We start from the raw sequence: 44,434 nt of genomic DNA, 5'->3' as shown, positions 1-44,434 counted from the left end.
TCCACGCCGATCGCCGAATATATCTATGCGACGGGCTGCGCCCAGGGCAAGCGCGTCCAGGCCCTGGGCGGCGCGAAAAACCACATGGTCGTCATGCCCGACGCGGACATTGCCCAGACGGTCGATGCCCTGATGGGCGCCGCGTTTGGTTCGGCCGGGGAGCGCTGCATGGCCATTTCCGTCGTCGTGGCGGTCGGCAATGTGGCGGACCAATTGGTGGAAGCGCTGGTGCCGCGCATCGCGGCGTTAAAGATCACGCAGGGCATGGATCTGTCGGCCGAGATGGGGCCGGTCGTCACGCAGGTGCACAAGGACAAGATCGCCGGCTACATCGCCACGGGGGTCAAGGAAGGCGCCAAGCTTATCTGCGACGGGCGCGGTTTTGTCCTGCCAGGCCATGAGCACGGCTTTTTCCTGGGCGGCAGCCTGTTCGACCACGTCACGCCGGACATGACGATTTACAAGGAGGAAATCTTCGGCCCCGTGCTGTGCATCGTGCGCGTGCCCGATTTTACGGCGGCGCTGGAGCTGGTCAATGCGCATGAATACGGCAACGGCACGGCCATCTATACGCGCGACGGCAACACGGCGCGCGAATACACGCACCGGGTGCAGGTCGGCATGGTCGGGGTGAACGTGCCGATTCCCGTGCCGATGGCCTTCCACAGCTTCGGCGGCTGGAAGCGCAGCCTGTTCGGCGACCACCATGCGCACGGCCCGGAATCCGTGCGTTTCTATACGAAGCAGAAGGCGGTGACGCAGCGCTGGCCGGCCTCGACGGCGGCCGGGGCGGAGTTTGCCATGCCGACCCTGAAGTAAAGCGCGCTGGCGGCGCGCAGTATCAGCGCGTCAGCGCGCCGCCACGTGTCCGTAGCAGGTTTTCAGTTTCGCATAATCGTAAAAGACGCTGCCCGGCGCGATGCGGGCGCCGTCGCAAGCGGCCTGGAAGTCCGTTTCCTTTTCGTTGTACAGCAGGCGCACGATGAGCTGCCCTGCGTCGTTGCGGTACACATCCCACTGCATATTGGCCGCCAGCGGCGAGACGTTCTGGCCGCGCCATGGATTGTTTTCATAACTGTAACTGAGCGATGCCGGCAAGGGGGCCAGCGCCTGCTGCAAGCCCATGGCCGAAGCGAGCGGAATGATCATCTCGGCGTGCGTGAAGCGCAGCTTCGCCGCGTGGCGCACATCGCCCCTGGCCAGCGCATCGACCTCATTGAAAAAATCGTCGCGCAAGGCCAGCGCAAAGCGCCACGTCACACCGCTGCTTTCCTTGGTGGCGGGGCCCTTCTGGTAAAAATCTTCATGGTCGGCGACATAGGCGTAGTAGCGCGCGTCGTCGGCAGGCATGTAGCGGCTGAAATCGGCCGGCACTTCATGCCGCATGCCGGCGGCGATCGCATACAGCTCATACAATTTTGTCGCGGCCGCATTCAGGCTGCGGATCACGGTCTTGCCGCTGCCCGTCATGGTGCGCGTGAACTTGCCGTCGGCGCTGGTGAAGGTGTAGCTGCCCGTGTCCGCATAGCTGGCGCGGCCGCCTTCAAACTGAGCGAGGAAGGCGGGAGAAAACAGCCGTTCGAGCACGTGGCGCGCATGCGCGGTCGCCGCAGGCAACTTAGCCGGGGCGCCCATCAGCGCATCCAGCTGCTTGCTTCGTTCATAGTACTGGTAGGCCTGGCTGGCGGCATAGGTGGCGTAATACGGGTTGGCCGGATCGGTGACGCGGTCCGTCTGCGGCGCCAGCTTGTGCGCGTATAGCAGGAAGCGGTTGACGCCATCGGGCTGCAATATCGGCTGCACCGCGGGCTTGCGTCCCTGCGGATATGGCGCCGGCGCGGGCGGCAGGTACAGCAAGGGTGTCAGTGCGGGCGCTTGTTCGAGCAGCGACTGCGTGAAGAAGCGCGAACTGTCGCGCGCGCGGTCCACGCCGGAATGGATGGTGACGAGCTGTCGCGGCGCCGTCGCCGCGTCTTGCCCCACTTGCGCAAACAGGGTGGGCAGGCGCGCCAGCATGCGCACGGCCAACTGCCGATGCTCGTCGATGCCCGTCTGCGACAGATTGCCGTAGCCGGGCCGCTCGATGCCGGCCACGCCATAACCGAGCAAGGCATTGGCCTTCATCAGGGCCAGGATGTCGGGGCCGAGTTCGCGGCCCAGGGGCGTGAGCGCATCCTGCGCGGCGGCCTGCTGCCACATCGCATACAGGGCCGCGTCGTTCTTCATGCTGGTGAGTCCGCGCGAACCGTGGCGCGCCGCCAGCTGCGTGAAAATGGGCTGGAAGCCGGCCGGCGGCGCGGCATAGGTGGCCGGGTCCTGCTGCGGCGCATACGGCGTCTTGGTCTGGTAATGGCCTTCGACGGCCAGCGTGTGACCGGCGCACATGGCGAGGGCCAGGGCCAGCGGGATGCTGGCCAGGGGAAGCGATGGAGGCATGGGAGTCCGTGACGTGATGAGTTCCTGGGCGCAAGCCTAGCATCAAACGCCAAACTGGCGGGCACGGCTGGGAGCCGGCCCGCCTGCACTCCGTGATTACTGCGCCACGTGGCCGTAGCAGGTCTTCAGCTTTGCATACACATAGAAATGGCTGCCGGCCGCATGGCGCGCGCCATCGCAGGCGGCCTGGAAGTCGGTTTCCTTTTCGTTGTACAGCATTTTTACCAGCACATTGCCGCTGGCGTCGCGGTACACGTCCCACTGCATGTTGGCCGCCATCGGCGCCACGTACAGGCCGCGCCAGCTGCTGTTGTCATAACTGTAGGTCTGCGCCGCCGGCAGCGCGCCGACGACGGTCTTCAGGCCCATGGCCGTGGCCAGCGGGATGATGGCTTCCGCATGCGTGAAGCGCAGCTTGGCGCCGTGCGACAGGTCGCCGCGCGCGATGGCGTCCACTTCCGTGAAGAAGTCGTCGCGCAGCGCGCGCACGTAGTTCCAGGTGACGCCGGCGCTTTCCGTGGTGCCGGGACCCTTGTTGTAGAAATCCTGGTAATCCTGCACGAAGGCCTGGTACTTGGCCGCGTCCGACGGCATGTACTGCACGAAGTCGGCTTTGACCTCGTTCGTCATGCCGGCCATGATGGCGTACAGGTTGTACAGCACGGAAGCGGCATCGGCCAGGCCCTTGATGGTGGTCTCGCCGTCGCCCGTGACAGTGTTGGTGAACTTGCCGTCGTCGCTGGTGAAGCTGTAGGTACCCGTATTGGCGAAGCTGTAGGTGCCGTTGTCGATCTTGTCGACAAACGCCTTGCTAAACAGCCGTTCCAGCACTGCACGGCCCAGGGTGCGCGCCGTGGCGTCCGTGTCGATGGCCGTGTACTTGGCCAGGAAGTCGGGGCTTTTCAGGTAGTTCTGGTAGGCCTGGCTGTCCTGGTAGGTCTGGTAGTAGCCGTCGATGGCATCGGTGACCAGGTCCGTCTTGGGCACCAGCTTGTGCGCATACAGCAGGAAGCGGTTGGTGCCAGCTGGCTGCGCCACGGGCTTGCCGGCCGGGTAGCCGGCCGGCGCGGGCGGCAGGGTGATCAGCGGCGCGACGTTGGGTGCCGTGGCGGCCAGCGACTGCGCAAAATATGCGGCGCTGTCCTTGGCGCGGTCCACGCCGGAACTGACGGTGACGATCTGGCGCGGCGCGCTGGCGGCGTTCGCGCCCAGTTGCGTGAACAGGGCGGGCAGGCGCGCCAGCATGCGCACGGCCAGCTGCTTGTGCTCATTGATGCCCGTCTGCGACAGGTTGCCGTAGCCGGGCGCCGTGATGCCGTCCACGCCGTAGCCGAGCAGCGCGTTGGCCTTCATCAGTTTCAGGATGTCGGCGCCCAGTTTTTGCCCCAGCGGCGTGAGCGCATCGTCGGCGGCGGCCCTTTGCCAGACGTTGTAGAAGGCGGCGTCGTACTTCATGCTCGACAGGCCGCGTGAACCGTGGCGCGCCACCAGTTCGGTGAACACGGGCGCGTAGCCGGCCGGCGCGGCTTCATACGTAGCCGCGTCCTGCTGCGGCGTGTACGGCGTCTTGGTCTGGTAGTAGGTGGCGGGCGGCGGGGCCACAGGAGGCGTCACCGGCGGCGTGACAGGGACGGTCGGCGTATCGTCGCCGCCGCCACAGGCGGCCAGGGAGAGCATCAGGAGGGACAGGGGAAGATGGCGTGCATGCAGCATGGCGTTTCCTTTGGATGTGAGTTGCCCGGGCGCGCCGCGCAGGACGGCGCACCCAGGGCAGACAGGCAGGATGGTGGAATTTAGAGCTTGAGGGCCTTGGCCAGGCTGTTGGCGCGCGCATCGCGCTCGCTCAATGGCGCCAGGCCATGGCGTTCCTCGATGAACTTCAGGATCGACACGGTTTCATACTCGGTATGGTCGATATGCCCGCCTTCGCTGAACGGCGAGATGACGAGGGCGGGGATGCGCGTGGCCGGGCCGAAGCGGTCGCCTTTGGGCGGCGCCACGTGGTCCCAGAAGCCGCCGTTTTCATCGGTGGTGACGATGATGACGGTATCCTTCCATTGCGGGCCTTCCATGATGGCGTTGATGATGGCCACGCCCTCGTCGTCGCCGGCCGCCACGCTCGATTTGTCCATCCCCGGATGCATGTTCTTCTTGCCCATGGGCTTGTAGAACGAGACGGGCGGAAGCTTGCCCGCCTGGACGTCGGCGATCATGTCGGAGCGGTCCTTCAGGTGCGTGGCGCGCTGCTGCGGGCTGTCGATGAAGCGCTTGAAGTAGGTGAACGGCTGGTGGTGATACGAGAAATCGTCGGCCTTCTTGCCCGACTTGGTCGAGGCGACGGCGATGTCGTAACCGTCCGCATAATAGACCCACGAGATACCCTTGTCCGTCAGGCGGTCGCCGATGGTGGGCATGGTTTGCGGCGGCAGGAAGGTCTGCTTCTTGGTCGGGTCGAACAGCAGCGGGCCCTGCATGGTGTTGACGGCGTAGCCGTCCTGCGTCACTTCCGCTTCCTCGCCCTTCTTGTGGCCGGTGCCGCGCTCATCCTGGGCGACGATGGACTTGGGCGCGTTCGGGAACACGGGCGTGCAGGCGCAGGTCAGCCACATGTGGTTGAGGAAGGAACCGCCGTAAGCGGACTGGAAGAAGCGGTCGGCCAGGGTGTAGCGCTGCGCCAGGGCCCACAGTTTGAGCTTGCTGCCGTCGAAATAGCCCATGGGCAGGGCGCCCGTGTTGCCCTCGACGACGAAGCGGTCGTTCTTGCCGTCGTTGATCTGGCGCTTGTGCGTCCAGAATGCGTGCACGGGACTGGCCGTCTTGTCGCCCAGCGACACGCTCGGCTCCATGTGGAAGGGCGCGTTGGCGATGTCGCCCTTGAAGCGCTGGTCCAGGCCGCCCTTGTCGAGCGCCACGGCGGGCAGCATCGCATACGGCTTGCCGTCGGGACCGGTCTGCGTGGTGGTGTCCGGCGAGCGGCCATTGGCGATGCCGTCGGCGCCGGGGAAGGTGCCGAACAGGTGGTCGAAGCTGCGGTTTTCCATGTACACGACGACGATCTGGCCGATCTTCGCCAGCTTCGGATCGGCGGCGGCACTGGCAGCCGTATTGTGCTGCATGCCGGCGGGGGTGGTGCAGGCCGCCAGGCCGATGGCCCCGGCGCCGAACAGGGCGATTCTTAGAACGTGGTTCAACATAACGGTCTCCTTAATACGCCTCCGTGGACGGGGCGCTTTTTTTAGTGGTATGGCCAGAACAGGCTTTTTGAAGAAATTGCACACGTGTGCAGCACGCGTGTGCAAACAGTAACCCGGATTTTTTTCGATGTCAACAAGTACAGGCGGAGGATGAAAAAGTGTGGAAAACGGGGAACGGCGGGCGCTGCGGGGCGGTGAGGGCGGGCAGACGGCGTTGCGCCATCTGCCGTGTCGAAGCGCTTAGCGCGTCGTGCCGCGCCGCACCAGGGTGACGGGGACTTCCTTCAGGCGGCCCGGCATGGCAAATTTTTCCATGCGCTCGACCAGGCTCTTGACGGCGCGGCGCGCCAGTTCGCCCGCATCCTGGCGGATGGTGGTCAGCTGGTAGGCGTCGAGCGCCGCCATGGGAATGTCGTCGAAGCCGATCACCTGCAATTGCGCGGGCACGTCGATGCCGTACTTGCTGCGCGCCGCGTCGATGAAGCCGCAGGCGATCAGGTCGGTGGCGCAAAAGACGCCGTCGGGCAGCTTGCCCGAGGCGAGCAGGGCGTCGGCCGCTTCCTGGCCCGCCTGGTAGCCGATGGCGTCGGCCAGGTATTCGCCGGCCGTGCAGCGCTTCTTCGCCACGGCCGGCGCCAGGTGGTCGAGGAAGGCCTTGCCGCGCGCGATGCCGCTGAAACTGCTGGCGCGCGTGTTGACGAAGGCCAGCCGTTTGGCGCCGCTGTCGAGCAGGGTGCTGGCCGCCAGTTCGCCGCCATGGCGGTTGTCGCTGTTGACCACGTCCACGCCCTTCAGGTCGCGCGCGCGGTTGATCATGGCCACCGGTACTTGCCGCTGCAGGTATTCCGTCGCCACGGCGGACGGCGGCGAGCCGGACGTCATGATGACGCCGGAAATCTTGTAGCTGAGGAGGATGCGCAGCAATTCGCTGAGGCGTTCGGGATCTTCCGCATTCATCAGCAGCGGCACCAGCGCATGTTCGCTCAGGCTGCGCGTGACTTCGCCCAGCAGGGCCACGCGGAACGGGTCCGTGAAGCCCGTGATGACGACGCCCACCAGATTGCTTTGCCCCTGGTTCATGCTGCGCGCCAGGATGTTGACCTGGTAGCCCAGCGACTGCGCCGCTTCCATCACGCGGGCCCGCGTTTCGGGCGCCACGCTGGCGCCGGGCGTGAATGTGCGCGAGACGGCGGAGCGCGAGACGCCGGCCCGTTTGGCGACGTCGACCGAAGTGACCCAGGACTTGTCTTTTTGTTCCATTGACGGTGTAGATGATTGAGAGGCCGATGCACGATGCGGTGCGGCGCAACGCCGCGCCATCATCTTAGCCGAAAATCCCGGCCGCGGCGCGAACTGAATGCCGGTGGCACTGTCAGTCACGCGGCGCGGGCCGGCGTGCCGGCCCTCAGCTTTTCAATCGTCCTACCACTTCGGCGTGTACTTCAGGGTGAACTGCACGTTGCGCGGGTCGCCATAATAGTTGTTCGACCCAGTGGTGTTGTAGGCCGGGATGATGTAGCGCTTGTCGAACAGATTGTTGACGTTGACCGACAGGGCCACTTGCGGCGTGGCTTGCCAGCCCAGGCGTGCATTCCAGATCGAGAAACCGGCAACCTTGAACGTGCGTTCGGTATCGACCGTATGGCTTTGCAGGCTGGTGCCGGCGCCCACGCTGAACTTGTCCCACGCGCCGGGCAGGGTATAGCTGGACCAAAGGCGCAGCATGTGCTTCGGCGTCCACGTCGAAAAGACCTGGCCCTTGTTGTCCGGATCGTCGAGGTAGGTCGTCGTCGTGTAGGCATAGCCGGCCGACAGCTGCAGGCCGCGCGCCACTTCGCCCGACACTTCCGCTTCCAGGCCCTGGCTGCGCACCTTGCCCGAGGCGCGCGAGCAGTACCAGCCGTCGCAGGCGAAACCGGCAGCGTAGTCGGTGACGGCGCGGTCCTTGTGGTCATAGCGGAATACGGCCAGCGAAGTGTTGACCTTGCCATCCACCAGTTCACCCTTGATGCCGCCTTCGTAGCTGCTGCCCGTGATCGGCTTGAGGGTGCGGCCGGCCACGTCGTGGTTCGTCTGCGGCTGGAACACGTCCGCATAGCTGGCGTAGGCCGACCATTGCGGCGTCAATGCATAGATCAGGCCTACCGATGGCGTGAACCTGGCCGTGGCGCGGGTGGCGTCGCGGTAGCCGTCCGGCGTGGCATACAGGAAGTCGTACCAGCTGAAGCGCCCGCCCAGCAGGGCTTTCAGCTTGCCCGTCAGCTGGCCGTTCCAGGTGGCGTACAGTCCTTTTTGGCGCATGTCGTAGGTGCTGTAGCTGCTCACGCCGCGCGCGGCGATGCTGTCGAAGTCCTGCCACGGGCGATGGTGCTTGATGTTGAAGATATCCGCGCCTGTTTCCCACGCGCGCGCATAGCGGTCGTTCGACGTCATGCTGACATAGCTGGCGCCGGCGACGACTTCCTGCGCGATGCCCAGGCCGTCGAATTTGCCGCGCACGAAAGCGTCGATGCCGCGCTTGCGGTTGTCGAAATCGGTGGAAAAGTCGCCATAGCGCGCGCCGCTGCCATCGGGTTTGATGGCGAAGGCCGTGCGCTGGTGCGTGGAGCTGGTGCTTTCATTCATGCCCAGCGCCGAGGCCTTCAGGCTCCATTGCGTATTGAAATGGTGTTCCAGGTCCAGGTAGACGGTGCTTTGTTCCACCAGGCTGCGGTTCCAGTCGGCGCCCGTGAAGGTGGAGCGCGGCAGCGGCAGTGCGCTGCCGTCAACGTAGCGGGGCAGGCCGATGAACGTGGGGCGGCCGTGGGCCTTGACGTGGCTGGCGGCCAGGCCCACGGTGGTGGCGGGCGCCAGGTCGTAGTCGAGCGCTGCATACAGGGTGCGGTTCTTGCTCCACACCTGGTCGATGAAGGAGTGGCTGTCGTCCTCGTCGACGATGGCGCGTCCGCGCAGGCTGCCTTCCGCGTTCAGGGGGCTGCTGATGTCGACCTGGGCGCCATAGTGGTCCCAGGAACCGGCGCGCCCCGTCAGCGTGATCGCGCGTGTGGCCAGCGGGCGCTTGCGCACCAGGTTAACGGAGCCGCCGGGACTGCCCGTGCCAACGAGCATGCTGGAAGCGCCGCGCAGCACTTCCAGGCGGTCGTAGATGACCATGTTTTCCTGGCCCCAGTTACCCAGCGCATAGGTGTTGCGGTCGATCGGCACGCCGTCGTATTGCCATTGGTCGATCTGGAAGCCGCGCGCCGTGATGACCACGCCCGGGCCCACGCCATGCACGCCCACCACGCCGGTGACGTTGTTGACAGCTTCGCGCAAGTCCGTGATGCCCTGGTCGTCCAGGCGCTGGCGCGTCAGCACGCTGACCGATTGCGGGATGTCCTTCATCGCTTGTTCACCCTTGCCGATGGTGAGCTTGCGCGCCGTGTAGGAACCGCTGCCTTCCGTGGTGGCGCCTTGTTCGGCCTGGCCGACGATGGTAATCGAGGGCATGGTTCGCTCGCCCGCCGAAGCGGAGCTTGCCGCCGCCGTGGGGGCGGACGCCGGTGCGGCCACCAGCACATAGCCGGTGGACGTCTTGCCGATGGCATAGCCGCTGCCGCGCAGCAGCATGGCGAAGCCGTCGTCGATGGCGTAGCTGCCTTGCAGGCCGGCCGTCTGCAGCCCCTGCACCTTGGCCGCGTCGATGACGATGGACACGCCAGCCTGTTGGGCATAGCGGTTCAGGGCGCCGGCCAGCGGACCGGCGGGGATGGCGTAGCTGGCGACCGCCGGCACGGCCTGGGCGGCTGCCTGGGCATGCAGGGCGGCGCCAGCGAGCAGCATGGCCGCCAGGGCCAGCGGGCGCAGACGCGTGCGCAGGGTGTTCGGGGAGGAAACGGCAACGAATTGAGCGTACATGGTGACAGCCTTTTTTGAATGATCTCAGCTGCCTTGACGCGCGAGATGCGCCAACACGAACTTGCGTGGCAAATTATTTTTTTGCGGTGCCAGTGCTTGGCGCGTCGACCATCACCAGGTAGCGCGTCAGCATGCGGATGCGCAGTTGCGGGAAATTGTCGATCAACAGCTGCAGCGCCTTGTCCGTGTCGTCCAGCGGCAGCACGGCCGCCACGCGGATGCCGGCGATCTGCGCGCGGTTGTAATGCAGCTGTCCGGGACGGTGGCGCGCCAGCTCGTCGAGCACCTCGGCCAATGGCTGGTCGTCGACCACCAGCTGGTGCGCGTGCCACGCTTGCTGCACGCTGACCGCATCGATGGTTGTTAGCGGTCCGACGCCATCGCCCGTGATGCGCGTGCGCTGGCCCGCCCGCACCACGACGGCAGGATGTTGCGGCACCTGCGCCGATACTGTCGACTCCAGCATGTTCAGGATGGTGGCGCCGTCTTCCCGGCGCACGCTAAAGCGCGTGCCCAGCGCGCGGATCGCCGCCTGCCTGCTGTCGACGATGAAGGGACGCTGCGCATCCTTGGCGACGTCGACGAGGATGTCGCCACGCACCAGTTCCACGTGCCGCTCGCCCGCAGTAAAGCGTACGTTGACGGCGCTGTCGCCGGCCAGGGTGATACGGCTGCCGTCGGCCAGGATGTGCGACTGCCATTGCCCTGTGGGGCTGCGCAGGTCGGCCAGCAGGTAGGCGGGGCGCTCGCTGGCGACCATGGCCGTGCCCAGCACCAGCACGGCAACGGCACTGGCGGCGGCCAGCTGGCGCAGGCGCTGGCGGGGACGATCGGGGGCGATGGCGGCCAGGGCGGCCCGGGCGGGGCGATGGTCGCCGCCGGCCGGCTCGCGCACGGCGTGCAACTGGCGCAGCAGGTTTTCCATGCCGGCCGCTGCGTTCGCGTGCAGCGGGTCGGCCGCCTTCCATGCGGCGAAGCCGGAGCGTGCCTGTTCGCGCTCGGCCGGGTCGTCGGCGCTCAGGCGCACGATCCACTGCGCGGCCTGTTCGGCTGCCGCGTCGGTGCGCGCGCCCTTCATGCCGCCATGGCCGGGCAGGCGTGGCGGCAGGCCAGCAAGGCTTGCACCAGGTATTTTTGCACCATGCGCGTGGAGACGTTCAGCTGCGCGGCGACGGCGGCCTGCGGCTGCTCTTCCAGGTAGTGCAGCAAGAAGGCGTCGCGCGCCCTGGCGGACAAGCCGGCCAGCGCCGTGGCGATCTGCCCGAGCGCCTGCACTGCCATCAGGATCTCGTCCGGCGACGGCGCGCCGGGCAGGCTGTCGGCCAGCAGGGCCAGTTCCGCCAGGTAGCTGCGCTCGAGTACCTGCCGGCGCGCGCGGTCGAGCAGCAAGCGCTTTGCCGTGGTGGACAGATAGGCGCGCGGCTCGCGCATGCCGAACAGGGCGTCGCGCGAAGCGATGATGCGCACGAACGTGTCTTGTGCCACATCGGCCGCGCCATGCGGACAGCTGAGCTTTTTGCGCAGCCAGCCCACCAGCCAGCCATGATGCTCGCTGTAAAGCGACTGCACTTGCTGTTGCAGGCTGGACTGAATGGCGGACATGGGGAATGAATAATATAAATGAGAATTATTCTCATTGTAAGCGCCAGCGGCGTCTCGCCACAATCCCCGATTGCATGCGGAAGGGGCGGGTGTTGCGCGCAGGCCGCATGCGCGGCGGCCGGAAATGAAAAAACCCGCCGCTGCACGGGGCAGGGCGGGTTCATCAATGCTGCAAATTCTTGGTGGTGATAGGTGGACTTGAACCACCGACCCCAGCATTATGAATGCTGTGCTCTAACCAACTGAGCTATATCACCAAACAGACCGGTCAGACCGGATGCTGGTTTTGACCAGGTGAAACCTGATCGATGTTCTTTGGTGGTGATAGGTGGACTTGAACCACCGACCCCAGCATTATGAATGCTGTGCTCTAACCAACTGAGCTATATCACCCAACAGCCGAGCATTATCCAGTCTTCCGATTTCCTTGTCAATGCTGGAGCAAAAAAATGTGCGGGTTTTTCGTGGTGGATTGTTGTATGGCTATTTCAGCAACGCTTGAATCTGCGCCAGCATGGCCGCGGCCGGGTCACGTCCCAGGCAATCGATGACGACGCGTTCCGGCATCGAGCGTAACCTAAGTCGAGCCTAGCGCTTGGCCAGTTGTTGTGTGGCGACGCTTATGTCAGCAAAGGGACGATTTGTGCCAGCATGGCACTGGCCGGATCAGCTCCCAGGCAATCGATGACGACGCGTTCCGGCATCGAGCGTAACCATGTCAGCTGCCGCTTGGCCAGCTGGCGCGTGGCGATGATGCCCGTCTCGCGCAGCGCGGCGCGGTCGATGCGGCCGTCGAGGTATTCCCAGGCCTGGCGGTAGCCCACGCAGCGCATCGAGGGCAGGCCCGGGTGCAGGTCGCCGCGCCGGCGCAGCTGCTCCACTTCGTCGAGCAGGGCGTCGTTTTTCAGCATCAGGTCGAAGCGCGTGGCGATGCGCGCGTGCAGCACGGCGCGGTCGGACGGCTCCAGCGCGAACGATTGCAATTGAAATGGCAGCACGGTCTTTTCGCGGCGGTCCAGCAGGGCGGACATGGGCTGGCCGGACAGGGCGATGATTTCCAGCGCGCGGCCGATGCGCTGCGCGTCCTGCGGCGCCAGGCGTGCGGCCGTGACGGGGTCCTGCTCGGCCAGGCGCGCATGCATGGCGGGCCAGCCGATGGCGGCCGCGTCTTCTTCCAGCCGGGCGCGCAGCACCGGATCGGCGCCGGGCAAGTCGTCGAGGCCGTCGGCCAGGCCCTTGAAGTACAGCATGGTGCCGCCGACGAGCAGCGGCAGCTTGCCGCGCGCGGAGATGTCCGCCACCAGACGCAGGGTATCGTTGCGGAACTGGGCCACGGAATACGCATCGAGCGGGTCGATGATGTCGATCAGATGATGCGGTACCTGGGCCAGTTCATCTTGCGACGGCTTGGCCGTGCCGATATCCATGCCCCGGTAGACGAGGGCGGAATCGACGGAAATGATCTCGGACGGGATCGCTTGCGCGATGGCCAGCGCACTGGCCGTCTTGCCGCTGGCCGTGGGGCCCATGATGGCGACGGCCAGGGGGAGGTGTGGGGTGTTTTGCATGTTGACTCGTGTAAGGTGATGCGTAGGTCGGCTTAGCGCAAGCGTAAGCCGACGTGATGCCGCCGCTGCAGTGTCGGATTACGCTTGCGCTAATCCGACCTACCGTTTATTGGCCGCGCAGGAACAGCTTGTCTAGCGCGTTGATCTCGACCTGCACCCAGGTGGGTCGGCCATGGTTGCACTGGTCGGCGCGTTCCGTGCTCTCCATCTGGCGCAGCAGGGCGTTCATCTCTTGCACCGACAAGATCCGGTTGGCGCGCACGGCTGTGTGGCAGGCCAGGGTGCCCAGCAATTCGTTCTGGCGCTCGATCAGCACGCGCGAGCCGCCGTATTCGCGCACGTCGCGCAGCACGTCGCGCGCCAGGGTTTGCGCGTCGGCGTTCTTGAGCAGGGTCGGCACGGAGCGCACGGCCAGGGTGGTGGGCGACAGGGCGGCGATGTCGAAGCCCAGCGCTTTCAAGGTGTCCTGGTTTTCATTCGCCGTCGACACTTCGATGGCGTCCGCATAGAACGTCACGGGGATCAGCAAGGATTGCACCTGCATGTCCTGGCCGGAGACCTGGGCCTGCAGCGCGTTTTTCAGCTGTTCGTACAGGATGCGCTCGTGCGCCGCGTGCATGTCGACCAGCACCAGGCCCTTGGTGTTTTGCGCCAGGATGTAGATGCCGTGCAGCTGGGCCAGGGCAAAGCCCAGCGGATATTCTTCGCGCGCCATCGCCTCGGGCGAGGCGATGTAGGGCTCCACCTGCGTGACCGGCGAGTTGGCGGCACCTGCGCCGCCGCCGAACAGGGCGCCGTAGGCCGCCGTGTCCTGGGCCACGCCTGGCGCGTCGGCAAAGAAGGGGCGGGCCGCGCCGGGCGAGGCGGGCGCGAAGGTATTCGTAAATTGCGCGCCGAACGAGGTCTGCGTCTGTTCGCGGCGCCAGATGCCGGGGCCGCCATTAGCTGAGCCGGCGTCGCCGCCGCCCAGGGTGGAGGCTGCCGGCAGCGGTGCCGGCACGCTGCCGAACGCCGTGGCCGATGTCTGCGCCAGCGCGCGCTGCACCGCGTGGAAGACGAACTGGTGCACGGAGCGGCTGTCGCGGAAGCGTACTTCGATCTTCGACGGATGCACGTTGACGTCGACCAGGGCCGGGTCGAGGTCGAGCGCCAGCACGTACGACGGGAAGCGGTCGCCATGCAGCACGTCCTGGTAGGCCATGCGCACGGCGTGCACCAGCAGCTTGTCGCGCACGAAGCGCCCGTTGACGTAAAAGAACTGGCCGTCGGCGCGCGCCTTCGACGCCGTCGGCAAGCCGGCAAAGCCGTGAATGCGCAGGCTGCCGGCCGACTCGTCCAGCGCCAGGCGCGCTTCGGCGAAGTCGTTGCCCAGGATGTGGGCGCTGCGCTTGGCCAGTTCGCTGATATTCCACTGGTCGATGGTGCGGCCGTTGTGCGACAGCGAGAACGACACGTCGGGCCGCGCCAGCGCGATGCGGCGCACGACTTCGGCGCAATGGCCGTACTCCGTCTGCTCGGATTTGAGGAATTTGCGCCGCGCGGGCGTGTTGAAATACAGATCCTGCACGTCGACCGTGGTGCCGTGCGCGCCCGACGACGGCGAGACGCTGCCGTTGTGCGAGCCGACGATTTCCCACGCATGGGCCGCATCCATCGTGCGCGAGGTCACGGTGACGGCGGCCACCGAGGCGATCGAGGCCAGTGCCTCGCCCCGGAAGCCCAGGGTGCCGACGTTTTCCAGGTCGTGCAGCGATGCGATCTTCGAGGTGGCGTGGCGCGCCAGGGCCAGCGGCAGCTGGTCTTTGTCGATGCCGCGCCCGTTGTCGGTGATCGCGATGCGTTTCACGCCCCCTTCTTCCAGCCGCACCGTGATCTGCGTGGCGCCCGAGTCGAGCGCGTTTTCCAGCAGCTCCTTGACCACGGCCGACGGCCGCTCGACCACCTCGCCGGCGGCGATTTGCGAAATCAACTGGTCAGGCAGGGCCTGGATCGGGCGGTGGGGCGTGATGGGAGCGTTCATGCCCTGATTATAACGGGTTCGCAAGGGGAGGCACTGCTGTGCTGATGCCTTAAACCCAAAACGAAGACTGGGATCGTACCCTCAGGGTACGACCCCGGAATTTGCCCTTCGGGGCGTTTTATTTTCCCACCTCCCGCACCGGTATCGGCGCATTGCACAGGTCGACGTGGCCGGCCGTGACCTTGCTCCACGGGCCGCCGCGGTGGCGCTGGGCTTCCAGCACGGCCTGGTAGGCGGCGCTGTCGGTGCGCATCACTTCCAGGTGGCTGCGCTGCTCCGGTGGCACGCTGGCGGCCAGGCGGATGGACTTGATCGGCACGTTTTTCTCGGGGCTGTCGTAAAAGCCCATGGGCGCCGTGCCGCGCGGCAGGGTGGACAGCAATGGCATGCCGGAGACGACCCGGCCGACGACCGTGATGTCGCGGTCCAGGTGGCGCGGCGACTGGCCGATGACGGCGTACAGCTCGGTGCCGCCGCCGCTGTCGCTGGCGCTGTCGCGGCCCACGCCCACGGTGGCATAGCAATGCGTGAGCCAGGCCGTGCCGGTTTTCGGATCGCGCGCGGACGGGAAGCCGTTCGAATGGCCGACCTGCGGCGCATAGCCGTCAACGTCCGGCAGGCGCGTGAAGCTCCTGATGTTTTTCAATGGCACGGTGAATTCGCCGGGCAGGGTGCGCTGGGCGTGCTGGATGGGCTTGGGATTTTTCTCGTTCGGATCGCCCCACTGCGCCACCCAGTTGTCCTGCGCGCGCGTGATGGCCAGGCCGTCGTAATACTGTTCGGCCACCAGGGCCTTGATGTTGGCCACGTGCTTCGGTGCGAAGTCGGGCGCCAGTTCGATCACCACGCGGCCGGCGGGAATGTCCAAGTACAGGGTGTTGTCCGGGTCCAGCGCACGCCAGTCGGACGGTTTCGAGGCCTTGATCACGTCGGCCAAGGTTGCCTTGGCGGGCAGTTCGGCGGGCGCCTTGATCTGGACAGGGGCCGCGTGGGCCGTCAGATGTGCAAGGCCCAGTACGGTGGCCATGGTCAGGCCGCTCAATGGGTGTCGATACATGTTTTCTCCTGGTGGGCGCGGGTTGCGCCGTGGAGAAAGTGTATACCGGAATGGCAATATTTCGCTGTAAAAACATTGCAGATGGCAATCCTGACAGTTGCCTGCCGATATGGCGTTTCCTTAACCTTTACTTAAAATGCCACATCGCCAAGGGCGCTGCCGAATTAATCACGAAATATCGGCCCGGGGACTGCCGTTGCGCTGGCCGGGTGGTGTATGATTCCGCCGCTACCTTTAGGGAAAAATATATGGATTTTGTGCAATTCCTCGACATGATCGTGCATGTCGACAAGACGCTGGGCCTCTTGATCGAGCAGTACGGTACTCTCGTGTATGCGGTGCTGTTTGCCATTATTTTTTGCGAGACAGGCCTCGTGGTACTGTTTTTCTTCCCTGGGGATACCTTATTGTTTATCGCCGGCGCGTTTTGCGCGACGGGACAGATGCACCTGGGCTTGCTGATCGCCTTGTTGGTGACGGCCGCCGTCACGGGCAACACGCTCAATTACTGGATAGGCGAGGCCATCGGGCAAAGGGTGTTTACCCACGATTACCGCTGGATCAACAAGGATGCCATGCGCCGCACGCATGAATTCTTTGAAAAGCACGGCGGCAAGACCATCATCCTGGCCCGTTTCGTGCCGGTGGTGCGCACCTTCGCCCCGTTCGTGGCCGGCATTTCCGACATGACGCATGCGCGCTTCCAGATGTACAACGTGACGGGCGCCCTGTTGTGGGTGGTCGGTCTGGTGACGGCGGGCTACTTCTTCGGCAATATTCCGTGGATCCGCGACCACCTGACCTTGATCGTGCTGATCGGTGTCGGCGCCGCGGTCGTGCCGGTGGTACTGGGCGGCTTGTGGAAACTCTACAAGCGCATGGTCGGCAAGTCGGCGTAAGGCCGCATGGATCCGGGGCAAGCGCGCTGCGGCACAGCCCGCAGCCGGCCCCGGATCCCGTTTTTCTCTCCGTTGTTTCTGTATTACGCCTGCGCTGATTCAAGTTTTGTTGCTTTCCAGCCGTAAACCAGAAGGTATTCTCACTTTCTGGATTTCCATGCGACATTTGAGCGCCCTGTTAGCTTGCAGCCTTGCCGCGATGGCGGCCATGGCAAGCGCCAAAGATGCCCCCGCTTCGGCGAGCGCGGCCGCCTCCGCGCCGATGTCGGCGTCGGCGCGCGCGGCCGCCATGAAAACCCTGACCGAATCGGTGAAGGGCAAGGAGGCCAAGGCGCCTGTCGTCGTCGCGCCCACGGCGCGCGAGAAGGAAGAAGCGGCCGAAGTCGACCTGTCCGAACGCATCGCGGCGCGCCTGGCGGAAATGCGCGCCACCCAGGCGGCCCGCGCCGCCGCCCGCGCCAAGCGCGCCGCCGTGGTGAAGGCCGCGCCGCCGCCACCGCCGCCCGTGGCGCGCGGCACGCACTGGTCGTACGAGGGGGAGAGTGGTCCGGCCAACTGGAGCAAGATCAATGTCGACTGGGCCAAGTGCGGCAATGGCAACCGCCAGTCGCCGATCGATATCCGCGATGGCATGAAGGTGGAACTCGAGCAGATCAGCTTTGACTACCATCCGTCGTCGTTCAATGTGGTCGACAACGGCCACACGGTGCAGGTGGGCGTGAGCGGCGGCAATTACATCACGGTGCAGAACCGCATGTTCGAGCTGCAGCAATTCCATTTCCACCGTCCGTCCGAAGAGCGCATCAATGGCAAGGCATTCGAAATGGTGGTGCACCTGGTGCACCGCGATGCGGAAGGCCGGCTGGCGGTGCTGGCGCTGCTGCTGGAGCGGGGCGCGCCGCAAGCGACCATCCAGACCGTGTGGAACAACCTGCCGCTGGAAAAATTCGACACCATGCAGCCGACCATTTTGCTCGACCCGGCCGAGATGCTGCCGGCGCGGCGCGACTACTACACGTATATGGGATCGCTGACTTCGCCGCCGTGCAGCGAGGGCGTGCTGTGGCTGGTGATGAAGCAGCCGGTGCAGGCGTCGCCGGCGCAGATGGCGCTGTTCAGCCGTTTGTATCCGCTCAATGCGCGCCCGGTGCAATCCGGTAATGGACGCATCATCAAGGAATCAAACTAAGAGCGCCTGAAAAAAGCCCATGGCGTTGTTGCCATGCCTCGTCGTACATGCGTACTGCCTTCGGCAAGGCGCCTAGCCCTGGACTTTTTCAGTCACTCTTACATAAATTCGAGGCGCTGGCGGCCGCTCCATTCGGCGCCGGCGGCCAGCAGGTCGGGCTGGATCAGGGCAGGCTCGATGCAGATGAAGCGCTGGTACTCGTCGTCGCCCAGGTCGGGCAGGGCGGCCGCGTCCTGCGCGCCGGGGTTCCACACGACGGCATCCGTGAAGCCCTGCTGCTCCAGGCGCAAGGTGTGGCCGCCGGACTGCAGGGTCAGGGCGCCCGGCAACTGGTAATAGATGCGGTCCAGCTTGTCCGAAAATTGCAGCTCATCTTCCGCCTGCAAGGCATCTTGCGGCGTCTCATCCGAATAGCGCACGCGCTGCAGGCCGCCAACGCGGGCCTCGCTCAATCGATCGATCGCAAAATAGCTGTGCAGGGCGGCCGAGAACGGAAACGCCTGTTCGCCCGTGTTGTGCACGGACAGGTGCAGTTCCAGCGATTGGCCTTGCACCGCCACGCGCAGGCGCAGGGTGAAGGCCCAGGGCCAGCTGGCGGCGATCGCCTCCGGCAGGTCCGTGTGCCGCAGGATGAATTGCGCCCATGCGGTGCCATCGGCGTCGCCCGTCGATTCCAGCTGCCAGGTCGCCACGCGCGCAAAGCCGTGGCGCATGCCCGTGCCGCGCGCGCCGAACTGGGGGAAGATCACGGGCACGCCGCCCCGGATGGCGCGGCTGCCGTCGAGGGCGGAATCGCGGCTGCAGAACAGGCACTCCTGGCCATCGCTGGTTTGCCACGAGACCAGGTGGCCGCCGTACAGGGTGACGGTCGCCTGCGCGCCATCGGCGGCGCGGATGGTCACGGCCGGCAGCTGGCCAAAGGTGCTGTTGCTCATGCTAGGCTTTCATGTCAGGTCAAACGGCTTTTCGCCAGCGGCGGATTCTTCGCAAAATAATTCTTGATGCCCGTGACGATGGCGTCGGCCATCTGGTCCTGGTAGCCGTTGTCGGTCAGCTTGGCTTCTTCCTCCGGATTCGAGATGAAGGCCGTCTCGATCAGGATGGACGGGATGTCCGGCGCTTTGAGCACGGCGAAGCCGGCCTGCTCGACGGAACCCTTGTGCAGGCGGTTGATGCCGCCGATTTCGCGCAGCACGGCCTTGCCCAGCTTCATGCTGTCATTGATCTGCGCCGTCGTCGACAGGTCGAGCAGCACGCTGGCCAGCTGCTTGTCGTGGTTCTTCACGTTCACGCCGCCGATCAGGTCGGCCTGGTTTTCCTTGTTGGCCAGCCAGCGCGCGGCCGTCGAGGTGGCGCCTTTCTCGGACAGCACGAAGACGGACGAGCCGCGCGCCGTCGGCTGGATGAAGGCATCGGCGTGGATCGAGACGAACAGATCGGCCTGCACCTTGCGCGCCTTTTCCACGCGCATGCCCAGCGGGACGAAGAAGTCGGCGTCGCGCGTGAGCATGACGCGCATGTTCGGCTGCAATTCCAGCTTGGTCTTGAGGCGCTTGGCGATGGCCAGCACCACGTCTTTTTCGCGGCTGCCCCGGCTGCCCATGGCGCCCGGGTCTTCGCCGCCGTGGCCCGGATCGAGCGCGATGGTAATCATGCGCACCACTTTCTGGCCCGGCAGGGGGCGCGCTTCGGGGCGCTGTTCCGGACGCAGTTCGGGCATGGGCGGCACGATCGGCGTTACCGGCGTGACGGCGGCCACGGGCGGCTTGCCGCTCTCGGGCAGCGGCAGCGCGGGCGGCGGCGTATGCGTGTCGGACATCAGGGGCTTGGCGGGGTCGCTCGACCAGTCGCCCTTTTCGATCATTTGCGCGATCAGGTCCGGCTCGCGCACGGGATACAGGTCGAAGATCAGGCGGTGGTTGTAGGAGCCGGCCGGCGGTAGGGTAAACAGCTGCGGCGTGACTTCCTCCTTCAGGTCGAATACGAGGCGCACGACATTGGGCCGGTTCTGGCCCACGCGCACCTGCTTGATGTACGGGTCGTTCGACTGGATCTTCGCCACCAGGCCCTTCAAGGTGGGATTGAGTTCCAGCCCTTCGATGTCGACCACCAGCCGTTCCGGGTCCTTGACGATGAAGTGGGTCGCCTTGAGGATGCTGTCGTTTTCCAGGGTGACGCGGGTGTAGTCCTCGGCCGGCCAGACGCGCACGGCGAGAATTTGCGCCGCCATCGCCGACATGGGCGCGAACACGGACAACAGCAGGGTGCCGCCGGCCTTGAGCACCGTGCGCCGGGTGATGGGCGAGGAGATCAAAGGTTCGGGGCGAATTTGAGACGGTGAAGGCATGACAGACCCAATTCAGAAGACGCTTGCAATTCTACATCACGTCCTGTACCCGCAACGTTCAAATAAATATTCAGGTCGGCAGGCGGCAGCACCGGTTCGGCTTTCTCCGGCCATTCGACGATGCAGATATTGCGCCCGTCGAAGTCTTCGCGAAAGCCCGCGTCGAGGAATTCCTCGGCACTGCCCATGCGGTACAGGTCGAAGTGGATGACGTTGACGCTCTGGCCGTCGAGCTGCACCGTGTACGGTTCTGACAAGGTGTAGGTGGGACTTTTGACGTGGCCCGCGTGGCCGGCCGCGTGCAGCAGGGCGCGCGTGAGGGCCGTCTTGCCGGCGCCCAGGTCGCCGTGCAGGTAGATCGCCAGGCCGGGCGCCAGCGCGCGCGCCAGCGCGGCGCCCAGCGCGGCGGTGCCGGCTTCGTCGTGGAGGTGGGCTGTGAAGTGTTCGGTCATGATCTTCCGTATCGCATAAAATGGAGGCTGCTGTCATTGTAACCGCCCGCGCGCCTGCCGTTTTCCGTAAAGTCCCCTATGTCCGCCACCACCACCGATCTCGCCGTCCTGGCGCGCACCATCAAGGAATGGGGGCGCGAGCTGGGTTTTGCCGAGGTGCGCATCGCCGACGTGGACCTGTCGCACATGGAAGCACCGTTGCAGGCCTGGCTCGATGCAGGGTATCACGGCGAAATGGATTACATGGCCAGCCACGGCATGAAGCGCGCGCGCCCGGCCGAACTGGTGCCGGGCACGGTGCGCGCCATCAGCGCGCGCATGAACTACCTGCCGCCGGCGCTGGGCCCCGACTGGCGCGCACACGAGGCGGTGCGCGACGCCGACCCCGCGGCGGCCGTGATCTCCGTGTATGCGCGGGGCCGCGACTATCACAAGGTGATGCGCTCGCGCCTGCAGCAGCTGGCCGACCGCATCAAGGGCGAGATCGGCGACTTCGGCTACCGCGTCTTCAGCGATTCGGCGCCCGTGATGGAAGTCGAGCTGGCGCAAAAGGGCGGCCTGGGCTGGCGCGGCAAGCACACCTTGCTGATCAACCGACAGGGCGGTTCCTTCTTTTTCCTCGGCGAGATCCTCATCGACGTGCCGCTGCCCGTCGACCCGCCGGAGACCCCGCGCTGCGGCCAGTGCTCGGCGTGCATCACGGTGTGCCCGACGCAAGCCATCCTGGGGCCGTACCAGCTTGACGCGCGCCGCTGTATCTCCTACCTGACGATTGAGCTGAAGGGCGCGATTCCCGTCGAGATGCGTCCCCTGATCGGCAACAAGGTGTACGGCTGCGACGATTGCCAGACCGTCTGCCCGTGGAACAAGTTCGCCCAGCGCGCCGTCGTGCCCGACTTCGACGAGCGCCACAGCCTGGGCAGCGCCGGCATGGTGGAACTGTTCGCCTGGACGGAAGAGGAATTCAACCGCCGCATGGAAGGCAGCGCGATCCGCCGCATCGGCCACGAACGCTGGCTGCGCAACCTGGCCGTCGGCATGGGCAACGCGGCCGCCAAGGCACGGGGCCAGGCCGACATCGTCGCGGCCCTGCTGTCGCGCCGCGCGCATCCGTCTGCCATCGTGCGCGAACACGTCGAATGGGCACTGGCCTTGCACGGCATCGCCTAGCGTTTTTTAAACCTGCTTCAGGCGCAGCGCCGACCACTCGCTGTCGATGGCGATCATCGCCACGCTGTCGAGACCTGTTGCCTGCGCATACAGGCGAATATCGTCGCGGTGGATATCGCTGCCCGCCTTGATGCCACCCTTGCGGTACGCCACCCAGACCGCGCCGCCCGGCGCCAGCCGCGCCTGCGCCGCCGGCAGGAACTGCTCCAGTTCCGCGCGGCTGCGCGCGAACAGCAGTAGCCAGTCGGCGTTCTCTCCTTCGCTCACCCGCCGTTCGGCCGGCAACTGCGCCAGCAGGGCGGCATGCTCGCCGCCGTCATTGAGCACGGCCAGGGCTCTGGCATTTTTCACAACCATTTTTTCAGCAACGGTTTTGTCGGGCATGGCATTCACGCGTGGAGGGAGAAAAGACGAGCATAACAAATTTCTCCTTGACTTATCGATATATCGTTATAAAATAGCGATACCTACTAACGATATATCTTTAAAGAGAAAACATGAGAAACTCACACCACGCAGAACACGGCCATTGCGGCCAGCATCACCATCACCATCAAGGCGGGCATCGCCACGAACACCGTCACGAATACTTCATGCACGGCCGCGGCCCGCGCGGCTTCGACGAGCGCGGCGACGGCATGGGCCATGGCGGCCCCGGTGGCCGGGGCGGGCGCGGCGAACGGGCCGAGCGCGTCTTCGGCCGCGGCGATCTGCCGCTGATCGTGCTGGCGCTGATCGAAATCAGCCCCCGTCACGGCTACGAAATCATCAAGGCCATCGAAGAGCGTTGCGGCGGCGCGTATGCCCCCAGCCCCGGGGCCGTGTATCCGACCTTGACCTTGCTGGAAGAGCAGGATCATGTGACGTCCTCCGAAAGCGCCAGCGGCAAGAAGCTCTACACGATCACGGAGCTGGGGCGCGCCTATCTCGACGAGAATCGCGCCCAGGTGGACGGCATCCTGGCCCGCCTCGACATGTTTGCCCGCGTCCAGGCGCGCAACGCCTTGCCCGAGCGCGTGCGCCAGGCCATGCACACCCTCAAGCATGCGCTGTTGCTGAACAAGACTAACTGGAGCGAAGCGGAAGCCGAACGCGTGTCCGCCGTGCTGGAACAGGCGGCGAACGCCATCGTCGACGGCCACTGAGCCCACTTTACAAGGATACGCAATGACTACTGCCTCAACTGCAATCCCACGCCCGCACGCCATCGAACGCGTGCGGCATGACTTGAAACTGCGCGTGCTCACCGTCGTGCGTACCGAACAGCTGACGCCGCACATGCGCCGCATCACACTGGCGGGCGACGACCTGGACGGCTTTGTCTCGCCCGCGCACGACGACCACGTGAAACTGTTCTTCCCCGCCCCGGGTCAGACCACGCCCGTGTTCCCCGTGCTGGGCAATGGCGCCAATCCCATCGAGTATGCGGAAGGGCCGCGCCCCATCGCCCGCAATTACACGCCGCGCCGCTACGACGCCGAACGGCGCGAGCTGGAAATCGACTTCGTGCTGCATGGCGACGGGCCTGCATCGTTGTGGGCGGCGCAAGCGGCGCCCGGCCAGACCCTGGGCGTGGGCGGGCCGCGCGGCTCCATGCTGGTGCCGCTCGACTTCGACTGGTATGTGCTGGTGGGCGACCAGACGGCCTTGCCGGCCATCGCCCGCCGCCTGGAGCAGCTGCCGGCTACGGCGCGGGCCATCGCCGTGATCGAGATCGTCGAAGACGGCGAGCAGATCGCGCTCGAGTGCGCGGCGCAGCTGGACGTGCGCTGGGTGGCACGCAATGGCCGCCAGGGTCCGCTGCTGCTCGACGCCTTGCGCCAGATCGCGCTGCCGTCAGAGGGAGACGGCTACGTGTGGGTGGCGTGCGAGCACGCGCAGGTGCAGGGCTTGCGCGGGCATTTTATCGACGCCGGGGTGCCGAAGCAGCATCTGCATGTGGCCAGTTACTGGAAGCATGGGGCGGCGGAGCACCATGAGCATCACGATGCTTGATGGTGGTAGTGGTGGTGGTGTCGGGTTACGCGCTTTGCGCTAACCCGACCTACGCCGACCTGCGTTGCAATATACGGCGTAATCCAACGTTACCGCCATTACTTCAACAACCCCGCCAGCTCCACCGCCGTCTTGACCTGCATCTTGTCGAAGATATGCGCGCGGTGGACTTCCACGGTGCGCATGCTGATGCCCAGCTTGTCGGCCACCACCTTGTTCATCTTGCCCGCCAAAATCAGGTCCAGCACTTCGCGTTCGCGCGTCGACAGGGTGGCCAGGCGCGCGTGCACGGCGGCCAGTTCGCCCGCCTGGCGCGAGTTGGCCAGGCCCTGCTGCACGCGGTCCATCAGGTCGTTGTCGTTGAACGGCTTTTCAAAGAAATCGAAGGCCCCCCGTTTCAGGCTGTCGACGGCCATCGGCACGTCGCCGTGGCCGGTGAGGAAAATCACGGGCAGGCGCGCCGTCAGGTCGCGCTTGACCAGCTGGTCGAACAGGGCGATGCCGTTCATGTCGGGCATGCGCACGTCGAGCAGCACGCAGTCGCCGGCGGCGTCGAAGCCGCCGTCGAGGCTATCGAGAAATTGCTGGGCGCTGGCGTAGCTGCGCGCCTCGATGCTGCGCGAGGCGGCCAGCCAGGAGAGGGAGTCGCGCACGACTTCTTCGTCGTCGATGATGTGTAGCATGGTGTCTCCGGCTTGTCGGTTATTCGTTATGCGTTATTGCCTGGTGCGGCGCGCGGCGCGGCCGGCACGCTGAAGGTAAAGATGGTACCGCCAGCGGGGTTGGCGCCGAAGGTCAGCGCGCCGCCGTGAAATTCGATGGCGGTGCGGCAGATGTTCAAGCCCATGCCCATGCCTTCGGACTTGGTCGAGAAAAACGGCGAAAACAGCCGCTCGGCCACGTCCACCGGGATGCCGTGGCCATGGTCGATCACGTCCACCGTCACCATGCCTTGCTGCGCGTCGTGGCTGGCCCGCAGACGCATGATACGCCGTCCGGGCGCCGCATCCTGCATGGCCTCGATGGCGTTGCGCGTCAGGTTCAGCAGCACTTGCTCGATCATCACGGGGTCGGCGCGCAGCAGCGGCAGGTCCGGCGGCAGCTCTTCCTGGATGGTGACATAGTATTTGCGCGCCTGCAGGTCGATCAGCGCGCGGATGCCGTCGATCAGGGTGCGCAGGGCGATATCCTGGCGCTGCGGTTCGCTCTTGCGCACGAAATCGTGCACGCTGCGGATGATCTGGCCGGCCCGCTGCGCCTGCGCGCTGGCCTGTTCCAGCGCCGGCTTCAGGGTGCCCGGATCGACGGGGGCGTCATGCTCGATGGCGCGCCGGATCAAATTCAAGGCCCCTGTCGTGTAGCTGGAAATGGCCGCCAGCGGCTGGTTCAGTTCATGCGCCAGCATCGACGCCAGCTCGCCCATGGTGGCCAGGCGCGAGCTCGTTTGCAGCTTTTCCTGCTGCTGGCGATTGAGTTCCTCGACGCGCTTGCGGTCCGAGATGTCGAGCACGGAACCCATCCAGCCCGTCTGCTGGCCATTCTTGTCCACCAGCGGCGCTTCGAAGATCAGCACGGGCACGCGCGTGCCGTCCGGGCGCTGGAAATAGGTTTCGAACTGCGGCGTGGGATTGCCGGCCAGGGCCTTGACGAAGCGCTGCTGGTATTCCTCCAGCGCCTCCGGCACCCAGTAGGGCATGGGCGGCAAACGGCCCAGGATTTCCTCGGGCGGATAGCCGACGATCTGGCAAAACGCCGGATTCACGTAGGTGACGCGGCCTTCCAGGTCGCGCGCGCGCATGCCCGTCACCAAAGAATTTTCCATCGCCGTGCGGAACAGCATCTGCTGGCGCAGCGCGCCTTCGGCCACCAGGCGGCGCGAGATGTGGCGCCACAGGGCCAGCAAGCTCCATAATAAACCCAGCGACAGGGCGATGACGGAGCCGACCAGCAGATTGGGCAGCAGCTTGGGCTGGCTTTTCACGCTGTCGGTAAACAGGGTGATGGTGGCGCCGGGCACGTCGAGCGCGCGCTTGTGCGTGTACACGCCGTGGCCGGGACCGGCGGCGGCGCGCCGCGCCAGCACCTTGTCGTCGCGGTCAATCAGCGAAATCTGGTTATCCTGCGCAAACCACCACGGCACCATTTCATCGAGCAGGCTGCTGATCTGATAGGTGGCCACCAGGCTGCCGACATAGCGCTGACCATCGAACAGGGGCTGGTGGTAATCCATCAGCATGGCGCCCGGCGGCGCATCGGGAAAGCCCGTCTGCTGCGAAGGCTGGGCGTATTGGCCCCGGTGCAGGCGGCGCGCATTGTCGGCCGCCGTCAGCGAGGCCGGCGCAAACGCCAGGGCGTGCGGCAGATTGTTGTCGCTGGTGGCCAGCACGTTGCCGTTGGTATCGAGCCACAGCACGCGCTGCAATTCGCGGCCATTGCGCAGCATCTGCTGCAGCCTTTCGTGCACTTTTTCCGCCGACAGGGAGCCGCTGGCGATGTCCACGCCCAGGTTGAACAGGCTTTCCTCGTTGCGCGCCAGCTGGAAGCGGATGGTCTGCTCCACCCACAGCGTATCGGCGATCAGCTGCTCCTGGCGCTCGTTGCTTTCCATCTGGCGTGCCTGCCAGGGTAGCCAGAACAGGATGGAGAGGAACAGCAGCAGCAGGATGACGGGCAGCAGCCAGCGCATCGGACTCGATAGCTTGAAGCGGCGCGCAAGGGTGGGGGGAGTCGGCATGGCTGGCAGGGTAGCGGCTTATCGGGAACCGGCTATTGTGGTTAACCACAATAGCCGAGGCAGTTTCTTTGGCACAATATTCAAGTAGACAAATAATAAAGTTTTTCTAAACACCATTCAGGAGACAAAAATGCAGATGAAAACCATGTTCGTCGCGCTGTGCGCGGCCATCGGCGCCACCGCCGGCGTCCACGCTTACGCGCAAGCCCCCATCGTCATCAAGTTCAGCCACGTCGTGGCCACGGACACGCCGAAAGGCCAGGCCGCCGAGCGCTTCAAGCAGCTGGCCGAAAAAGCCACGAATGGCAAGGTCAAGGTCGAACTGTACCCGAACAGCCAGCTGTACAAGGACAAGGAAGAACTCGAAGCGCTGCAGCTGGGCGCCGTGCAGATGCTGGCGCCATCGCTGGCCAAGTTCGGCCCGCTGGGCGTGAAGGAATTCGAAGCGTTCGACCTGCCCTACATCTTCCCCACCAAGACGGCGTTGTACAACGTCACCGAAGGCGAAATCGGCAAGAGCCTGCTGAAAAAGCTCGAGCCCAAGGGTATCACGGGCCTGGCCTACTGGGACAATGGCTTCAAGGTGATGTCGGCCAACAAGCCGCTGCATACCCCGGCCGACTTCAAGGGCCTGAAAATGCGCATCCAGTCGTCGAAGGTGCTTGACGCGCAAATGCGCGCGCTGGGCGCCAACCCGCAGGTGCTGGCCTTCTCGGAAGTGTATCAGGCGCTGCAGACGGGCGTGGTCGACGGCACGGAAAATCCGCCATCGAATATGTACACGCAAAAGATGCATGAAGTGCAAAAGCACGTGACCGTGTCGAACCACGGCTACCTGGGCTATGCCGTCATCGTCAACAAGAAATTCTGGGATGGCTTGCCGCCTGATATCCGCACGCAGCTGGAAAAAGCCATGCGCGAGGCGACCACGTTTGAAAAAGCCATCGCCCAGCGCGACAACGACCAGGCCCTCGACGCCATCAAGAAAGCGGGCAAGACGCAGATCTATACGCTGACGGTGCAGGAACAGGCCGAATGGCGCAAGGCGCTGGCACCCGTGCAGAAGGCCATGGAAGGGCGCATCGGCAAGGATCTGATCTCGGCCATCAACAAGGAAAGCGCGAAGTAAGCAGCGCTGGCCGCGCCGCCTGGCGCGGCAGGCAGGGCATCCCTGCCGGTCCGTTTGAACGACTCCCGCGCGTCCTGCGCGGGAGTGCGTGCACCCGCATTCTTTGAAAGTCCACCATGAAATTTCTGGATCACCTGGAAGAGTGGCTGATCGCGACCCTGATGGGCGCGGCCACCTTCATCATCTTCGTCGCGGTCGTGCACCGCTACCTGGCAGGCTTGCCGATTCCGGGCCTGCAAGACTTCCTGATTCAAATCAACACCAGCTGGGCCCAGGAACTGTGCATCTACATGTTCGTCTGGATGGCCAAGTTCGGCGCCGCGTATGGCGTGCGCACGGGCATCCACGTGGGCGTCGACGTCCTGATCAACCGCATGAACCCGCGCTGGCGCGACCGTTTCATCGTCTTCGGCCTGGGCGCCGGCGCCCTGTTTACGGGCATCGTCGGGACCCTGGGCGCCAGCTTCGTGTGGTCGATCGGCCACACGGACCAGACTTCGGCCGACATGGAAATACCGATGTGGCTGGTCTACCTGGCCGTGCCGCTCGGTTCCTACCTGATGTGCTTCCGCTTCCTGCAGGTGATGGTGCATTTCATCAAAACGGGCGCCCTGCCAAAACACGACCACTCGCACGTCGAGGGCCTGGAAGATGAACTGACGGCGGAAGAAAAAGGAGCCAAGGCATGAACGCGCTGATTATTTTTGTGCTGCTGCTGGCGCTGATGCTGACCGGCATGCCGATCTCCATTTCGCTGGGCCTGACGGTATTGACGTTCCTGTTCACCATGACCAGCGTGCCCATCGAATCGGTGGCCCTGAAGATCTTCACGGGCATCGAGAAATTCGAAATCATGGCCATCCCGTTCTTCATTTTGGCGGGTAACTTCCTCACGCATGGCGGGGTGGCGCGGCGCATGATCAACTTCGCCAGCTCCATGGTCGGCCACTGGCATGGCGGCCTGGCGCTGGCCGGCGTGATGGCGTGCGCGCTGTTTGCCGCCGTTTCCGGCTCCAGCCCCGCCACCGTGGTGGCGATCGGCTCCATCATCCTGCCGGCCATGGTCAAGCAGGGCTATCCGCGCGGTTTCGGCGCCGGCGTCATCACGACTTCGGGCGCGCTGGGCATCCTGATCCCGCCCTCGATCGTGATGGTGATGTATTCCGTCAGCACGAACACGTCCGTGGGCAAGCTGTTCATGGCGGGCGTGATTCCCGGCATGATGCTGGCCATGCTGCTGGGCCTGACCACGTGGTTCTTGGCGCGCAAGCACAACTATCCGCGCATGCAGAAGGCCAGCTGGGGCGAGCGCTTCGTCACGTTCAAGAAGAGCGCCTGGGGCCTGCTGTTGATCGTCATCGTCATGGGCGGCATCTATTCGGGCGCGTTTACGCCGACGGAAGCGGCCGCCATGGCTGCCGTGTACGCCTTCATCATCGCCGTCTTCGTCTACAAGGACTTGAAGATCAAGCAAGTGGGCAAGGTCTTGCTCGACTCGGCCGCCATGTCGGCGATGCTGTTGTACATCATCACGAATGCCGTGCTGTTCTCGTTCCTGATGACCAGCGAAAACATCCCGCAGGCGATGGCCGAATGGATCACGGGCAAGGGCCTGGGCGTGATCAGCTTCTTGCTGGTGGTCAACGTACTGTTGTTGTTGGCTGGTAACGTCATGGAGCCGTCGTCCATTGTGCTGATCATGGCCCCGATCTTGTTCCCCGTCGCCATGAAGCTGGGCATCGATCCCGTGCACTTCGGCATCCTGATCGTGGTCAACATGGAAGTGGGCATGTGCCATCCGCCCGTGGGCTTGAATCTGTACGTGGCGTCCGGCATCACCAAGATGGGCATCTCGGAGCTGACCGTGGCCGTGATGCCATGGCTGCTGACGATGCTGGCCTTCCTGGGCTTGATTACCTACGTACCACAAATCTCGCTGTGGCTGCCAAATTTAATTTACAACTAAAACAGTTGTCCCCTTCATGGTGCAAAAAAAGTCGATCCTGCCGAACAAATGCGCTATGATGGGCAGCCTTAAGGGGAAACACGTATATGCATATGCGCCCCGGTAGCAAGGCTGAAATACAGAATTGGCAACAAGGTTAGTGGGGGAGTGGTCTATAAAAACGGTATTGATACCGGGGATATATTGAGGAGACACACGTTTCACAGAAGTTGTTGAGTCATAGCTGTCTGCGGCCACAAGCCGGCACCGGCGGACCCAAACGACCGGGAACGTGAAGCAATATTTGAAGCGCACCGGCTGGTGCGCTTTTTTTTCGTGCGCAGGAAACGTCCGCCGGCACGCCCAAAGTCGGTGCATAATTCCCGTGGCGCGGTTTCCGGCGCCGGCAAGTTGCATATATGCCACACTTGAATAATGATCAGCAGATGAAAAAACAACAGGGCAGTGAACTGTTCAGCGCCATCGTGGCCGCGCCGTTCGGCGCCATGGGCGTGCGCGCGCAGGACGGCCAGGTATGCGAATTGGTCTACCTGCCGCCGCACTTTGCCGAGAAAGACGCGCAGGATGCCGTCTCCGAGCGGGCGTGCGAACAACTGGCGCGCTATTTCCGCGACCCCGATGCGCCGTTCGACTTGCCGCTGGCGGGCCTGGGCAGCGCTTACCAGCAACGGGTATGGGCGGCGATCGCCGGTATCCCGCGCGGCCAGGTGCGCACGTATGGCGACGTGGCGCGCCTGATCGGTTCGGCCCCGCGCGCCGTCGGCCAGGCCTGCGGCGCCAACTGGTTTCCCGTGGTGATCCCTTGCCACCGCGTGACGGCCGCCGGCGGCCTGGGCGGCTTTGCCCACCATGACGATGCGACCGGCTTCCACCTGGGCGTCAAGCGCTGGCTGCTGGCGCATGAAGGCGTGGAAGCTTACCGATGATGAACAGTCTGCTGGCGCCCGACAACGCCACCCTGATCGATGAATTCTGCGACAGCCTGTGGCTGGAAGACGGCCTGTCGAAAAACTCGCTCGATGCCTACCGGCGCGACATGCGGCTGTTCGCCCGCTGGCTGGAAGTGGCACGGCCCGGGCGCGAGGGCCTGTACGAGGTATCCACGGCCGACATCGAGGCGTATTTCGCCGCCCGCCACGACGAAAGCAAGGCGACGTCGTCGAACCGGCGCCTCTCCGTGCTCAAGCGTTTTTACCAGCTGGCCTTGCGGCACAAGCATATCGCGGCCGACCCATGCCTGAAGATGGTGTCGGCCAAGCAGCCGGCGCGCTTCGTGCATACCCTGAGCGAAGCGCAGGTGGAAGCCTTGCTGGCGGCACCCGACGTGAGCACGCCGCTGGGCTTGCGCGAGCGCACGATGCTCGAACTCATGTATGCCAGCGGCTTGCGCGTGTCGGAACTGGTGGACTTGCAATCCGTGGAACTGAGCCTGAACGATGGCGTGCTGCGCATCACGGGCAAGGGCAGCAAGACGCGCCTGGTGCCGTTCGGCGAACAGGCGCGGCTGTGGATCGAGCGCTACCTGAAGGAGGCGCGCGGCGTCATCCTCGACGGGCAGATGGACGACGCGCTGTTCGTCACGCGGCGCGGCGGCGCCATGACGCGGCAAATGTTCTGGGTCATCATCAAGAAACACGCGCTGAACGCGGGCATCACGGCACCGCTGTCGCCGCATACCTTGCGCCACGCGTTCGCCACGCATTTGCTGAACCACGGTGCGGACTTGCGTGTTGTGCAATTGTTACTGGGGCACTCCGATATTTCCACCACGCAGATTTACACGCATGTGGCCCGTGAACGGCTGAAACTGCTGCATGCGCAGCATCATCCGCGAGGCTAAACATTTGGAGTTTGCTCCAACTACGTCATAATGTGCCTTATATGCTTATCTGTAACATCTAAAAACTAAAGAGGTAGTAAATGGCCAAGACAAATTTCCAATACGAAAAACGGCAAAAAGAGCTGGAAAAGAAGAAGAAAGCCGAGGAAAAAGCCAGGCGCAAGCTGGAAGCGAAGAACAATCCGAAGCCGGCCGACGGCAGCGAGGGCGATGAGCCGGAAGCGGACGACGCAGACGTCGACGCTGATCCAGCCGCCGCTGGCGACGCTCCTGCCCAGCCGCAGTAATTCCCCTGTTTCTGACGACCGGTGCGGCATGGCCGCGCCGGTCTCCCCGCGTTTTTCCTTCCCCCGCTACAAGCGCGGCCGCTGGCCGATCGCCAGTTGCAGCTGCGTGCTGGCGATGGCCGCATCGGCGCGCGCCTGCACATAACCCTGATACGCCTCATCGGCCGAACGCTGCGCCGCCAGCCATTCCAGCAGCGAGGCATTGCCACTGAAGTAGGACAGGCGCATGCCGTCGACCACCTTTTGCGCATCGACCAGCACGCCGTCGCGGTAGCGCGCCAGCCTGTCCTGCGCCGCACGCAGCTGCCGCTGCGCCGTGCGCACCTGCGTTTCCGCCGCCAGTTCCGCCTGGCGCAGGGCCAGCATCGCTTGCGTCACGCCCGCTTCCGCCTGCACCACGTCGCCCTTGTCGCGCCGCGACAGGGGGATGGGGATGGCCAGCGATACGCTCAAGGCGCGCGAGCGCGGCGACCCGTCGACGGGATTGCCGCTGGCGTCAACGCCGTCATGGTAGCCGCGCGCGGCGGCCAGGCCCACGGTGACGGTCGGGTCGACCGAGCGGTTGGCGCGCACGAGCGCCGCGCCGTCGCGCAGATTGTCCACGGTGGCGCGGGCGATGCGCACGTCGCTGCGCGCCTCGAGCGCCTGCGGCACCAGGGCGCTGGCATCCTGGTCGGCATACGCGGCGAAGTCGCAGGCCAGCTGCGCGTCCGGAAACAGGCTGTCGAACCGGCGGCCCAAGGGGGGCGACAAATTCAACATGGCGCTGTCGGCCTCGCTGCGCGCCTGCGCCAGCTCGGCCTGGAACTGGTCGCGTTCCACGCGCGACTGCAGCAGCTCGATGCCGCCCACGTCGCCCGCCTTGCGCCGCACGGCATTCGCGTCGACGACTTTCGACAGGGCCGCCATGGTCTGCTCCTTGCGCGCGAGGACCTCGCGCGTGCGGCACGCTTCCGTGAACGCGGCGGCGGCCGTGCCATACAGTTCGCTTTTGAAGCCGGCCACCGTTTCCTCGGCCAGCGCGACGTGGCTGTGCGCCGCCTTCAAGCGCGCGGCACGCTTGCCGCCCGTTTCGATGGCCATGCTGATGGCCGGATTCCACGTGACGGGACGGTGCTCGACGCTGCGCACGGTTTCGCGCGTGGCGCCCAGCGTGAATTCGGGATCGGGACGCAAGCCGGCGATGCCGATGCCGGCCTTGGCCGAGACGATGTCTTCCTGCTGCGCCTGCAATTCCAGGCTGTGGCTTTCCACGGCAGACAAATAGGTCTCGAAGGTCAAGGGCGCGGCGCAGGCGCCGGGGGCGATCAGCCAAGCCGCCAGCAATACATTAAAACGTGTCATGGTTCACTCCTTCGGTATCGGTCCGGCGTTGTTGTACATACGCCTCGATCAGGTAATACAGGGCCGGCAACAGCAGCAGGGTCAGTGCCGTCGCCGTCACCAGCCCGCCCACCACGACGGTGGCCAGCGGGCGCTGCACGTCGCTGCCCAGGCCCGTCGCCAGCATGGCCGGCGTCAGGCCCAGGGCGGCCACGGTGGCCGTCATCAGCACCGGGCGCATGCGGTCGCGCGCGCCATCCAGCACGGCGTCGCGCAAGCTCCTGCCTTCGTCCGCGCGCAAGCGGTTGATCTGCGCCAGCATCAGCACGGCATTGAGCACGGCCACGCCGAACAGGGCGATGAAACCGACGGCGCTCGACACGTTCAGGGTCATGCCGCGCAGGTGCAGCGCGGCCAGGCCACCCAGCATGGCCAGCGGCACGACCAGCAAGACCAGCGCGGGCTGGCGCAGGTTGCGGAACTGGCCAAACAGCAGCAAAAACATGGCGCCCAGGGTCATCGGCAGGATCAGGGCCAGGCGGCTTTGCGCGCGCTGCAGGTTTTCAAACTGGCCGCCCCATTCGACGCTGATGCGCTGGTGCTCGCCCGCCACGGCTTGCGCCACCAGCGGGCGCGCTTCGGCCAGGAAACCGGCCAGGTCGCGTCCGCGGGCATTGAGGCGCACGATGATGTGGCGCCGCCCCATTTCGCGCACGATCACGCTTTCGCCCGAGGTGGTGCTGATGGTGGCCACCTGCGCCAGTGGCACCCTGGCACCGTTGGCAGCCGTGAGCTTCAGGCTGGCGATGGCGTCCGGGCTGGAGCGCGTGGCGGGCGGAAAGCGTACGGCGATGTCGTAGCTTTTCTCGCCCACGTAGACCTGGCCGATGGGCGCGCCGCCGATGCCGGTGGCAATCAGGTCGGCCACGTCGGCCGCATTGATGCCGTAGCGGGCCGCCTTCGCGCGGTCCAGTTCCACCTTCAGGTTGGGCAGCGGCGGCTCCACGTCCACCGCCACGTCGGAGGCGCCGTGGACAGTCTTCAGCACATTGGCCACCTTGCCGGCGATGGCGCGCACCTCATCGAGGTCGTTGCCGAAGATTTTCACCGTCAGGTCGCTGTGCGCGCCCGACAATTTATCCTGCACGCCATCGATCATCGGCTGCATGAAGGCGACTGTGACTCCGGGCATGCGCGCGAAGCGTGCGTTCATTTTCGCGATCAGCTGCTGCTTGCTCATGCCCGACTTCCAGCTTTTATAGGGATGTAGTCCCACGCTTGCCTCGATGTGCGACGGCGTCCAGTAATCGGTGCCGTCGTCGTTGCGTCCCGTCTGCGTGACGATGGTCGACACTTCCGGGAATTCCAGCGCGGCGCGCCGCAGTTCGCCGGCCATCTCCGACGCCTTGTCCAGGGTGATCCCGGGCGGCATCTGCACCTGCAGCCACAGCGAACCTTCATCGAGGTAGGGTAAAAAATCGCGCCCGATGCTGCCGCCCAGGATGGCAAGCGCTGCGAGCGATCCTGCGCACACCATCGCCACCCAGCGCTTCTTGCCCACCATGCGCTCGAGGAAGCGCCCGTACGCGGACGCCAGCTTGTCCAGCAGGCGGTTATGGAAGGTGCGGCGCGGCTTGCGCAGGGCCAGCCAGGCCAGGCCAGGGATCAGCACCAGCGCCACCACCAGCGCGCCCGCCAGCGCCGCGCCCACCGCATACGCCATCGGCGAGAACAGCTTGTACTCGATGCGCTGGAAGGCGAACAGGGGCAGGTAGGCGGCGATGATGACGGCCATGCCGAACATGATGGGCCGCGCCACCTGCAGGGTCGCGTCGATGGCGTCCTGCAGGGTCAGTGGACGGTCCTGCTCCCGTTCGCGGCGGCGCAGCATGTTTTCCAGCACCACCACGGAACCGTCGACGAGGATGCCGAAGTCGATCGCTCCCAAGGACAGCAAATTGGCGGGAATCTTAAAGTGGTGCATGAAGATGAAAGCGATCAGCAGGGCCAGCGGGATCGTCAGCGCGACGATGGCGGCCGCGCGCGGGCTGCCCAGATACAGCAGCAGCACGAGGGCGACGAGCAGCATGCCTTCGCCCAGGGTAAATCCCACCGTGTGCAGGGTGGCGTCGATCAGCGAGCTGCGGTCCAGGTAGGGCACGACCTTGACGTCCTTCGGCAGCACATTCGCATTCAAATCGTCCACGGCCGCATGGATGCCGGCCAGCGCTTCGGACGGGTTGAAATCCTTCAGCAGCAGGGTGATGCCTTCGATGGTGTCGGGGTTGTCGTCCTTGCCGAGGATGCCGCGCCGCTCGACGTTGCCGTAGGCGAGCTTGCCCAGGTCCTTCACCAGCACGGGCACGCCGTCCTTGCTGCTGACGACGACGTTACCCATGTCGTCGAGCGAATGCAGCAGGCCTACGCCGCGCACCACGTACGATTGCTGGCCGCGGTCGATGACGCTGCCGCCGCCGCTGAGGTTGTTGGCGTTGATGGCGTCCTTCACCTGCGCCAGCGAGAAGCCGTAGCTGTCCAGTTTTGCGGGATCGAGTTCCAGCATGAACTGCGTCGTCAGGCCGCCGAAATTGCTGACGTCGGCCACGCCGCGCACTTGCTGCAGGCGCGGGATCACGGTCCAGAACTGCAGCTCGGACAGTTCGCGCAGGGAGCGCGTTTTCGATTCCAGCGTGTAGCGGTAGATCTCGCCCGTGGGCGAGGTGTAGGGATCAAGCCCCGGCTTGGCATCGTACGGCAGGTTCACGCTGGCGAGGCGCTCCTGCAGCCGTTCGCGCGTGAAGTAGCCGTCGCTGCCATCCTCGAACACCACCGTGATCAGCGACAGCGCGAACAGGCTGCGCGTGCGCAGCACGTGCATGCCTGGCGTGCCGAGCAGGGCGCGCTCAAGCGGGATGGTGATCTGCTGCTCGATCTCCTCGGCGCCCAGGCCCGGCACCTGCGTGACGATCTGCGAAGTGACGTCGGCGATGTCGGGATAGGCGTCGATGGGCAGCTGCTTCCAGCAGTAGACGCCGTAGACGGCGACGAACAGCAGCACCAGCCAGACGATGCCGCGCCGCTGGCAGCAGGTGGCGATGAAACGGTCAATCATTGAGCAGCACTCCTTCCTTGACGACGATGCGTTCGCCCGCTTTCAGGCCGGCGAGGATTTCCACCTGTTCTCCATGGCTGGCGCCCACTTCCACCGTGCGCGGCGAGAATACCAGCGGGCTGCGCTCGACCATCACGCGCGTTGATGGCCCGCTTTGCAGCACGGCGGCCGCGGGCACGAGGAGGGCGCGGCGGCTGGCGCCGGCGAACCCCGCGTGGGCGAACATGCCCGGCTTGAAGGTGCCGGCGCGGTTGTCGATGGCCACGCGCACCTTCACCGTGCGCGTCTCGGGATCGAGCACGGCGCCCACATACGCGACCTTGCCCTCGAAAGCCTTGCCGGGCCAGGCGTCGACGGTGATGCGGGCCGTCTGGCCCACGGCCACCTGCGCCAGGTCCCTTTCGGCCACGTTGGCCGACAGCCACACGGTGGAGAGATCCGCCACCGTCATGACGGGCGCGTTGATATCGTTCCAGTAGCCGCCCTGGGCGCCGTCCATGGCGATCACGGTGCCGGCGATGGGCGAACGCAGCACGTAGTCGCGGCGGGTGCCACGTGTGCCGCGCGCGCCGGCGCCGTACTGGGCCAGCTTGTCGGCGCTGGCCTGCGCGTCGCTGGCGGCCTGCGCAAAGGCCGCCTGGGCCGCCTCATATTCCTTGCGCGCGGCGATTTCCGCCTCGAACAGCGTTTTCTGGCGCTCCAGTTCCTGGCGCGCCTGCAGCAGGGCGGACTTCGCCTTGCTGTCGTCCGCGTAGGCAGCACTGAGTTCCGCCGAGTCGAGCGTGAACAGCGGGTCGCCCGCCTTCACGCTGTCGCCCAGGGCGCGCTGCAAGCGCGTGATGCGCCCGGCCAGGGGCGGCGTGATCTTCACCAGTTTTTCCGGCATCGCTTCGATGCTGCCCGGTGCCTCCGTCTGCGTGGCGATCTCCTGTTCCTGCACGGCGGCGATCTGCAGGCGCTGGCGCAGCGGCGACATCTTGTCGACGGCGATGCTGCCGTCGTCCAGATACATCGATTGGACGGGCGGCGTGGCTGCCGCCGTCGGTTTGGCGCAGCCGGCCAGGGCCGAGCAGGCGAGAGCGAGGGCGCAGCTGGCGCCCAGGGCGTTGCGGGTGGTCGTGTTCATCCCGTGTTTCCTTGTTATTGATGGTGATGGGGCATGCGTGGATGCCGTGCCCAGGCGGGCGGTCAGAGGGGAGCGCGGGCAGCGGTATGACAGCGCCGGAAAAGCATAGCAATGTGCTCCTGAAGAAGCGCCCAAGAACGCCTGAATCATTCTTCAGGTTGCGTGCGCGCGCGGTGTGGCGCGGTAAAATGCAAGGATGGAAAATGCGGGAAAACACAGCACAATGGGAAAGGCAGGCATGAGAATCCTCCTGGTGGAAGACGACCGCAAGGCGGCACGCCTGCTGGCCCGTGGCTTGCAGGAAGAAGGCTTTGTCGTCGACGTGGCGCACAGCGCGGAAGAGGGCGAGGACGAAAGCTACGCCGTCGACTACGACGCGATCGTGCTGGACTGGATGTTGCCGGGCAAGCAGGGCATCGATTTTTGCCGCGATTTGCGCGCGCGCGGCATCCAGACGCCCGTGCTGATGCTCACGGCGCGCGACGCCACGGCCGACCGCGTGGCGGGCCTGAACACGGGCGCCGACGATTACCTGACCAAGCCGTTCGAATTCGAGGAGCTGCTGGCGCGCATCCGCGCCTTGCTGCGCCGCTCCGACATCAGCCGCCCGCTGGTGCTGGCGCTGGCCGACCTGACGCTCGATCCCGTCAGCCACCAGGCGACGCGCGCCGGCGCGCCGCTGGTGCTCACGCCCAAGGAATATGCGATTCTGCTGATCCTGCTGCGCCAGGCGGGCGAGGTGGTGAGCCGCGCGCGCCTGGCCGAGCAGATCTGGCAGGCGGACCTGATCGGCATCGACAACCTGATCGACGTCCACGTGCGCAACCTGCGGGGCAAGGTCGATGCGCCGGGCTTGCCGCCCTTGATCCACACGGTGCGCGGACGCGGCTTCCGCCTGGCGGAAAACCATGGTGGCTAGCTTTCGCAAGCGATTGCTGCTGGTGCACCTGGCCGTCATCCTCGCCATCGTCGCCTGCACGGCGCTGGCCGGCTACTGGGGCTTGTCGCGCGCCGTGCATGGCCAGCTCGATGCGGCCCTGCTGGCGCTGGCCGAGACGGAAATGGCCATGCTGCCGGCCGCGCCGCGCCAGCCCGTGCAGGTGCACGAGGTGGCGCCGGGACTGGCGCCGCCGTCGTTGACGCGGCTGGACCGCCTGGTGCAGATCATCGATGGCGAAGGCCGCGTGCTGGCGCGCAGCCGCAACCTGGAGGCGGCGCAGCTGCCGGCGCCGCCCGCCCTGCTGGCGCGCCTGGCGGCCGGCGAGACCGTCTTCGAAACCCTGCCCAAGTTTGGCGAAGAGCCGCTGCGCATGGTCTCGATTCCCGTGCCCTCGTCCGGCGCGCGCCTGGCGGTGCAAGTGGCCGGTTCGCTCGACGACACGAATCACGTGCTGGCCGCGGCCACCGTGCTGTTTGGCGCCATGGCGCTGGCCTTGCTGGCGGCCGTGGGCCTGGCCGGCGAAATGCTCACGCGCCGCGTGCTGGGCGCCATCGACGACGTGGTGGACCAGGCGCATTCGATCGGCGAGGCCAGCCTGCACCAGCGCCTGCCCCATCCCGGCACGCAGGACGAGATCGGCCGCCTGGTCGATACCCTGAACGCCATGCTGGACCGCCTGGAACACGGCTACGATGCGCAGCGCCGCTTCACGGCCGATGCTTCGCACGAACTGCGCTCGCCCCTGTCGCGCCTGCGCACGGAAATCGAAATTACCCTGCGCCGTCCGCGCGAAGCGCCCGAGTATGTGGATGCGCTGGCGTCCTGCCTCGATGAAGTGCAGCGCCTGACGACGCTGGTGGAAGAACTGCTGATGCTCACGCGCCTGGACGTGGGGCAGGAGCGCAATGCCGTGGAAACCATCGCGCTCAATCCGCTCGTGCGGGCGGCCGCGCAGCGGCTGGAAAAGCCGGCAGCGCAGCGCGGCATCCGCATCGTCTTCGATGACAGTGTGGCCGTGCACGCGCGCGTGGCGGCCGGCCCCGTGGACCTGGTGCTGGCCAATCTGCTCGATAATGCCGTGAAGTTTTCGCCACCCGATAGTGTCATCAGCGTGCACGTGGCGCGCGAGGGTGAACATGCACTCGTCGGCGTGGCGGACGCGGGACCGGGCATCGGCGTGGAAGACTTGCCGCATCTGTTCGAGCGCTTTTACCGTGGCGCCCAGGCGCGCGCGGGCGAGGCGCCCGGCTTCGGTCTGGGCCTGGCCCTGTCGCAAGCGATCGTGCACGCGTACGGCGGTAGCATCGAGGCGCGCAACCGCCCGCAAGGCGGCGCGCTGTTTCTCATGCGCCTGCCCGCGTCAAGCTGAGGGGGCGACGCCTTCCCAGCGCACCTGCCGCACTTGCGGCCAGGCGCCCGCGCGGTTGACGAAGCGCACCAGCACGGCGCGCTGCACGGCCTGGCACAGCACCGTGGCGATCAGCCGCACCACTTGCCGGGCTTCGTCCCAGCTGCGCAGCATCTGCGACGGCGCCAAGCCCGCGTCTTGCAGTTCGGCCAGCAGCAGGCGCACCACGTGGTCGGCTTGCGCCGCGGGGCAGGTGACGGTCAGGCGGTAGGTGGCCATGACGGGACCGCGCCTGGCAAACCAATGGAAGAATTTTTTCATCATCACACTCCCCGTTCAGCGACAAATTCCGCGTTGTTCACCAGCGCCCAGCGCACGGCCGAGACGCTGCCTTCCAGGCTGACCTGGCTGACGATCTGCTCCAGCAATCCCAGGCTGGAGACGGGCGTGAGCAGGTCGGCCCGCACTTCGATGCGCCCGGCCTGCGCCGCGTCTTCGCTGTGCAAGGATTGCAGCATCAGCGCCGGCATGCCGCTGATCAAGCGCAGCATCAGCTTGCGCACTTGCACTTCCTGCTCCGCCTCGCACACGGCCGTCACGCGATAGATGCTTTCCGTCTCGATGCCCGCTTCGCTGCCGTGCGCGTTGATGCGTTGCGCCAGGTGGCGCAGCACCAGGTTGGCGATCAGCACGAAGCCCGTGCCGATGGCCGCTTCCAGGGCAAACCCCAGGCCGCACAGGATGCCGATGGCGGCCGAGCACCACAGGGTGGCGGCCGTGTTCAGGCCGCGCACCGTCATGCCCTCGCGCATGATGACGCCGGCGCCGAGAAAGCCGATGCCCGACACCACCTGCGCGGCGATGCGCATATGGCCGGAGGCATCGCCTTCGAGCACGGAAACCATCACGAACAGCGAAGCGCCGACGGACACCAGCGCATTCGTGCGCAGGCCCGCCATGCGCTGGCGCAGCTGGCGTTCGGCGCCGATCATGGCGCCCAGGGTCAATGCCGCGGCAACGCGCAGCGCAAAGTCAAATACCACCATCAGTTTCTCCCGGCTGGGGAGGAACAGGCGAGTGCAAGGGCGAAGACTATCCGCCCGCAAGGGGGCAGCAGACGATTACGGTGGAACGATGAGGAGGGAAGTGGCGGCAAATGGGCATCGCCGCTGGTAAAACCACACCTTGCCGAGGGCAGGGCGGGCGGAATGCGCGCGTCTTGCCTAAGGCCGATCGCCGATGGTCAATCGACTACTGTCACTGGAACAAGCACCCACGAGTCACTCCATATCATTGATAACGGGGACAGTCTAGCCAGTGGTGCCGCATTGGTCAACTGAAGCTCTCTTCAGGTAGCCGCCGCGTCGTCCCCGCCAATGCGGGGACGGTGAAGGCGACCGGTCGATCAGTGGGCGTGTGCTTTGCCATCATCGGCGGATTCGGCATGCTCGCCGCCGCCGAAGAAACGCGCGGCGCGCTTGCCCAGGCTGTCGAGATAGGTGTAGGCGACGGGCACCACCACCAGGGTGAGCAAGGTCGAGGTGATCACGCCGCCGATGACGGCGCGGCCCATCGGCGCCTGCGATTCGCCGCCGTCGCCCATGCCGATGGCCATCGGCAGCATGCCGAACACCATCGCCAGGGTCGTCATCAGGATGGGGCGCAGACGCACTTGCCCCGCTTCCATCAGCGCCTCGAACTGCCCCAGGCCTTCGCGCTGGCGCTGGTTGGTGAAGTCGACCAGCAGAATCGCGTTCTTCGTCACTAAGCCCATGAGCATGATGAAGCCGATCACGGAGAAGATGTTCAGGGTGCTGCCCGTGATCAGCAGCGCGGCCAGCACGCCGATCAGGGACAGCGGCAAGGACACCATGATGGCGATCGGCTGCAGGAAGCTGCCGAACTGCGAGGCCAGCACCAGGTAGATGAAGATCACGGCGATCCCCAGCGCCATCATCGCGCCGCCCATGGTTTCGGCCATCTGCTGCGCATTGCCGGCCACGTCGAAGCGCACGCCCGGCGGCAGGTCGATGGACTTGATGGCCTTCTGCACGTCGGCGTCGACGTCGCCGGCAGGGCGGCCCTGCACGCCCGCATAGATGGCGACCCGGCGCTGCAAGGCCTGGCGTTTCAGTACCTGCGGACTCGAGGACGGCACGAAGTCGACCACCTGGCGCAGCGGGATCATGACGGGCTTGCCGTTCGCATCAAGCTTGCTCGACGCGAGCGACAGGTCGGCCAGGTCGGCCACCTTTTGCCGGCCCGATTTGGGCAGCTGCACGTTGACGTCGTAGTTTTGCCCGTCGGACGCCAGCCAGTGGCTGACCGTGTCGCCCGCAACGAACGGCCGCAGGGCATTGCCGATCTGCTGCACCGACAATCCCAGGTCGCTGGCCAGCTCGTTGTTGATCTTCACGGTGGTCGACGGGTTGGCGCCTTCCTGGCTGTATTCCATGTCGGCCAGGCCCTTGATGTTGCGCATCTTGTCCATCAGGGTGTGCGCCACCGCATCGAGCTTGCCTTCGTCCGTGCCGAGGATGGCGATGAAGATGGGGCGCTGGCCGACGGACAGGGTGATGCCGGCGATCGGCGCCAGGCGTTCGCGGATCAGTTTTTCCAGCTCCTGCTGCGAGCGGCGCTTGTGCGTCTTGATGTCCGTCAGCTTCAGGTTCACCTCGGCCGTGTTGCGCCCATCGGGCGTGCCGATATTGGCCACCAGGCTGTCGATCTCGGGAAACTCCTTCAGGGCCGTTTCGATCTGGCGCACCTTGGAATCCGTGTATTCGAGGCTGGAGCCGACGGGCGTCTTGAAGCGCAGGTTGACCCAGCCCTGGTCCGTTTCCGGGAACATCTCGCCGCCGATCATGGGCACGAGCATCAGGCTGCCCGCGAACAGCGCCACGGCCGTGGCCAGCGTGGTCTTGCGCCAGCGCAGGGCCACAGCCAGCACCTTGCCATACCAGACGTGCAGGCGGTCGATGCCCGTCTCGATCCAGGCCATGAAGCGGCCCAGCCACGGCGCGTACTTGAAGCGGTCCTTGACGGGATCGCGCCAGACGGACGACAGCATGGGGTCGAGCGTGAAGCTGACGAACAGCGAGACGAGCACGGCGACGGCCACGGTGATGCCGAACTGCAGGAAGAAGCGGCCGATGATGCCGTCCATGAAGGCGACGGGCACGAACACGGCGACGATGGCGAACGTGGTGGCCATCACGGCCAGGCCGATTTCATTGGTGCCGTCGTTGGCCGCCTGGTAGTGGTTCTTGCCCATGCCCAGGTGGCGTACGATGTTTTCGCGCACCACGATGGCGTCGTCGATCAACAGGCCGATGCACAGGGACAGCGCCATCAGGGTCAAAAAGTTCAGGGTGAAGCCGAAGGCCTTCATGGCGATGAAGCTGGCCAGCACGGAGATCGGCAGGGTCAATCCCGTGATGATGGTCGAGCGCCACGAGTGCAGGAACAGGAAGACGATCACCATGGTCAGCACGGCGCCTTCGATGATGGTGCGCTTGACGTTATTGAGCTGGCTTTGCACGCGTTCCGATTCGTCGTCGAGCACGCGCAGGGTGATATCGGGCGGCAGGCTCTTTTGCAGGTCCGCCGCCACTTTCAGGATGCCGGTGCCCACTTCGACCACGTTGGCGTCCTGCACCTTGGTGATTTCCATGGTCACGGCCTGCTGGCCGTTCATGCGCGAGATCGACAGTTCTTCCTGCTCGCCGTCGACGACGGTGGCCACCTGGTCCAGGTAGACGGGACCGATGGCGCGGCGCGCCACGATGATCTTGCCGAATTCGCGCGCATCCTTGATCTTGCCTTCCACGCGCACCAGCTGCTCGGCCGCGCCATGGCTGATGGAGCCGGCCGGCAAATTGGTATTCGTCGCCTGGATGGCGCGGATCACTTCATCGACGCCGATGCCCTGGGCATTGAGTTCGATCGGCTTCATGCTGATGAGGATCTGGCGCGCGCGCAGGCCGCGCAGCTTGACTTGTCCCACGCCGGCCACGCCCTGGAAGCGCTTGCTGATGATCTGTTCCGTCATGGTCGACAGCGAGCGCAGGTCATGCCCCGTCGAGGTCAGCACGATGGTGGCGATGGGGCGCTCGTTGTCGCCCTCGGCGCGCGCGATGAACGGGTCCTTGGCTTCCTTCGGGAAGCGCGGGCGCACCAGGGCCACCTTGTCGCGCAAGTCCTGCATGGCCTTGTCCATATTGGTCGACAGCTCGAATTCCAGGTAGACGCCGGCGCGTCCTTCCCACGAATTGGCGCGGATGGTCTTGATGCCGCTGACGGTATTGACGGCGTCCTCGATGGGGCGCGTGATGTCGTTTTCCACGGCTTCGGGCGAGGCGCCCGGGTAGTTCACTTCAATGGCGGCGAACGGGAACTGCACGCTGGGCATGCTTTCCACGCCCAGGCCACGGTAGGAGAAGATGCCCAGCACCACCAGCGCCACCATGACCATGGTGGCAAAGACGGGGTTTTGAATGCTGACTTTGGTCATCCACATGGCTTAATCCTTCCGTGCCAGCACGGCCGCCGGCGCGGCAGGGGCCGTGGCGGGCGCGGCGAAGGTCACGCCGTGGCCCGGTTTCACGCCATCGAGCTTGGCGACGATGACTTTCGCGCCCGGCACCAGGCCCGACTTGACCTCGGCATAGCCTTCATCCTCGTTGCGCAGTCCCAGTGTGACGGGCTGCGCGACCACCTTGTTGTTCACCAGCGCATACACGACGGGGCCCTGCTTTTCGTTGCGCACGGCCGTCAAGGGCACCAGCGGCGCCACGGCCGAGC

At 65.3% G+C, this 44,434-nt stretch carries 37 protein-coding genes and 2 tRNA genes (1 of these 39 cut by a window edge); 14 read left to right on the top strand and 25 right to left on the bottom strand.

The window, feature by feature from the left end:
- Nucleotides 1-819, top strand: an 819-nt coding sequence (locus AC1Q6X_RS17985) for an aldehyde dehydrogenase family protein (RefSeq protein WP_492497976.1), incomplete at its 5' end; no start/stop codon positions are given.
- Between the two features lie 30 nt (nucleotides 820-849).
- Here the strand turns inward: AC1Q6X_RS17985 and AC1Q6X_RS17980 are convergent.
- The 12 genes from AC1Q6X_RS17980 to AC1Q6X_RS17925 all read right to left on the bottom strand — a co-directional run bounded on the left by AC1Q6X_RS17980 (nucleotide 850) and on the right by AC1Q6X_RS17925 (nucleotide 15,774).
- Nucleotides 850-2,436, bottom strand: coding sequence for a histidine-type phosphatase (locus tag AC1Q6X_RS17980; RefSeq protein ID WP_492497975.1), 1,587 nt, complete (start codon nucleotides 2,434-2,436; stop codon nucleotides 850-852).
- Nucleotides 2,437-2,532: 96 nt separating this feature from the next.
- Nucleotides 2,533-4,149, bottom strand: coding sequence for a histidine-type phosphatase (locus tag AC1Q6X_RS17975; protein WP_492497974.1), 1,617 nt, complete (start codon nucleotides 4,147-4,149; stop codon nucleotides 2,533-2,535).
- An 80-nt stretch (nucleotides 4,150-4,229) separates the two neighbouring features.
- Nucleotides 4,230-5,630 (bottom strand): alkaline phosphatase family protein, encoded by a 1,401-nt coding sequence (locus AC1Q6X_RS17970; protein WP_070220788.1) that lies wholly within the window; start codon nucleotides 5,628-5,630, stop codon nucleotides 4,230-4,232.
- Between the two features lie 240 nt (nucleotides 5,631-5,870).
- On the bottom strand, nucleotides 5,871-6,890 hold the full coding sequence (locus AC1Q6X_RS17965; protein ID WP_070310452.1) for a LacI family DNA-binding transcriptional regulator: 1,020 nt from the start codon (nucleotides 6,888-6,890) through the stop codon (nucleotides 5,871-5,873).
- A gap of 162 nt (nucleotides 6,891-7,052) precedes the next feature.
- Nucleotides 7,053-9,527, bottom strand: a complete 2,475-nt coding sequence (locus AC1Q6X_RS17960) for a TonB-dependent siderophore receptor (protein WP_492497973.1) — start codon at nucleotides 9,525-9,527, stop codon at nucleotides 7,053-7,055.
- A gap of 73 nt (nucleotides 9,528-9,600) precedes the next feature.
- The gene (locus AC1Q6X_RS17955) at nucleotides 9,601-10,605 is read right to left on the bottom strand and encodes a FecR family protein (RefSeq protein ID WP_492497972.1); all 1,005 of its coding nucleotides are present in this window, start codon (nucleotides 10,603-10,605) and stop codon (nucleotides 9,601-9,603) included.
- Nucleotides 10,602-11,129: a sigma-70 family RNA polymerase sigma factor gene (locus AC1Q6X_RS17950; RefSeq protein WP_070312288.1), complete on the bottom strand. Its 528-nt coding sequence runs from the start codon at nucleotides 11,127-11,129 to the stop codon at nucleotides 10,602-10,604. Before AC1Q6X_RS17950 ends, AC1Q6X_RS17955 begins: the two co-directional genes overlap by 4 nt.
- Nucleotides 11,130-11,309: 180 nt before the next feature.
- Nucleotides 11,310-11,386, bottom strand: a tRNA-Met gene (locus AC1Q6X_RS17945).
- A 59-nt stretch (nucleotides 11,387-11,445) separates the two neighbouring features.
- Nucleotides 11,446-11,522 (bottom strand) — tRNA-Met (locus tag AC1Q6X_RS17940).
- A gap of 227 nt (nucleotides 11,523-11,749) precedes the next feature.
- Nucleotides 11,750-12,697, bottom strand: coding sequence for a tRNA (adenosine(37)-N6)-dimethylallyltransferase MiaA (gene miaA, locus AC1Q6X_RS17935; RefSeq protein WP_492497971.1), 948 nt, complete (start codon nucleotides 12,695-12,697; stop codon nucleotides 11,750-11,752).
- A gap of 106 nt (nucleotides 12,698-12,803) precedes the next feature.
- Nucleotides 12,804-14,717 (bottom strand): DNA mismatch repair endonuclease MutL, encoded by a 1,914-nt coding sequence (gene mutL / locus AC1Q6X_RS17930; RefSeq protein ID WP_492497970.1) that lies wholly within the window; start codon nucleotides 14,715-14,717, stop codon nucleotides 12,804-12,806.
- A 118-nt stretch (nucleotides 14,718-14,835) separates the two neighbouring features.
- On the bottom strand, nucleotides 14,836-15,774 hold the full coding sequence (locus AC1Q6X_RS17925; protein ID WP_492497969.1) for a peptidylprolyl isomerase: 939 nt from the start codon (nucleotides 15,772-15,774) through the stop codon (nucleotides 14,836-14,838).
- 248 nt (nucleotides 15,775-16,022) lie between these two features.
- Here AC1Q6X_RS17925 and AC1Q6X_RS17920 point away from each other — a divergent pair, with 248 nt between their 5' ends.
- Both AC1Q6X_RS17920 and AC1Q6X_RS17915 read left to right on the top strand, forming a co-directional pair.
- On the top strand, nucleotides 16,023-16,673 hold the full coding sequence (locus AC1Q6X_RS17920) for a VTT domain-containing protein (RefSeq protein ID WP_070223029.1): 651 nt from the start codon (nucleotides 16,023-16,025) through the stop codon (nucleotides 16,671-16,673).
- A gap of 208 nt (nucleotides 16,674-16,881) precedes the next feature.
- Entirely contained in the window at nucleotides 16,882-17,862 is a 981-nt protein-coding gene (locus AC1Q6X_RS17915; RefSeq protein WP_492497968.1) for a carbonic anhydrase, read from the top strand.
- 98 nt (nucleotides 17,863-17,960) lie between these two features.
- Here the strand turns inward: AC1Q6X_RS17915 and AC1Q6X_RS17910 are convergent, their stop codons facing one another.
- From AC1Q6X_RS17910 to tsaE, 3 genes are read right to left on the bottom strand one after another with little or no spacing between them, the layout of a single operon-like run.
- The gene (locus tag AC1Q6X_RS17910) at nucleotides 17,961-18,797 is read right to left on the bottom strand and encodes a D-hexose-6-phosphate mutarotase (RefSeq protein WP_492497967.1); all 837 of its coding nucleotides are present in this window, start codon (nucleotides 18,795-18,797) and stop codon (nucleotides 17,961-17,963) included.
- 14 nt (nucleotides 18,798-18,811) lie between these two features.
- Nucleotides 18,812-20,209: an N-acetylmuramoyl-L-alanine amidase gene (locus AC1Q6X_RS17905; protein WP_230502192.1), complete on the bottom strand. Its 1,398-nt coding sequence runs from the start codon at nucleotides 20,207-20,209 to the stop codon at nucleotides 18,812-18,814.
- Nucleotides 20,173-20,661, bottom strand: coding sequence for a tRNA (adenosine(37)-N6)-threonylcarbamoyltransferase complex ATPase subunit type 1 TsaE (gene tsaE / locus AC1Q6X_RS17900; protein ID WP_070223037.1), 489 nt, complete (start codon nucleotides 20,659-20,661; stop codon nucleotides 20,173-20,175). Before tsaE ends, AC1Q6X_RS17905 begins: the two co-directional genes overlap by 37 nt.
- Before the next feature lie 78 nt (nucleotides 20,662-20,739).
- Between tsaE and queG the strand changes: the two genes are divergently transcribed.
- On the top strand, nucleotides 20,740-21,831 hold the full coding sequence (gene queG, locus AC1Q6X_RS17895) for a tRNA epoxyqueuosine(34) reductase QueG (protein ID WP_230502193.1): 1,092 nt from the start codon (nucleotides 20,740-20,742) through the stop codon (nucleotides 21,829-21,831).
- A gap of 6 nt (nucleotides 21,832-21,837) precedes the next feature.
- On the opposite strand, the gene AC1Q6X_RS17890 is transcribed toward queG, so the two are convergent.
- On the bottom strand, nucleotides 21,838-22,182 hold the full coding sequence (locus AC1Q6X_RS17890; RefSeq protein ID WP_230502195.1) for a DUF3052 family protein: 345 nt from the start codon (nucleotides 22,180-22,182) through the stop codon (nucleotides 21,838-21,840).
- A 242-nt stretch (nucleotides 22,183-22,424) separates the two neighbouring features.
- Here AC1Q6X_RS17890 and AC1Q6X_RS17885 point away from each other — a divergent pair, with 242 nt between their 5' ends.
- Together AC1Q6X_RS17885 and AC1Q6X_RS17880 are read left to right on the top strand one after the other, a co-directional pair.
- Nucleotides 22,425-22,976: a PadR family transcriptional regulator gene (locus tag AC1Q6X_RS17885; protein WP_230502199.1), complete on the top strand. Its 552-nt coding sequence runs from the start codon at nucleotides 22,425-22,427 to the stop codon at nucleotides 22,974-22,976.
- 22 nt (nucleotides 22,977-22,998) lie between these two features.
- Nucleotides 22,999-23,826, top strand: a complete 828-nt coding sequence (locus AC1Q6X_RS17880) for a siderophore-interacting protein (RefSeq protein ID WP_230502201.1) — start codon at nucleotides 22,999-23,001, stop codon at nucleotides 23,824-23,826.
- A gap of 98 nt (nucleotides 23,827-23,924) precedes the next feature.
- Here AC1Q6X_RS17880 and AC1Q6X_RS17875 read toward each other — a convergent pair whose 3' ends face one another.
- Nucleotides 23,925-24,509, bottom strand: a complete 585-nt coding sequence (locus AC1Q6X_RS17875; RefSeq protein ID WP_070287725.1) for a response regulator transcription factor — start codon at nucleotides 24,507-24,509, stop codon at nucleotides 23,925-23,927.
- Nucleotides 24,510-24,535: 26 nt separating this feature from the next.
- Nucleotides 24,536-26,560: a sensor histidine kinase gene (locus AC1Q6X_RS17870; protein WP_230502203.1), complete on the bottom strand. Its 2,025-nt coding sequence runs from the start codon at nucleotides 26,558-26,560 to the stop codon at nucleotides 24,536-24,538.
- Between the two features lie 136 nt (nucleotides 26,561-26,696).
- On the opposite strand from AC1Q6X_RS17870, the gene AC1Q6X_RS17865 reads away from it, so the two are divergent.
- The 6 genes from AC1Q6X_RS17865 (at nucleotide 26,697) to AC1Q6X_RS17840 (ending at nucleotide 31,782) form a co-directional block, all read left to right on the top strand.
- A complete protein-coding gene (locus AC1Q6X_RS17865; protein WP_430886703.1) occupies nucleotides 26,697-27,689 on the top strand; it encodes a TRAP transporter substrate-binding protein in 993 nt (330 codons plus the stop codon).
- 116 nt (nucleotides 27,690-27,805) lie between these two features.
- Nucleotides 27,806-28,378 carry a TRAP transporter small permease gene (locus AC1Q6X_RS17860; RefSeq protein WP_034746865.1) on the top strand — a complete coding sequence of 191 codons (573 nt, stop codon included), beginning with the start codon at nucleotides 27,806-27,808 and terminating at the stop codon, nucleotides 28,376-28,378.
- On the top strand, nucleotides 28,375-29,655 hold the full coding sequence (locus tag AC1Q6X_RS17855; protein WP_070223052.1) for a TRAP transporter large permease: 1,281 nt from the start codon (nucleotides 28,375-28,377) through the stop codon (nucleotides 29,653-29,655). Before AC1Q6X_RS17860 ends, AC1Q6X_RS17855 begins: the two co-directional genes overlap by 4 nt.
- A gap of 425 nt (nucleotides 29,656-30,080) precedes the next feature.
- The gene (locus tag AC1Q6X_RS17850; RefSeq protein ID WP_230502205.1) at nucleotides 30,081-30,581 is read left to right on the top strand and encodes a methylated-DNA--[protein]-cysteine S-methyltransferase; all 501 of its coding nucleotides are present in this window, start codon (nucleotides 30,081-30,083) and stop codon (nucleotides 30,579-30,581) included.
- Nucleotides 30,578-31,495 carry a site-specific tyrosine recombinase XerD gene (gene xerD / locus AC1Q6X_RS17845; RefSeq protein ID WP_257218035.1) on the top strand — a complete coding sequence of 306 codons (918 nt, stop codon included), beginning with the start codon at nucleotides 30,578-30,580 and terminating at the stop codon, nucleotides 31,493-31,495. The genes AC1Q6X_RS17850 and xerD overlap by 4 nt, the downstream gene beginning before the upstream one ends.
- An 80-nt stretch (nucleotides 31,496-31,575) precedes the next feature.
- Nucleotides 31,576-31,782, top strand: a complete 207-nt coding sequence (locus AC1Q6X_RS17840) for a hypothetical protein (RefSeq protein ID WP_070223057.1) — start codon at nucleotides 31,576-31,578, stop codon at nucleotides 31,780-31,782.
- Nucleotides 31,783-31,848: 66 nt separating this feature from the next.
- Here the strand turns inward: AC1Q6X_RS17840 and AC1Q6X_RS17835 are convergent, their stop codons facing one another.
- From AC1Q6X_RS17835 to AC1Q6X_RS17825, 3 genes are read right to left on the bottom strand one after another with little or no spacing between them, the layout of a single operon-like run.
- On the bottom strand, nucleotides 31,849-33,126 hold the full coding sequence (locus AC1Q6X_RS17835) for a TolC family protein (RefSeq protein WP_230502207.1): 1,278 nt from the start codon (nucleotides 33,124-33,126) through the stop codon (nucleotides 31,849-31,851).
- Nucleotides 33,113-36,217 carry an efflux RND transporter permease subunit gene (locus AC1Q6X_RS17830; RefSeq protein ID WP_492497965.1) on the bottom strand — a complete coding sequence of 1,035 codons (3,105 nt, stop codon included), beginning with the start codon at nucleotides 36,215-36,217 and terminating at the stop codon, nucleotides 33,113-33,115. The genes AC1Q6X_RS17835 and AC1Q6X_RS17830 overlap by 14 nt, the downstream gene beginning before the upstream one ends.
- Nucleotides 36,210-37,343, bottom strand: a complete 1,134-nt coding sequence (locus tag AC1Q6X_RS17825) for an efflux RND transporter periplasmic adaptor subunit (RefSeq protein ID WP_492497964.1) — start codon at nucleotides 37,341-37,343, stop codon at nucleotides 36,210-36,212. Before AC1Q6X_RS17825 ends, AC1Q6X_RS17830 begins: the two co-directional genes overlap by 8 nt.
- 238 nt (nucleotides 37,344-37,581) lie before the next feature.
- Between AC1Q6X_RS17825 and AC1Q6X_RS17820 the strand changes: the two genes are divergently transcribed.
- Both AC1Q6X_RS17820 and AC1Q6X_RS17815 read left to right on the top strand, forming a co-directional pair.
- Nucleotides 37,582-38,262 (top strand): response regulator transcription factor, encoded by a 681-nt coding sequence (locus AC1Q6X_RS17820; RefSeq protein ID WP_070287908.1) that lies wholly within the window; start codon nucleotides 37,582-37,584, stop codon nucleotides 38,260-38,262.
- A complete protein-coding gene (locus tag AC1Q6X_RS17815) occupies nucleotides 38,255-39,652 on the top strand; it encodes a sensor histidine kinase (RefSeq protein WP_205602421.1) in 1,398 nt (465 codons plus the stop codon). The genes AC1Q6X_RS17820 and AC1Q6X_RS17815 overlap by 8 nt, the downstream gene beginning before the upstream one ends.
- Here AC1Q6X_RS17815 and AC1Q6X_RS17810 read toward each other — a convergent pair.
- The 4 genes from AC1Q6X_RS17810 to AC1Q6X_RS17795 form a co-directional block, all read right to left on the bottom strand.
- Nucleotides 39,644-39,955 (bottom strand): hypothetical protein, encoded by a 312-nt coding sequence (locus AC1Q6X_RS17810; protein ID WP_070287737.1) that lies wholly within the window; start codon nucleotides 39,953-39,955, stop codon nucleotides 39,644-39,646. The genes AC1Q6X_RS17815 and AC1Q6X_RS17810 overlap by 9 nt on opposite strands.
- Complete coding sequence (locus AC1Q6X_RS17805; protein WP_205602420.1) at nucleotides 39,955-40,674, bottom strand: MgtC/SapB family protein; 720 nt, start codon at nucleotides 40,672-40,674, stop codon at nucleotides 39,955-39,957. Before AC1Q6X_RS17805 ends, AC1Q6X_RS17810 begins: the two co-directional genes overlap by 1 nt.
- Before the next feature lie 362 nt (nucleotides 40,675-41,036).
- Nucleotides 41,037-44,150: an efflux RND transporter permease subunit gene (locus AC1Q6X_RS17800; RefSeq protein ID WP_492497962.1), complete on the bottom strand. Its 3,114-nt coding sequence runs from the start codon at nucleotides 44,148-44,150 to the stop codon at nucleotides 41,037-41,039.
- Nucleotides 44,151-44,153: 3 nt separating this feature from the next.
- On the bottom strand, nucleotides 44,154-44,434 hold the end of the coding sequence (locus tag AC1Q6X_RS17795; RefSeq protein ID WP_492497961.1) for an efflux RND transporter periplasmic adaptor subunit. 952 nt of this gene lie beyond the right edge of the window; the window shows 281 of its 1,233 coding nt (coding positions 953-1,233); the start codon falls outside the window, past its right edge; its stop codon occupies nucleotides 44,154-44,156.

The sequence above is a fragment of the Janthinobacterium sp. GW823-FHT06H09 genome, from assembly GCF_058794735.1.
The sequence above is the reverse complement of the archived record's forward strand: the minus strand, read 5'-3'. Positions and strand labels throughout refer to the sequence as shown.

What these genes read in the sequence shown, in the direction of transcription:
- AC1Q6X_RS17875 (WP_070287725.1), bottom strand. Translation starts at nt 24,509, where the DNA reads ATGCTACACATCATCGACGACGAAGAAGTCGTGCGCGACTCCCTCTCC.
- AC1Q6X_RS17840 (WP_070223057.1), top strand. Translation starts at nt 31,576, where the DNA reads ATGGCCAAGACAAATTTCCAATACGAAAAACGGCAAAAAGAGCTGGAA.
- AC1Q6X_RS17920 (WP_070223029.1), top strand. Translation starts at nt 16,023, where the DNA reads ATGGATTTTGTGCAATTCCTCGACATGATCGTGCATGTCGACAAGACG.
- AC1Q6X_RS17960 (WP_492497973.1), bottom strand. Translation starts at nt 9,527, where the DNA reads ATGTACGCTCAATTCGTTGCCGTTTCCTCCCCGAACACCCTGCGCACG.
- AC1Q6X_RS17970 (WP_070220788.1), bottom strand. Translation starts at nt 5,630, where the DNA reads ATGTTGAACCACGTTCTAAGAATCGCCCTGTTCGGCGCCGGGGCCATC.
- AC1Q6X_RS17910 (WP_492497967.1), bottom strand. Translation starts at nt 18,797, where the DNA reads ATGAGCAACAGCACCTTTGGCCAGCTGCCGGCCGTGACCATCCGCGCC.
- AC1Q6X_RS17850 (WP_230502205.1), top strand. Translation starts at nt 30,081, where the DNA reads ATGAAAAAACAACAGGGCAGTGAACTGTTCAGCGCCATCGTGGCCGCG.
- AC1Q6X_RS17835 (WP_230502207.1), bottom strand. Translation starts at nt 33,126, where the DNA reads ATGACACGTTTTAATGTATTGCTGGCGGCTTGGCTGATCGCCCCCGGC.
- tsaE (WP_070223037.1), bottom strand. Translation starts at nt 20,661, where the DNA reads ATGACCGAACACTTCACAGCCCACCTCCACGACGAAGCCGGCACCGCC.
- AC1Q6X_RS17905 (WP_230502192.1), bottom strand. Translation starts at nt 20,209, where the DNA reads ATGCCTTCACCGTCTCAAATTCGCCCCGAACCTTTGATCTCCTCGCCC.
- AC1Q6X_RS17820 (WP_070287908.1), top strand. Translation starts at nt 37,582, where the DNA reads ATGAGAATCCTCCTGGTGGAAGACGACCGCAAGGCGGCACGCCTGCTG.
- AC1Q6X_RS17955 (WP_492497972.1), bottom strand. Translation starts at nt 10,605, where the DNA reads ATGAAGGGCGCGCGCACCGACGCGGCAGCCGAACAGGCCGCGCAGTGG.
- AC1Q6X_RS17915 (WP_492497968.1), top strand. Translation starts at nt 16,882, where the DNA reads ATGGCAAGCGCCAAAGATGCCCCCGCTTCGGCGAGCGCGGCCGCCTCC.
- AC1Q6X_RS17885 (WP_230502199.1), top strand. Translation starts at nt 22,425, where the DNA reads ATGCACGGCCGCGGCCCGCGCGGCTTCGACGAGCGCGGCGACGGCATG.
- xerD (WP_257218035.1), top strand. Translation starts at nt 30,578, where the DNA reads ATGATGAACAGTCTGCTGGCGCCCGACAACGCCACCCTGATCGATGAA.
- mutL (WP_492497970.1), bottom strand. Translation starts at nt 14,717, where the DNA reads ATGAACGCTCCCATCACGCCCCACCGCCCGATCCAGGCCCTGCCTGAC.
- AC1Q6X_RS17950 (WP_070312288.1), bottom strand. Translation starts at nt 11,129, where the DNA reads ATGTCCGCCATTCAGTCCAGCCTGCAACAGCAAGTGCAGTCGCTTTAC.
- AC1Q6X_RS17855 (WP_070223052.1), top strand. Translation starts at nt 28,375, where the DNA reads ATGAACGCGCTGATTATTTTTGTGCTGCTGCTGGCGCTGATGCTGACC.
- AC1Q6X_RS17810 (WP_070287737.1), bottom strand. Translation starts at nt 39,955, where the DNA reads ATGATGAAAAAATTCTTCCATTGGTTTGCCAGGCGCGGTCCCGTCATG.
- AC1Q6X_RS17965 (WP_070310452.1), bottom strand. Translation starts at nt 6,890, where the DNA reads ATGGAACAAAAAGACAAGTCCTGGGTCACTTCGGTCGACGTCGCCAAA.
- AC1Q6X_RS17880 (WP_230502201.1), top strand. Translation starts at nt 22,999, where the DNA reads ATGACTACTGCCTCAACTGCAATCCCACGCCCGCACGCCATCGAACGC.
- AC1Q6X_RS17925 (WP_492497969.1), bottom strand. Translation starts at nt 15,774, where the DNA reads ATGTATCGACACCCATTGAGCGGCCTGACCATGGCCACCGTACTGGGC.
- AC1Q6X_RS17830 (WP_492497965.1), bottom strand. Translation starts at nt 36,217, where the DNA reads ATGATTGACCGTTTCATCGCCACCTGCTGCCAGCGGCGCGGCATCGTC.
- AC1Q6X_RS17865 (WP_430886703.1), top strand. Translation starts at nt 26,697, where the DNA reads ATGAAAACCATGTTCGTCGCGCTGTGCGCGGCCATCGGCGCCACCGCC.
- AC1Q6X_RS17870 (WP_230502203.1), bottom strand. Translation starts at nt 26,560, where the DNA reads ATGCCGACTCCCCCCACCCTTGCGCGCCGCTTCAAGCTATCGAGTCCG.
- AC1Q6X_RS17980 (WP_492497975.1), bottom strand. Translation starts at nt 2,436, where the DNA reads ATGCCTCCATCGCTTCCCCTGGCCAGCATCCCGCTGGCCCTGGCCCTC.
- AC1Q6X_RS17800 (WP_492497962.1), bottom strand. Translation starts at nt 44,150, where the DNA reads ATGTGGATGACCAAAGTCAGCATTCAAAACCCCGTCTTTGCCACCATG.
- AC1Q6X_RS17825 (WP_492497964.1), bottom strand. Translation starts at nt 37,343, where the DNA reads ATGAACACGACCACCCGCAACGCCCTGGGCGCCAGCTGCGCCCTCGCT.
- queG (WP_230502193.1), top strand. Translation starts at nt 20,740, where the DNA reads ATGTCCGCCACCACCACCGATCTCGCCGTCCTGGCGCGCACCATCAAG.
- AC1Q6X_RS17975 (WP_492497974.1), bottom strand. Translation starts at nt 4,149, where the DNA reads ATGCTGCATGCACGCCATCTTCCCCTGTCCCTCCTGATGCTCTCCCTG.
- AC1Q6X_RS17860 (WP_034746865.1), top strand. Translation starts at nt 27,806, where the DNA reads ATGAAATTTCTGGATCACCTGGAAGAGTGGCTGATCGCGACCCTGATG.
- miaA (WP_492497971.1), bottom strand. Translation starts at nt 12,697, where the DNA reads ATGCAAAACACCCCACACCTCCCCCTGGCCGTCGCCATCATGGGCCCC.